Origin of the sequence: Bacteroides sp., from assembly GCF_052357945.1 — a bacterium.
Lineage (GTDB): Bacteria > Bacteroidota > Bacteroidia > Bacteroidales > Bacteroidaceae > Bacteroides.
In genome coordinates, this window is the sequence record NZ_DAWCXD010000004.1 from 1 (window position 1) to 57,671 (window position 57,671).

Consider the following 57,671-nt stretch of genomic DNA (forward strand, 5'->3'; position numbering starts at 1 on the left):
ATCAATGACGGGCAACTTACTATCTTTTGATTTTATGTCGAACTCACGTTATTTAATGATTCAGCTTAAGTCTTTTCAGCCAACTCACAACAGACTGACTTGCCTGGTCTTTTGAATTTTGAGCAATGCTTCCTTGTATGGCGATACCTTTCAGTAGTGTAGCACCTTTGCAGGCTACGCCTAATTTTTTTTCTGTACCTGCAAGACCACTGCCTTCGTGGGTGCAAAATGGGATAACGGTTTTTCCTTGCCAATTATGCTTTTCCAGGAAGGTATATACAGCCATCGGCATATCACCCCACCAATTAGGATAACCAATAAAAATAAGGTCGTAATCTTCCACCGCAATATCTCCCTTTATCGGAGGACGGGCGTTAGTCTCCTTTTCTTTTTTGGCAGTTTCTATACATGATTTATAGTCTTTAGCATAAGGAGTTACGGTTTTTATATGAAATAACTCTCCTTTCGTCTGTTCTGCTATCATTTCAGCTACAATGTGGGTATTTCCTTTCTCAATATATCCCACGTTATAATTTTCATCGGCTCTCGAGAAGAAAGCCACAAGTACTTTTTGTTCCATATTTGTTTTTGTTTTACCTTGGGCACCAGCGGTTTGGGTTATGCCTAGTATTGCTATTAAAATATAGATAATTCTTATTTTCATCATTATTATTGGTTGATTGTTTTATATCTTTTTGATAATCCGTGCCGGATTTCCGGCTACTATGGTATTGGGCTCGACATCACGGGTTACTACACTACCGGCTCCTACAACACTGTTTTCGCCGACCGTTACCCCGGGAAGAATAGTGGCGCCGGCCCCTATCCATGCCCTACGGCAGATATGTACAGGTTTACAAGTAATAATCATCCGATTTTCAAGGTCATGATTATTTGATATAAGCTGTACGTTGGCGGCTATCTGTGCTTCATCATCAATAGTAATCCCGCCGGCGGACATCATCAGACACCCATTCATAATGATAACATTCTTACCGATTTTTACATGGTGTGCACGTACTACAGTAAGTGGTGTATTAATTCGGCTACCTGCTCCCATATCAGGGAAAAGGAGATGAAGTAATTGGTCATATTCTTCTGTCATGGGCATCGTATGGTTCAACCGGAAAAGCAGTTGTGTCTGTTCCTTTGCCAATGCCAAATCCGTTTCACTTTGATTGGAACAATCAATTCTTATTTCCTCCATTGTTTTCTATTTAAATAATTTCTTTGGCAAAGGTAGGCCATTGTTTTTTATGCCGTAGTAGATAAATTACAGATTGTCGTACCAATTTCACGGTTTTAGGAGTTCATCTTTTTTCAGTATTTCTCAATCGGTAGAATCAATCCGATGAGAATCAAAAATAAAAAGGCCGAAACCCGGAACGATAAAAAGATCGTCAGGTTTCGGCCTTCTGCTTTCGCTAATATTGTTTGATTAGTCAATATTGGGATTCAATGCATGCCAGTCCTTGATGGCTGGGATGATTCCCATTTCAATCACTTCGTCACGAAGTTTACATAAGTGTTCGTAGCTTTTTTCTAATTCTTCTTGTTCGGCAGGAGTTCCGGTTGCTTCTTTATAAGTAACGCCGTTTTTAGTTATTGAAGTTTCCATCGCCATCATGATATGGTCGAATTTGCCATTGGAAACATACGTTCCGGCAGGCCAGCGGAATGGTTGTCCGCCCATAGCGGCGGCAATCATTTCGATAGAAAGATAAGCCGGGCTTTGGAAAGAAGAACGACCGCGCAGGTCGATAATATGTTTACCACCCTGGATGACACGTACTTTCAGTGCTTCCCATTCCGTCAACGGAAGGCGGGTAGTACCGATGAAATCGGTCAGGGGTTCTCCTTTTATTTTGGTGGTAGATGCAAATACAGCCATTTGTTCGCCATGACCGCCATACGTGCGGCAATTCTGAATGTCGGAAGCGGGGATATGGAAGTATTTCACCAGTTCGTTTTGCAGGCGGGTGCTATCCAACGCAGCCAATGTAGAAACTTGTGAAGGTTTCAAACCTGAATACAATAAAGTAATCAGACCGGTGATGTCTGCAGGATTAAAGATGACAACGATATGTTTTACGTTCGGGCAATATTGACGAACGTCTTTTCCGAATTGAGCGGCAATCTCTGCATTTCCTTTCAACAGATCTTCGCGGGTCATACCTGCCTTACGGGCTGCTCCACCGGAAGAAACAATATAAGAAGCTCCGGTCAGTGCTTCTTTGATGTCGGAAGTATAGGTAAGGTTGACACCTTCAAAACCGCAATGATACAGTTCTTCAGCTACTCCTTCCAAAGCAGGTGCGAATGGATCATAGAGACAAATATTCGGAGTGAGTTTCATCATCATGGCTGTTTGTGCCATGTTGGAGCCGATCATTCCGGCAGCTCCCACAATCGTAAGTTTCTCGTTGGTTAGAAATTCCATAATCTTATATGTTTAAAAGGTGAATAATTTATTCTTTCTTTTTGTCGCTACAAAGGTAACATATTAGAATGCAGATTGTTCATTGCAAATAGTTTTGCCCGATAACGAAAAGTTATAGTCGGATTCCTTTTAAAATGGCAAAAAGAGATTGCAGATTTACCCGCAATCTCTTCCTGCCTATTGAAAACAAATAAAACGTGAATTTGAAGTGTACTTTAAAAAGCTCTTAACCCATAATCGAAATCCATCTTGTTAGTTCCCTGAACCTCTATCTTAATTGTATTCTTACCTTTCTTCAATAAGGAAGAATAATCACTTAGGTTGTACTGATTATATTGTTTGGTCATCCGGATGTCTTGAAGGAATACCTCAACACCGTTCAACCATACTTTGCCTGTTCCTGCGGCGCGTAACCACAAAGACAAGTTCTTCAATGGCTGGTTTAAAACAAATTCCGTTTCGGAAACGACCGTTGCTTTCGGTTGGACGGAATAAGGTAACATCACTTGTTTCATCTCGCTGCCATTGACGGATACCTTACGTTGATTTTTAGCTCCGCCTTGTCCGTCGGGTACTAACGTAATGGCTTTGGCAGGTGTCACATTGTATAAATCGTTATGTAGGATATGCAGGAGCGAAGTCGGCATTTTCGTAATCTTACGATCATACGTCAGTAGGCCGTTCACTTCTCCCTCCACATCTGTTGTCTGTGTATAAATGGCTGCGCTTAGACCTTGTGCAATGAGTGTTTTTAAATCGTGTATCACTCTGCCGTAATTATCCATTAAAGCCACAGCACCATCAATATTCTTATATCCCCAATTACGCATTTCCGGATTCCAAAGATGTTCTTTGATGGCCCATCCGTATCCTCCGAATTCTCCTAGAACCGAGATACGGTTACCGTTGTATTCAGGAAGGATCATGGACGAAACCGGATAGTTGTGTACGTCATACATGTGTCCTACACCTCTGTCGGCCCATCCTGTCACACCGTCGATGATGCGGCTTTTATCATAACTCATCACTTTGTTTACGATTTCAGCGGTATTGTGTTGTCCCCATCCTTCGTTGAATACTACCCAAGTGGTGATACAGGAATAGAAGCGCAGACGGTCGATCATTTCAAACATCTCTTTTTGCCACTGTGCGGAATGTTCGGCAGGAGCATTCCAGTCATTTGGCGCACCGGCAGCTACATGCTCGGCTTGTTTTCTTTCGGTCGAGAAGCCGGAAACCATATCCTGCCACAGCATCAATCCCAATGAATCGGCATAGTAATAATACTGTTCCGGTTCCACTTTGATATGTTTACGGATGGTGTTGAATCCCATTTCTTTCAATTGCACCATGTCCCACAGCATTGCCTCTTCTGATGGAGGAGTAAGCAGTCCGTCGGGCCACCAACCCTGATCTAATGTACCGAACTGGAAAATAGGTTCTCCGTTCAGACAGATGCGATTGTAACCGCATGCATCTTTTTTGATGCCGGCCTCCCGAAGAGTGAAATAGCTTTTTACGTTATCAACGATTTTTCCGTTGACGGACAGTTCCACATTCAAATGATAAAGTTGGGGAGAAGCCGGTGTCCATAATACGGCATCGGGAATCTCGATTTCCATGTCAGTTGTACCCTTTTGCTCTATGGTCTTGATGACTTTTCCCTTATCCAGTACTTCGACTTTGATATTTTCATGTCCTTTGGCTCCAGCTACATCCAGATGCAGTTTCACTGTCTTTTTATGAATATCCGCTTCGGGTAATATCTGACGTATGTGTTGCGGATTGACAGCTTCCAGCCATACAGTCTGCCAGATTCCGGATACCGGAGTGTACCAGATACCTTTCTGATTTAGTTGTTGTTTTCCTCGTGAGATCGATTCCTGATCGGTAGGATCGACCACAGAAAGTTCAACCATCTGATCGCCGCTTTTATTTATGAATTTCGTTATGTCAAACTCAAAAGGGTTGTTTCCTCCTTTGTGCGTGCCTGCCAGTTTATTGTTTACCCATACTTGACATTCATAATCCACCGCCTGAAAATGCAGGATGATATTCTTGCCTTTCCAGCCTTCATCTATGGTGAAATTGTGCTGATACCATAATTTATCAGTAGGAAGAAAAGTGCGTTGTACTCCTGAAAGAGAAGACTCTATGGCAAATGGAACCAGAATTTCTCCCTCATACTTCACTTGTTTCTTTGTTGTGGCCTGGTCTGTCACCGCAAACTTCCATAGCCCGTTCAGGTTCATCCATTGCGAGCGCTGTAACTGTGGGCGTGGGTAGCTTCTCCATACATTTTCCGGCGTCACTTTTTCTGCCCATACAGTTCTGATTTTATCTCCTTTCGGGCTCCATGCAGCAAAAACTGAAGTCTGCAATAAGGCGCCCAACATGATTGTCAATACGTGTTTCTTCTTCATTGTTATTACTTGGTTTTGTATTCTTTTAAATCTTTTTTCCGTCCTTGATTGTAGGTATTCCACATTTTCGGGAAATACATGACATCACTCTTGTCCGCCCATTCGAAATAGGCATTTTCCATCTCCTTGACCCGTTCCGGATATTGGGAAGACAGGTCGTTCTGTTCGGTGCGGTCTTTGGTTATGTTGTATAGCTCCCATTTATCTTCTTTGAAATAGGCTGATACAAGTTTCCAATCTCCTTTTCTCACCATTCTGTTTCCCTCGTGCTCGGCATAAATATAGCGTTCTTTCAATTTCTCTCCTTGTAGGATGGGCAGGATAGACGTACCTGCTGTAGGAAGAATTTCTCTTCCCTGATAAGTCCGGGGATATTTCGTTTCTGCCAGTTCGACGCATGTCGGCATGATATCTGAAAACTGGCAGGGTTGATGGTCAATCTTCCCTTTGTTTTTCACCTTGTTTCCCCAGTAGGCGATGCAGGGGGTGGAAATACCTCCCTCGTATGCATAGTGCTTGTACAAGGAGAGTGGGGTGCAACAAACGTTCGCCCAACCCGTTCCGTAATGATGATAGGTACCGGGAAGTCCCATGCCATCCAGTTCTTCTCCCACGTGTGTGTGATAGGCAAGTCCGCTGTGTCCGTCGAAACCGAATTCATGCCATTCGGCACATGCGCCATTGTCCGACATGAATATGATGAACGTGTTGTCCAGTTCTCCGTTCTTGTCCAGTTTGTCGACAACACGGCCGATGTTTGTATCCATAATATCCACCATGGCTGCATAGATTGACATTCGTCGGGCTAAGTCCGTTTGTTGTTCTTTCGTTAAAGAATCCCATGCAGGCAATGGATGTGCTTCGTCCATAAAGAAGCTGCCGGGCACTACACCTCGTGGACTTAATTCCGGTTTCCCCTGCAACAGATTCATTCCGACGATACGTTTCCAACGTTGGTCGCGTATCTTATCCCAGCCTTGCAGATAGGTTTTCATATACTTGTCGATCATCGCTTTAGGAGCGTGCAAGGGAAAGTGGGGTGCATTATAGGCTAAATATAGAAATAGAGGTTTGTCTTCATTGTGTGCCTGGTCGATAAAGTCGACAGCGTAGTCGGTGATTACATTGGTGGCATAGAATTCTCCTTCGGCATATTCGTGCAGAGGGCGGTCTTTGGGTAGGCGTGTATATACTTTGGGATTCCAAAAGGAATTGAATCCGCCTAGTAGTCCGTAGTATTCCTGAAATCCCCGTTGCACGGGATTGACTTTTCCCAGATGCCATTTACCTGCCATGGCGGTAAAGTAGCCGGCTTCTTTCAATACCTCTGCAATCGTCACATTGTCCGAGTTAGAGCGGAATCCGGCATAACCTTTCGCCTCTTTGGCATGGCTGCCCGTCATGTGCCCCAAACCGGTTTGATGGGGATACAATCCGGTCAATAGATTGGCACGCGAGGGACAACTGCGTGCGCTGTTATACATTTGTGTCATTCGGATTCCCTGTGCGGCCAGATGGTCTAATACCGGAGTTTCTATCTCTCCTCCGAAGCAACCCAAATCGGAGAAACCTAAGTCGTCCGCTAATATCAGGATGATATTGGGTTTTTCTTGTGCGGTAACTGTACTTCCCAGTGCCAGTCCGCCTGCTATCAATGCAAGTTTATTCATGGAGTGTTTGTTGTTAGTTTGAATAAAGAGTTTGTTTTACTGAAAAGATTGTACTTCATCCGGTCCGGGAGTTGCGTAATGCGGATCGATGGCACGGATATATACATCTCCATCCGGTAGGATTTTTACGTCCAAAGGTACAATGGTCGTCCCTAGTTTGTTGATGGTCTGTGCGTCCTCTCTCAAGTCCCGTTTTTCAATACCGTCCGGATCCAATGGCGGTCGGTTGCCATTGAAGAAGGCAGTACACCACCATTTGCCGTTTTTGTCCTGAAAAGGAGTGCCATGTCCTAAGAAACGTCCCGCAAAGCGACGTTCACTGTAAGGACCTGTGACTTTATCGGATGTGCAATAATATAAATTATAGGATCCTTTGCGTCCTTGGTCGGTAGACCATGCCGTACCGAAATGCACGTATTTCTTTCCGATCTTACGCATGGTAGCCCCTTCGTGTCCGATTCGGCGGTTGGACGGATCGATACGCACCGGTTCTCCTGCCAATCCGGAAAAGTCCGGTTTCAGAGGGACAATGAGTGTGTTGCTGAATAGTAGATACCACGTTCCGTCGTTATCTTTAAAGAGAGACGGGTCATGCTTTTTCAGGAATGCTTCCGGGTTGGGGTGCTTCCAGGGACCTTTGATATCTTTTCCGCTACTCAGAGCCAGTCCGCTATGTTTTTGCGGACAATACACAAGTGCCCAGCAGTCACCGGTCCAATGTAGTTCGGGTGCCCACAATGGATTTTTAGTAGCCATTTCTTCTCTTCCTTTGAAAGTGGGTGAATCTTCTGCCAGTGAATAAGGAGCGCCCAAAGATTTCCAATGAGCTAAATCGTCGCTGCACCATACTTGTACCTGATAACCTACGATGCTTGTTTTACCTAATCCCGTGTTATATTGGTCGTCCTGTTCTCTCGGATCGCCGGCAACAGGGGTCGTTCCAGTCAGGTAATATTTTCCGTCCGGTCCCAACACAATATAGGGGTCACGAATCCATCCGCCTTTGATATGGAGGGCTTTGTCATGCGACTTCACACCTGCCAATATATCTCCGGCACTTAATTGCGCTTTTGTGGTGACCGACAAAAACAGAAAAAATAATGGTAAAAATAAGTTTTTCATATAGTGTAATATGTTTAGTGTTACTAATAGATCAGACTTACAGCTCTTATATGCATTTGCAAATAAAGGATTTTATATGGAAATAGATGCGTAATATTTCGTTCAAAAGTCGTTCATATTTGTAAAAAAAGGAGGAATAACACATATTTCCACTTCCTCTGAACATATTTACGGATGGCAAGATGAAAAAAACTCTATATTTGCATAAACTAAAAGCACGATACGAGTTATGAAAAGCATAAATGTAAGAAGATTCTTACTGACAGGTTTATTCCTATATACAGCGATGAGCCTATGCGCAACTATCCATTATAATAATTTGCGGTTTAAACAATTTGAGACTTTAGACAAACTACCTCATAAAACGATTAACGCCATCACACAGGATAATTCGGGATTTCTTTGGCTGGGAACCCGGAACGGACTTTGCCGGTATGACGGATACAATATTGTCACGTATCAATATCATGAAAATGATTCGAACTCGCTTTGCCATAATTTTGTAAATACACTCTATAATGACAGCTTGCAGAATGTAATCTGGATTGCTACTGAAGAGGGAATCTGCAAGTATTCGTCTTCCACCGGACGTTTTGTACGTTATCGGATTGAGGGGAATACCAAGCCGAATGTGGTTTTCCTGAAAACTTTCGATAAACAGTTGCTGGCGGGATGCAGCAATGGAGTGTATGCCTATGATGAAAAGAAAGATGCTTTTGTGCCGTTTCTGCTTACTGGCACGGAGGCCAGCCTTGTGTCCGGATTGGCAGAAGACCATAATGGCTTTTTATGGATCAGTACCCCGAAAGGTGCCAAGTGTTATAATATGCATAAAAAAGTCTTTATGAAATTGCCCGAAAGTGTATCGCACATATCGAGCAAACTCTATGTCGATAAATTCAATCGCCTGTGGTATAATATGAACCAGCAAGTGAATGTTTATGATATAAATAATCAACAAAATTACTCCATCAAGGAAAGTAAACAGTTTAAAATCTTTAAGTCTATTGCTCTCGATGGAATGGATAACATTTGGTTGGGAAGCGAGTATGGTATTTTTGTTTATGGAAAAGATTTGCGACTGATTCATCATTATCAGCAGACCGAGGGGGATTTGAGCAACCTGAACGATAACCCGATTTATAGTCTGTTTATGGACGCCAATCATAATATGTGGGTGGGTACTTATTTCGGTGGAGTGAACTGCTATATTGATGCAACAGACAATTTTCATGTATTCTCATACGGAAATTCCAGAAATCACCTGAGCGGAAAGGCAGTGAGACAGATAACCGGAGGTCCTGATGAGGATATATATATTGCAACCGAAGACGGAGGTTTGAACCGTATCGACAAGTCCGGACAGATAACCCGCTCGGAAGCATTGCATCAACGAATGGATATTGAAGCTACGAACGTACACTCTTTATTACTAAATCATGAGGGGGATTTATGGATTGGCCTTTACGAGAAAGGAGCCAGATGTTATAACTTCCGGACGCAGCATACAAAGGTTTTTCTTCCGGTGGATTTATACAGGAGGCATTCCGGTTTCTGCATGATAGAAGATGCGGAGCATGACATCTGGTATGGAGGTCTGAATGGTTTTGTCATCTTCAGGAAAGAGGGGAAAGGGTACGAAGTGATGAAGTTTAAAAAGCCTTTCTTAAAGTTTATATTCTGCATGGTGAATGCTCCTGATGGAACCGTTTGGGCGGGAACACGAAGAGACGGAGTCTTTCGGCTTGACAAACGCAAGCAGACGGTTGAGAGAATAGCGACTTTTCCCAATAAAGAATTATTTATCACCGATCTTTATGTTGATTCTCAAAATCAGATATGGGTGGGTACGGATGATAATGGAATGTTGCTCCTGAATAGTAAAGGGGAGTATATCACGTCATATACGGAAGAACAGATTGGTTCCAATTCGATCAAAGGCATTGTAGAAGATAATGCAGGTAATATCTGGTTCGGCACAGTGAATGGCTTGTGTTGTATTCGTGCAAAGGGAGGAATCATGCGTTATACAACCGAGGATGGATTGCCTACCAACCAGTTCAACTATTCCTCCGCTTATAAGGATGCCCGTGGAGTATTGTATTTTGGAACCATCAACGGGCTGGTTTCGTTCCATCCCGAACGAATATACAAATATCCATCCCGTTTTAATATTGCCCTGACCGCCATTTCATTGAACGGTGAGTTGATTAATCCATCTACTTCCGACTCGCCTCTTGAGAAGACAATCTCCGAATGTACTTCGATTACCTTGACGCACAAGCAGGCAAGATCCGTACAGATAGAATATTCGGGAATGAACTATCGCTATAATAACAACACGATGTATGCCATGAAACTGGAGGGTGTCGACAAGAAATGGCAGAATATCGGTGAACAACATCAGGTACGTTTCTCGAATTTACCTGCCGGTTATTACCGGTTGAGAATTAAGGCGGGCGAAGATGGTATTCATTGGTATGAGAAAGGAGAGAAAATAATTGATATACGTGTGCTTCCTCCTTTTTGGTTGTCGGGATGGGCTTATGGTTTCTATGCTGTTTGTTTGTTAATGTTGGGATATATCGGATATCGCTATACGAAGAACCGGTTGAGGCTGGTCATGAACCTGAAGACAGAACACAATCTTCGTGTGAATATGGAGAAACTAAATCAGCAGAAGATTAACTTCTTCACCTACATCTCGCATGATTTGAAAACACCGCTCACATTGATTCTCTCACCTTTGCAACGTCTGCTGTCGCAAAAGGAAATAACGAACCATGACAAGAAGAATATCGAAATCATTTATCGTAATGCCAATCAGATGAAGTATCTGATAGACGAGTTGCTTTCTTTCAGTAAGATTGAGATGAATCAGGAGAAGATTAATGTCCGCAAGGGAAATATAATGCTCTTTTTGAAAGAACTCTCCAATATATTTGAGATAGTTGCTCGAGATAGGGAGATTGACTTCATTGTCAAATTGGAAGATACGGATGAAGAGGTTTGGTTTTCTCCTTCCAAACTGGAGCGGATTATGTACAACCTGTTATCAAATGCTTTTAAATACACTGCCCCCGGTGATTATGTGCAACTCACTGCTTCTTTGCAGGAAGAGGATCAACAGACCTTTGTACACATTTCAGTGAAAGACAGTGGACGGGGGATTCCCGATGAAGTGAAAGACCGGATTTTTGAACCTTATTATCAGGTTTCTCCCAAAGATCACAGAGAGGGTTTCGGATTAGGACTTTCGCTCACCAAATCGCTTATCCAGCTGCATAGAGGACGGATAGAAATAGAAAGTAAAGTGGGAGAGGGATCGAACTTCATCGTTATTCTTAACGTATCGGAGCAGGCTTATGAAGCTGCTGAAAGACGGCAGGACGGCATTACGCTGGCCGAAATACAGAAGTACAATATGCGTCTCAAAGAAACGGTGGAAATACTTCCCGATAAACTAACACAGGAAAAGCATCCCTCGCAGGAAGAACGGCAATCCATTCTTATTGTAGAGGATAATAATGAAATGAATAATTACCTGAAAGAGATTTTCATGGAGAACTATCAGGTGATTCAGACGTATAACGGTAAGGAGGCTTGCGAAGTGATGCAAAAAGTATATCCAAGTCTGATTATCAGTGATGTGATGATGCCGGTGATGGATGGTCTCGAACTAACCCGGCGCGTGAAGCAGGATATAAACACCAGTCATATACCTGTTATTCTTTTGACGGCAAAAACCGATGAGGGAGAGCAGACACAAGGATATTTGTGTGGGGCGGATGCTTATATTCCCAAACCTTTCAATGCGAAGAATTTGGAACTTCTGGTCAGGAACATGCAACAGAACCGAATATCGGGTATCGCGCATTTCAAGCAGACAGAGGAACTGAATATCACACAGATCACCAACAATCCACGTGACGAGAGATTCATGAAAGATTTGGTGGAATTGATTATGGCTAATATTTCAAAGGAGGATTATGGAATCACTGAAATCACTTCTGCTTTATGTGTAAGCCGGAGTCTGTTGCATATGAAGTTGAAAATGCTGACAGGTTGTTCTGCTTCGCAGTTCATCAGAAGTATTCGGATGAAGGAAGCCAAAAAATATCTGTTGGATGGCATGAATGTGGCTGAAGCTGCTTGTGCTGTGGGAATGACCGATCCTAACTATTTCACGAAATGTTTCAAGAAAGAGTTTGATGTCACCCCCACAGAGTTCACTAAAGAGCATTTAGCATAAGGTTTGTGTTATTGCTTGCTTTTCTTTTTCTCATGTGGTCCGAATGAAAGTGGAACTACTTTTTTACCGGACTTCTTTAGATTACGCTGGTATTTCCTCATCAGTTCCATCCCTTTCAGGCGGGCGTTTTCGCCGTTGGCAAGCTCTTCCGGCATTTGGTTGATCCAGTTCAGATACATCCCGAACAGTTCTTTATACTTTTCGGGGTACTGATCTTTCAGCCCGTGTTTTTCCTGGGGATCGGCTTCGATGTCATACAAGTCATAATCTTTTTCAAAGTGTGGGTCGGAAACCAGTTTCCATTTGCCTTGCCGGATGGCGAATTCATTTTTGAATACCTGATTGTTGCTTTTCTTCTCCGTACTCCAATACAGTACATCGTGCGGCTCTGTCCGATCTTTGCCCGACAGGTAAGGCAGCAAGTTGACACCATGCATATCAGCATGAGAGAGTCCGGCGAGTTCCATCACTGTAGGGGCGATGTCGATACTCATCACAGGTTTGTTGTAGATGGTTCCTTTGGTCAGCTTGGCTGGATAGCTGACGATGAATGGCACGCGGATGCCTCCCTCGTAGTATGACCCTTTCCGTCCTCTGAATTCCCATTTATCACTGTATTCCACGGCTCCGTTGTCACTTAGGTAGAAGATGATGGTATTGTCGCGCAATCCCAGTTGTTCCAATGTTTCTACCACTTTTCCCACTCCCTGGTCGAGTGCGAAAGTCATAGCACGGCCAATATCATCCTTGCCGATTTCCTGTGGATTGATTGCCAGTTCTCCAATTAATTCTTCGGGTGCCTGCAAAGGGGAGTGTATAGCATTGTAAGGCAGATATAGGAAGAAAGGGTGGTCAGCATTTTTCTGAATAAAATCCACTGCGCGTTTGGTGTATTCGTAGGTGGAATATTCCATCTCCGTCACAGGTTCCATATTATCCAGTGTAAAAGCCAGTCCATTGTAGACTCCGTCCCATGAGCCTCCTACCAGCGGATCATAATAATCGTGCAGCCCGTTAATGAAACCGAAGAACGTCTGGAAACCACGATTGTTGGGGTGGCTTCGGATATAATCTCCCAAGTGCCATTTGCCGATACATGCGGTGTTGTATCCGTTTTCCACCAAGTATTCACTTAATAGTTTTTGATCTTGGGGAATTCCACCTACGTGTGGAGTGGAAAGCCCATAGAAGCCGAAACTCTGCTGATATTTTCCGGTCATCAGCCCGGCGCGTGTGGGGCTTGACAGGTGTCCTGATGTATATCCCTGCATGCATTGCACACCGCTTGCCGCCAGTTTGTCGATATTGGGTGTTACAATCTTTTTGATGTGCGGATAGCAGTTCACGCCTCCGTATCCCTGGTCGTCAGCGAGAATGATAACGATGTTGGGTTTATCGGGATGGGAGGGAGTGGTGTGCTGTGCGGACGCTTTCGCTATGGGCAGTATTGCCAGTAACGCTGTTGACAGTGTGCTCGTCTTTCTTACTGATATTTTCATCTTGTTCTATGATTGATTCTTATGATATATGAGTCTCCGATTTCATTAGTATATTCTGACTCATTGGCGATTAATAGAAAAGTTGTTCTTTATAGGGAGATAACTTCCTTTCTCCTTATTGAAAAATTCCTGTGCATGAACTGCAAACTATAAACGCAAGTTTTGATTGTATAATTGCAAGTTCTAATTATATAAATGAAACTTTCATTTTTATAATCAAAGCTTGCAATTATAGCTTGCGATAGGTCAAGATAAACTTTACTCTTGATGGAAAGCAAGTTTATGCTCTATGCAAAGGAACTTTGTTACCAAGTCTCAATACGCAGATCATCTATGGGATCACGACGTAATACGAGCTTCTCATCAACCTGATAATGCTTTTCGTCCATCTCATAGATATATTTCAGCGCAATTTCTGGGCAAGGCACGTCTCCATTACCGTTGAAAGTATATTCTTCACTTTTGTGGATGTAGTTTCCGGTTATTGTTTCAATGGGGCGGAACCCTTTTTCAGTACCGATTTGTACTTTATAGTTGCCACCGAAATTTCTATTGTTTTCAAATGTTAGTCGTAGATTGTCCTTTTTGTCAGTTGCTGGATCTCCAATCCCCGGACGAATGAGTTCACTCTTGCTTAGTGTTGTCAATACGCATGTGGGACTTTTGATGATGTCCTGTTTATCACCGTATGATTGTCGTGTAGATTCTATCGGGTTTCCGGCTTCGTCCAGTTCTACCACATTGCCTGTCAGATAATAGGTTCCGGAGAAAGAACTTGCATATTTGATAGCAACAACAGATGTTTCTCCTCCCTCGCGAATTTGATCCATAGAACTTTCTATCACTCTGAAGGGCAAGGCATAATGCACTTCATGGGTTCGTTCGTCAGCATAGAAAGCATCCGTGAATTTGATTTCTACATCTGCAACAGGTAGAGTGGATTTGCGTACCCGGAATGTTTCCGGGTCGCCCAGCGTGTAATAGTTACTCGGCAGAAGTGTGAACCCGGTGCCGTTGAGTAGTGATTCGTCAATGGTGAATTTAGCCCAGTCCGCCTTGTCCACTTCGCGTTTTCCTCCTAAAGAAACACCTACATAGATCGACATGTTACGGTCGGATATAACGGTTCGCAGAGGATTGCTGATGGCGAATCCGGCAGAAGTGGTTTCATAATCTTCTATGTAATCTTCATAACAGGAAGTGAGTCCGGTCAATAGGAATAACAATGCTATTTGAAGTTTTTTCATTTTCATAATCATTACGTTTATTAGTTATTATCCCATCCGATATTGTTTTTCAGATTGGGGTTCTTTAATAGTTCTGCGTGAGGAAGAGGGAGATAGTAGAAACGTACGTCGTTGAACTTACGCTCTTCTACTGTTTCTGTGGCATAGGACAGAGTACCGTTAGCGTCTCTTGTCACAATCACTCCTTTTACTGATTCGTCTAATGGCAGCAACCAGCGACGCATATCGAAATATCGTTGATTTTCGAAAGCCAGTTCGAGTCTGCGTTCATTCTGAACTAACTTGCGGAATTGTTCTTTGCTGGCACTCATTTCTTCCAGATAAGCATCGTTTTCAGGAAGTCCTCCGGATAGGTGACGAATCATTTTCAGTACGTCATAGGCTGAATACTGACAGTCCGGTCCTTTCACTTTCGGTCCCCAGGCTTCATTAGAGGCTTCTGCAAAGTTCAGGAATACTTCTGATTTGCGGAGAAGCGGGTTGTAATGAATGGCAGATAGTTTCTGGATGGGAGCTAGCATATCTTTTTTTCTCGACATGAATTTGGCGAGGTAATAACCGGTGCGGCTCGCTTGGGGATGAAATTCTTTGGAATCTTTGCCTCCGGCAACAACATCTATGTTGGTATTATTATCACCAAATGAGCGTCCTTGGTAGTAAACGTTTAGATCCAGACGCTTGTCACGTTTTTCATAGGGGAAATCCGGATCATATTCAGCACTCTCACCAATTGGATAACCATCAATAGCCGGGAAAGCATCCACTAGATTTTGTGAAGGAACCGTGTGGGCTGTTCCCCTATAAAAGGGAGGAAAATGATTTGTTTCCATCCCGTTGGTATTGAAATAGCTGCGGAATACAAAATCGGTCGGTGTTGTAGTTGGAGCATCAGCGATATTGTTGGCTTTCAACGGAGTATATTTACCAAAATCTTGTAGTTGTAGTACTGCGTTGGAGATAAGAGCTGCATGTTCCCATTGCTTTTGATAACCTTCCGGGTCGATAACAGAATAATCACTTCCATGATTTAAGGTAATTGTATCCGAAGACTGGAAAGCAGGGCTTGCACTATATAATGCTACTCTGGACTTTAAAACGGCTGCTGCCATTGACGTTGCACGGCCTATATTACCTACACCTACGATAGCGTCGTCGCCCGTATAAGTAGCAGGTAATTTTTTCATAGCCAGGTCGCAATCTTGTAAGATCTGGCGTACACATTCCTGATAGGTGTTTCGTTTGAACTTATCTAGTTGCTTCGCTTCTTCTATGGTGACAAAATGAGTGATAATGGGATAACCTAGAGCTTCCCCTTCATCAGTACGGCCGCCATAACGTTGCAACAGTGCAAATCCCCACCAGGCGCGAAGGAAGAGCGCTTCGCCTTCCAATCGTTTTTTGATGGCAGCATCCGTTTCCGGATTGGTACGGTCATAGCTTAAATCATCGCGTAAGCCCTTTTCCAGAAATTCATGGATATTTTGCATTTGCTTATAACATCCATCCCAGTTTCCGATGGGATTATCGGCTCCGGTAATCCCTCCGATGGCTGCTTTGTAGACACCTGAACCATAAGAGTTGGTTACGGCATTGTCTGTTGCTGCATCCAGGAAGTTATTGTCAAAACAGTTGGGAGTATTAGGAATAGCAGAGTAAGCTTGCATTAATACTCCTTGTGCCAAGTCTGAAAGTTTCCAGACTTTATTATCATCCCATTCATTGACTGTCTTTGTATCTAATACATCCTCGCAAGAAAGGAACAAGGACGATAGGGCGGATAATATTAGTATGCTACCTATTTTCATATATTGTTTTTGTTTTTATAAATTAACTACGTTCTCTTTTTAGAAAGTAACAGAAAGCCCTCCTGTGTAAGTTGCGAGTACCGGGTAATTGGTAATACCTGCATCCGGACGTTCCGGGTCCATGTCTTTGAAACCGGAAATGACAAATAAATTGGCTCCTCGTGCAAATAATTTCAGATTCTGGGCTATGTTTTTCTTCTTGAATTTGAAAGTATAACTCAATTCAATGTTTTTCAAACGGAAAAAGGCACTGTTCTTTACCCAATAGCTGGAATTGCGGAAGCTGTTCTTTCCGTCAGTGGATGTCAAACGGGGATAACTGCCTTGAGGATTCTGCGTTTCGTGATAGCGGTCGAGCACCCTATCGGAATACTTTCCTAAACCGGTGTTCCAATAGTAAGTGTTCGATAGGAGTTTGTCTACTCCGGTTTCGGCTACTCCCTGTATATAGAGTCCCCAATTTCTGTAGTGTAAATCTACATCTATTCCCCATGAAATTCGAGGAAAGTTATTACCGACTATCGTTTCGTCACGGCTATCGATAATCCCGTCTCCGTTTAGATCGGCATAGGCTATGTCCCCGTTCTGATAAGGACCGAAACTTTGGGGTGCGTGACCATTCAAAGGAATATCTTTACCGAATAATCCTTCTGCCTGTAAACCGAAAATTTGATCGGTAGGTTGCCCGATTTTCTTACGGTAGTCTTCTATGTTGTCCAGTTCATCCGCTTTAATCAGTTTGTTTTTGGAAAAGGTCAGGTTTAAGCCGACTTCATACGAGAAATCCTTTATCGGGCTGTCAAACCAACTGATAGATGCTTCTACTCCTTGATTCTTTACTTCGGCCCTATTTTCTGCATATAGATAATCTCCTATCATATCTGTATAGTGGCTCGAATTTGTTCCTATAATATCCCAACGCCTTTCGTGAAAATAATTAATTTCACCCCGTAAGCGGTTCTGTAAAAGGCGGCCTTCAATACCTATATTCAGTTCCGCCGATTTTTCCCATTTTAAATTCGGATTTCCATAACGGATTAGGGAAGTGATATAGGAGTTGTTCTTATTCTGTTCACCCAAACCTACCGTCCCATTCTCTTTCCAGGTAGTTTGATATAAACTATAACCAGTATTTCCTGCATAACCTAGTACTCCAAAACTAGCTTTCAGTTTCAGAAAGTTAATTGTTTCGATGTTCTTCATAAACTGTTCATTGGAAAGCACCCAGCCTATGCCGACTGTGGGTGAGAAAAAGTATTTGTGGTCATCCATAAACTTGTTGGACCCCATATAAACCAACGCTGTTTCTGCCAAATACCGTTTGTCGTATCCATAATTCAGTCGAAGAGAGTAACTGGTGTCAATGATATCTTGATTTTGCCCTTGTCGTTCCGTTTTGTAATAACGATATGCGATGTTTGCTCCTAGATCATGAATACCGAATGCCCGATTATAGGATATATTGGTTCTCCAACCGGATGTCCGTTTCACGCTATTGTTAGAGATGGAATAGTCTTTCGGTAGATTCTGTTTCCGTTTTTGCGTGAATTGTATCTGTTCGTTGCCTGTTTCGTCTTTGTACGGACGTATATCATAAGTGGCATATACTTTTGATAAGGATTGTCTGGTGACGTTATAATTATCGAAAGTGAGATATGCTTCTGCTGTCAATCCTTTGATATATTTATTAAAATCCAGATATAATCCTAAATCAGCTTGGCTGGACATGTATCGCTCTGATGAATTACCGCCATATACGACATCTGCATATAGATTATCAGAAAAACGGTCACTGGTTCCGAAATAAGGAACTCCGTCTTCTGTGGGAGGCATACCGATGTTTTCCGGAGCTATAATGAACGGATATTCATTGGGACGATTCGTGGAAATTGCATTATAGATGCCTGTTCCGTCTTTGCTTCCCCAATCCTTAATTTCCAATCGTGCTCCTACACCGGCTTTGACACGCATATAATCGGTGATTCGAATTTCCAAATTACCTCGAAGGTTCAGACGATTCAAGTTTTGTCTTTCTCCAAGTTTCTCCAGGCCGTTTGCCCCGGTATATCCGGCTACCATCGCATATTTCATATTTCTGCTTCCTCCAATAAACTCGACGGTAGCTTTTCGGTAGAAACTTTGTTTGCGTGTAAATTCATTCATATAATCTACATTAGGGTATAATAAATCATTAACACCGGTGCTGTTCTTATATCCTTCCAATTGTCCGGGTTGGTAGATGGGAGCCAGACCGTCATTTGAGCGTGCTTCGTTGTATAGCGTGGCATAATTGTAAGAGTCGAGGTATTTCGGTGTGCGGGTTACGTGCATGATTCCTCCCTCTACGGTGGTACGTATCTTTCGTTTCCCGATCTTTCCTTTCTTGGTTGTTACTTTGATAATTCCGTTTGCAGCCGCCGGACCATATAAAACTTTGGCTACAGCATCTTTCAGGACTTCTATAGATTCGATTTCCTCTACCAAAAGGTCATCTAAAGATCGTTCTATTCCGTCAATGATGACAATAGCCTGACTGTTTCCATTGGTGTGTTGACCGCGTATAAACAAGTTGGATGTGTTGAAGCCTAAGCCTCCGTCTCCCCATCTTGCTATGAGTCCCGGTGCTTTTCCCTGTAGAGCGTTGACGACGTTCAAATCCGGAAAACTTCTTAATTCTTCAACAGGTATATAATTGGCAGCTCCCACGAATTCTTTTTGTGATGTTATTCCTCCATCTAACCGTTCGATGATAGCTGTATCGGTAGCAAGTACCTCTTCGTGCAAAGATTGAGCCGTCGCTACACCCGGATAGAGAATAAGGACTCCCGCTGCAAGTATAGTCCATTTATATAATATATGTTTTTTCATGTGATACAAATTTTAAATGAATAAATTACCATCCCGGATTTTGTTGGAGTGTGCTGTTACTACTTGCCACATCTGTTTTGGGGAATGGATACCAATAGTTGCGCATCGCAAAATTTCTGACTTCAGGAGTTACATCCACTATTGTATAGGTGAACTTCATTTTATTTATGGCCACTTTGGGATCGACGGGAGTCGCTTTGATTCCTTTAATCGGATACGTTTGGCTGAACAGCTCATGGGCGATCATCCAACGTCTGATGTCCCACCAACGATGATTCTCAAACATTAATTCGACAGCTCTCTCTTTGCGTAGTGCTTCTCTGAATAAGTCAGGATCAGTAACCCGGTCTTGTGTAAGAGCTGTGATGCCGGCACGTTTGCGAACAATATTTAATGCATCTTCAGCAGATAAGTCGCATTCTTCCACTTTTTGTGTCGCACTTCCTGTTGCTTCAAATGAGGCTTCGGCGAAATCCAGATAGACTTGCGCTACACGGATATATGGTGTGATGACACGATATTTATCCCATTGGGCTGTATAACGATTTGCTTCAGGCCATAGAAACTTCTTACATAAGTATCCTGTTTGTTGACGGTTGTTGATGTTTTTCAAAGTTTTCATATCTTCAGAAGCTTTTCCTCCTTCAAATGTTGTGATGTACAGAGGTTTGCTACTGCTATTCTTTCCCCATTCTTCACCGGGTACTAAAATATTATTCTTTAATCTGGGATCGCGGTCTGTCCATGGCTTTTGATTGTCATAGGCTGCTCTTGAATCTTCGATCGGATAATAATTTCCATCCTTTCCTTTTTTCTCGAATAAGTCTACCATGTTCTGTGTAGGGGCGTTATATGTGGAGGCTGCCACTTGTGTTCCTCCTGCCAGATCTGCGTAGAGCCATAATGATTTCACAGTGGTGAGTCCTCCTGCCATAGGAGCGCGGTTATACCAAACGTGTTCGGGCTGATGACTCGGTGGAAAAGTAAAATAAAATATATCCTTATATTCACTTTGATCCATCAGGCGGTATTGATCCGGGTGCGTATTGATATAGGTTATTACCTTCATGGCTGATTGGGCCGCCAGTTTAGCTCTTTCTTTATCGTATTCTTTTATTTCAGTAGAATTTAAATCATTCTGCATGAGCGGACTGGCATCATATAGTTGTGCCATTGATTTGAAAGCCATGGCAGCTATTCTGGAAGGACGTCCGGTATTGCTGTCATCCCATGCTTCCGGTAGCATGAATATGGCAGCTTCAATATCTTCCATCATCCATTGGTGAGATTCATGGTAAGTGACGCGAGGAATCTTTTCTTCTCCATTCTCGAGGAATGGATGATCGAAGATAGGCATACCTCCATAACGTTTGAGTAACTGAAAATAGAACCATGCTCTATAAAAGTGTGCCTGTCCCAAAATTTCATTTGTTTGTTCTTCAGTCATTCCCGGAACTTTTGTGTAGTTTGCGAGTACCAGATTGGCAATTCGAATGGCTTTATATGCCGAATGAATACTAGTTGGACCTTTTACTCCAAGTTCGAATGTTTCGTCTTGTTTAGCTCTTAGCCAGTTTCCGGAGTTTAGCGTTAATACTGTTGATTTATTGAATATCATTACCATTTCGTCCGAAAAGCATCCGACGTGCGGACAACCGTCAGAGTTATTGTCATCTCCGAATATTTGTTCTAATTCTGTAAAACAAATATCCAGAAATCCTCTGATCGTCTCATAACTTTTATATACGTCTTTGTCAGACAATCCCATATCCGGCGATTTATCCAGAAAATCTTCACAAGAGCTTCCGATTGTCAGCAATACGATTGATATAAGGAATATTTTGAATCGTTTCATGGTTAATTAGTTTTATTGAATATTAGAATGTGATGCGTGTTCCTACGGTATAAGTGCGTACGATCGGATAAGTATCCGCACCTCCTGTTTCAGGATCTACGCGATTATCTACGTTAGAAAATGTAAGTAAGTTATTCCCCTTGATATAGAACTGGCATGCTGTTATACTTAATGGCTTCAATAGTTTCTTGGGGAATTTGTAACTTAATTCCAGATGTTTCAATCTGACATATGAGTGATTAGCATAAGAGTAAGTACTTTGTACCGAATTATGTCCTCTGTCCAGATGAAGTGCGGGGCGCATAACTTTATTGGTATTTGCTTTTTCCGGAGTCCAATGGTTTAATACATCCGGTTGTGCTTTGATGTTACTTTCGGGAAAGTCCCATAAATATTGGTCGAATTGCAATTTATAAACACCTAAAGGAGCATAAATCATTGCATTTAGTCCCCAGCCTTTGTACTCCAGACCTAAATTAAGTGACATGGTAGTCTGTGGATAATTCATTTGTGAAACAGCGGCTTTGTCGTTTATATTGAGAATTCCGTCACCATTGTAATCAATGTAGACTAGATCTCCCGGAATTACTTTTTGAGGAGAGGCTTGCCCTATTGCCGTTTGTGCATGATTAAACACATCGTCGATTGTTCCATAATTGCCGACTGCCAGAAAGCGTGCTTGCCAGTCGATGGGTTTGCCGGCTTCCTTCAGATGACTTTCCAAGTCTGAAGGGTCGTCTCTAAACACAATACGGTTTTCATTCATTGATAAACTATAATTCATGGAATAGCGCCAATTTTTGCCAATTTTATCGTGCCATCCTAAATCCAGTTCGAATCCATGATTTTTTGTTTCTCCCATATTCAAAGAGGGCAGACCGATACCATACCATGCCAGTGTGGTGCGGGGAGCCATTAAAATTCCGGTACGACGCTCATTAAACAAGTCTATACTCATGGACAGCTTATTCCATAGACTAAGTTCTAGTCCTAAGTTTTGCTTGGTGGCAACTTCCCATGTGGATAATGGGTCTGCCATCGTACCTTCTTTGAAAGTTGGACCGAAACCAACATTTTGTGAATCTCCGAACTGGACGTTATTAGCTTGATTATAGATCTGAATGTAATTGAAACGAGGAGCGCCTGCGTCGCTACCTACCTGGCCATAAGAATATCTGACTTTCATATTGGTAAGTACACTTCCGAATTTTTTCTTGATGAACGGTTCTTCTGAAATTCTCCATCCTAAAGAGAAAGAAGGGAAGAAGCCAAAACGATGACCGGGAGCAAACTTTTCAGATCCGGTATAGGCCATGTTTACTTCACCCAGATAGCGCTCTTTCCAGTTGTAAGTGATGCGTCCCACCCAGTCTTCCGTATAGGAGGGGAACTGCATCATATTTTCGTTTCCTTTGTTTTCTATGATTTGCCTGTTCATTAAAGCCAGTGCTGATAATTTATGCGCTCCGAACTGGCGATTATATTCTAATGCAAATTCGTAATATAAACGTCTTCCTACATCATTCAATGCATCATAATTCGAATTAACAGGGTAGCTTTCATCATCTTGGTATTCACTTGGAAACCGATTGTTTTGTTTTTGTGGATAGGAAATGCTTCCATCTTCGTTGTAAATAGGATTTGCATAATCATATTCACGATAGTATCGTATTGAGGAGTTCTTTTCAGCGAATGCACCATTTATTCCCTGGACTAATCCTACTATAATTTTTGATTCTGTGTTCATGAATTGATTATAGGATACACGTGCTTTGGCTGATAATCCTTTCGTGATGAAAGATAAATCCTGTTTCAATATAAAATCATACCATCCCTGAAATTTTTTAAGCATATTCTGACCTTTGGTATTCATATTGGCTATAAGATTATAGCCTGATTCAGAAATATCTCCCCAATATCCGTCACTGTATTTAATGGGAAATGAGTTGTTGGGAGCCTGAAATGTTTTTGAGAAGTTGGTTCCTCCACTCGGTTTATTCCGGTACCCCATATTACCCGCTACATTGGCAGAGAAAGTAGTCGTATTTGTTAGTTTGAAATCAAAGTTTGCCCGCCAGTTATAGCGTCGGTAATAGTAACGTGGATCAAAATCGGCTTGTTTATCTATATTGTAATTGCCACCATCATATTGATAACCTAATGATATGAAGTAGTCCATCTTTTCCATTCCACCTTGGACATTGATATTATAGTTTTGGGAAAAACCAAATTCTTTAGTGATTTCATCAAACCAATCTACCTCTGGGAAAACATCATTGTATGGACCATAATTGCCTGTGGCATATGCTTGTTCCCATGCTCGGATAGTTGAGGTTGGAATTTGTTTGTCCCAATTGTCATCATTGGCCAGTGTCTCGTTGTATGTTTTCATGGAAGTGATGTAGTCTGCCCAGTCCAGCTTGGTTGTCATCTGTTTGAATCCCAAGTTGGCTGTAAAGGTTATCTTAGCTTTTTGCTTGGAACCGCGTTTGGTGGTCAACAAGATGACACCGTTAGCTCCTCTGACACCATATACAGCGGTTGCAGACGCATCTTTTAAAACGGAAATGGATTCGATTTCATTGAAGTCTACGTCATTCATATTACGTTCAATTCCATCTACCAATACAAGAGGGGAGGTTCCATTCCATGATGCTTTACCACGGATGAAAATACTGGCGGAGTTTTCTCCGGGCATTCCGCTGGAATTGATTGCTACTACACCGTTTAGTTTTCCTTGTAGAGCTTCTGATACACTGTTGAGGCTTCCGCCTTGCAATAAATCGTCTCCTTTAGTTGTTGAGATGGATGCTACTGTGGATGCTTTTTTCTGGACACCATAACCCACAACAATAACTTCGTCTAGCTCTTCACTGTCATTTGATAGGGCTATTGTACCTGCTTTGGATGCTTCTTTGGCATCAATAATCAGTTTTCTGTACCCTATATAGGATATAACTAACTTGTGATGAGGAAGAATTTTCAACTGGAAAAGTCCGTCAAGGTCAGTTATTACACCTTGGGAAGTCCCTCTGACACTCACAGTAGCCCCAATTAAAGGACGGTTGTCACTACTGTCTACAACTTTGGCTCGGACTGTTATAGCCTGCTGTGCATATCCTGACTGACATAATAAGAATATGATTACCAACCATAGACATCGTTTAAACTTAATGTTGCTCATGATATTAAGGATATAGTTAACAAATTAATCAAAGGATTTCTAACGGATGAATACATTTTGTATCCATCCGTACTAATTATTTATTAAGAATAAATTTTGCTGTGTGATTTTTTAGATACAGCTTTAGTTAAGCGGCAGAGGGATTTTGGGCTCTCTTTTTATTAGGTGTACGTGGTACATCTTTGTCTATCCCTGTATCTTTTTGTTGTTTCATCCAGCTTTCTAATTCTCGAATGAGTTCCGCTTTCTTCTGTTTGTACTCTATTTTATCTGTAAGATTATCAAGTTCAAATGGATCTTTCGTTATGTCATACAATTCATACTCGGGGCGATGTTGATAACGCTTCAATATTCTCCGGGCTTGTTCTGTGTCTTGAGTTTTCCAGGAGATATGCCATTCATTCTTTTCAATATGCTTCTCTATGTATGTTGCTTCTGGAGTTAAGTTCCAGATTAAACGATATTTCCCATCTGAAATGGAGCGGATAGGATAAGCTGGACCTTCCGGGATATTATTGTGAACATGATAAGCATATTTATGATGTTTTTCTGTTTTGCCTTGTAATATATTTACGAGGCTTTTTCCATCTATAACATCAGGTACATTGCCACCTGCGATTTCAATGAAGGTGGGAAGAATATCCTCATATTGCACGATTGCAGAAGTTTCCGTCCCCGGTCGGATAACTCCTTTCCAAGAAGCAAGCATCGCTGACTTTACACCTGCACTCCAGTTGGTCCATTTGGCTCCCGCGAACTGTGGGCCTTGTTCGGATATGAAAATGATAAGGGTATTTTTAAGCAAATCTTTGTCCTTCAAAATCTTCATGGCATCTCCTACTTGTTGATCCAGCAGTCCTATTTCTGCTAAATATCTAGCGTAATATTCGCGTGTTGCTTCGGTATCCACAAAATGTGGAGGTAGTTGAAGCTTTTTCCGGTCAAAAACGGAGGCGTCGCCACCTGTCCAAGGGACATGAGGGTTAATAGAAGCTAGAACCAGACAGAAAGGCTGCGAAGTTTCACGTCCCATAAATTCTTTGATTCCATCTGTAGTATAGTCTGTTTTGGGACTCGTACACCCTTTTGGAAATCCTGGAACTTCTTCAAATGGGAAATTAGCTAAAGGATTGATATGCCATTTTCCTGCTAATCCAACTCGATAACCTAGTTCTCCCAAATAGCTTGGAAGAGACTTCACGTCGTCATTTACACGGCTATGGTTTGCGTAACCACCATGATGCATCGGATACATTCCTGTATAAAGGCAATGACGGGTTGGCGTACTCATAGATACAGAATTATATGCACAGTTAAATTTAATTCCCAGACGGGCTAATGCATCTATGTTGGGTGTTTTATTGTTTACAGCCCCAAAACATCCAATATCATAGTACGCACAGTCATCAGCTACTATTAATAAAATATTGGGTTTGGAAGGTGTTTGAGCAAAACTATTGCCTATTGACAAGCCGCTTAATAAACACAGGCTAATTAATGATTTTTCCATATAGTATTATTTTATTGGGTTGTTTATATGTAAATAAGATAATGTATAGGCTTATACATACCATTGCGAATGGTGAAAGCAATGGCATGTTGCCCAATAATAATCATTGTCTTATGCTATATTCTGATATTAATGCTTTTTGTTTCTTTTCTTCTTGCCTTTGGTTGATTGATTGTTTTTCTTCTCTTTGGTTGTAGTATCCTTTTGTAAATTGCTAGCCAAATGGTTCAATGCATCCATTTCCGTCTCTTGCCCTTTATCTCCACAATATTTCATCCAGCCTTTCAGCTGTTTATCCAATTCGTTGATTTTTGTTTTATAGTTGGGATCATCTGCTAGGTTCTTCATACAATAGGGATCTTTCTCCACATCATATAATTCGATAGCCGGACGATATTGATATTTGTGTGTCATTTCCCGGGCATGTTTATCAGTCTCTCCTTTCGCTTCCCATTGTTTGAATAAAGGAGAAAAGACTTCTGTATTCTGGAATTTGGCTTCCGGAGTAAGATTCACGATGTAGCGGTATCGTCCGTCTGATACGGAGCGGATGCCATAATATGGAGAACCTTTGTAAATACCTCTGGTTGTCTGCAGCGAGAAAGTATATTGTTTGTGTGTCTTTTCTTTGCCAGTCAATACGTTTTTGAAACTTTTCCCATCTACCGGAGCAATCGGTTTTCCTCCTGCGATATCAATGAAAGTGGGAACTATATCCACATATTCTACCAATGCGTCACTTTCTGAATGAGGTTTTATCACGCCGGGCCAGCGAACGATGCAAGCAGAATGTACACCTGCATCATAACAGGTCCATTTGGCAAATGGCAGGCTGTTTCCCTGTTCACTTAAATATACTACTACTGATTTGTCAGTCTCTTTTTGCTGATCGAGGATAGATAACAAGGTGCCGAACTCATTATCCATATAGTTAATCTCAGCCAGATAGTGCGTCAACATTCTGCGTGTTTCAGGTATATCTACATACATTGGTGCAACAGTTAGTTTATCTGCATCAAATAGGGAAGCATCCCCTTTATTCCAGGGAGTATGGGGTTGACGGGAAGCTACTAGTAAGCAGTATGGTTCATGTTTATCTTTGCACTCGGAGATGAATTTGCGGATGGCGTCGAAATCAATATCCCCTCCTTGCAGTGTCGGTGCGTAAAGATCGAATGGAAATACCGAGTCGGGAGCCACATGTGATTTTCCTACTAAAGCTACTTTGTAACCTTGAGGATGAAGTTGTTGAACTACACTCAAAGTTCCTTCATCGGCGCGGGTATGGTTGGGGAATGCTCCACTTCTTACAGGCCATACGCCTGTATATAAGTTGTGACGAGTGGGAGAAGACATTGGAACAGCCTGGTATGTTTTCGTGAGGCGTATTCCTTGTGTTGCAAAGCGGTCGATGTTGGGTGTTTTGGAATCCGGGCTTCCATAACATCCAAGATCATAAAACGAACAGTCGTCGGCTATAAACAATACCAAGTTCGGTTTCTCCGTTTGTTGTGCATACATGCTGGCTGTGCATCCAGCCGCCAGTGCAAGGCTTACTAAATAGTTCTTCATATTTTCTTGATTTATATGTCTGGTCATTTTATTTTCCAAAGATAGGTTCTGGTGTAAATGACAAGTAGAAAAAATCTATCTAAAAATAGGAATTATGTGTTTTCACCTGTCCACAGACCCTATATAGCCGTATTCTACTTTTATTTTATGTCTAGTTCAACATCATCTATCCAGATTACTCCATTTGATTTTCCTACATAAAATACCAGCTGATAATTTCCATTCTCCTTGATTGGAATATCTTTGAATTCGAAAGTACGGACATCAGTAGTAAGAGAAAGGGGGGCATCAATGAGCTTTGTAGCCAGGTTCTGCTCTCTCTCCAATCGGAATATAATGGGGGACTTTTTCTCTGCTTGTACTTTGAATCTGATGGAGACCTTTTCTCCGGCTTTGGCATTGAACATCCATTTCAGAAATCCATTTGCCGGTTTGTCTCCACTTTTTTTGATATCGATACGGGCTGTTTTGTCTCCACTGATTGTATGGGCATTGTCTATAGAAAAATAGATTTCTGCTGTGTTGGTAACACCATACTTCCAGTCGCCAAAGTTATCATCGAATTGTCCGTTTATACACCGACGTTTGTAATCACGTCGACGTTCTCCATAAGAACGTGTATCCAGTGGGAGTGCCTCCACTTTGTCGGCCCATTCTTTCCAGGCTGCGTATAATTCATTTTTTTTTTGAGGATAGGTGGTCGCAAGATCATTTAGCTCTGTCGGGTCCGCGTTCATGTCATATAAGTGAATGGCGTTTTCGTCAAATGATTGCCCTTCGATCACTTTGGTGACTATCTTCCATTTTCCCTCTCTTACAGCAATATTGGCTTCATGCTCCCAGAATGTTTTCCCGCGTTTTGTGTTTTTTCCGATGAAATTCGGTCGGAGACTGACTCCTTGCATCGGAACAATGGTATGTCCTTTATATGTGGTAGGATAGGATGCTTTACCGAAATCTACGCATGTGGCCATGATATCTGTGATATGTCCGTATTCATTAACGAATGAGTTATCGAGCTTTGGGGAGATTCCTTTCGGATAATGAACGATTAGAGGGGTAGCGATTCCACCCTCATTGGTATGGTGTTTATATTCTTTGTAAGGTGTACTGCTTACATTCGCCCAATTTCTGCGGTAACTTTCGAAAGTATCTTCCTTACCGTCTACTGCCTTTCGTTTTCCGCTACTGATAAATTCAGCACAGGCTCCATTATCACTCAGGAACATAATAATTGTATTGTCCAGTTGCCCCTTTTTACGCAGTTCTTCTACAACACGTCCCACTCCTTGATCCATTGCATCAATTTGGGCTGCATAAATAGCCATGCGCATGGCAAATTCTTTTTGTTCTTCCTTTGAAAGGCTATCCCAAGCCGGAACAGCTTCATCGCGTGGAGACATTTGCACGTCTGGAGAAAAGAGTCCCATTTTTTTCTGGCGCTGGAAACGGGTCTCACGTAGTTGATCCCATCCTGCTTTGTATATATCCACATATTTGTCTATGTCTTTTTGTAGAGCTTGAAGTGGCCAGTGTGGTGCAGTATATGCCAGATAAAGAAACAAAGGCTTTTCTTCGAATGAATGCTGTTTGATGAATACTGCGGCACTGTCACTGATTGCATGGGTAAAATAGAATGTGCCGTCTTTAGGGGAATGAAACTGTTGATTGTTCCGGTTATACTTCATATTGAAATAGTTGGCTGCTCCTCCTACGATACCATAAAATTCATCAAATCCCCGTTGGTTGGGCCAATGTTCCTGGACGCCTCCGGAATTTTTTCTTTCGCTACTGACGTGCCATTTACCGCTCATATACGTACTGTAACCTGCACTTTTTAAAACTTCAGCAATGGTTACACATTCGTTGTTGAGGCATCCCTGGTAGGAAGGACGTTGCATGTCGGCAGTAGTCATCCAGCCCATTCCTGCTTGGTGTGCGTAAAGACCGGTTAATAGACTGGCACGTGTCGGGCAACTTCTGGCTCCGTTATAAAACTGTCGATAACGTAATCCCTCGCTCGCTAATTTATCTAAATTCGGCGTTTGTATCTCTCCACCATAACAACCGATGTCCGAGTATCCCATATCATCCGCCAAAATAAGGATGATGTTCGGACGATTGTCTGTTGCTTGAGCCTGGCAACAATTGGTCAGAATCCAGGGTAATGCAGGCAAAACTGCCAGATAGATGTTTTTTCTGTTCATTTCTATTTTGTATTAGGTTGAGTATTTAAAGTTACCTTGGGATATAGAGAACGGTGGCTAAATTACGTCTCTTTCATGTTTTTCCATTAGAAAAAATGTTCATAGTTTCTGTATTTATGTGTTCCGTCTTATATTTTTTCCCAATGACATGCAGTATTTCAAGTAAATCACTACTTTTGTAATAGACCTTGAAAGTATTAATATAATAGATAAGAATATGAGCATCGAATTAGGAAAGTTCAATCAGCTTGAAGTCGTGAAAGAAGTAGATTTCGGCGTATATCTCGATGGTGGGGAAGAAGGTGAGATTCTGTTGCCTACCCGCTATGTGCCCGAGGACTGTAAGATAGGAGATTTTTTGAATGTGTTTCTTTATCTGGATATGGATGAAAGACTGATTGCTACGACGCTGACTCCGTTGGTGCAGGTAGGTCAGTTTGCCTGTCTGGAAGTCTCCTGGGTAAATCAATATGGAGCTTTCCTGAACTGGGGATTGATGAAAGACCTGTTCGTTCCGTTCAGTGAGCAGAAGATGAAAATGCAGGTTGGGCGGAAATATGTGGTCCATGCGCATTTGGATGAAGAGAGTTATCGTATTGTGGCTTCAGCAAAGGTGGAACGTTATCTGTCGAAAGAAAAGCCGGAATATACTCCGGAAGCAGAAGTGAATATCCTTATCTGGCAGAAGACGGATTTGGGCTTTAAAGCGATTATAGATAATAAGTATAGCGGTTTGCTGTATGAAAATGAAATATTCTGTCCGTTGGAAACAGGAATGGAGATGAAAGCTTTTGTGAAACAGGTGCGTGAAGATGGTAAAGTCGATTTGATTCTTCAGAAACCCGGTTTTGAAAAGATTGACGATTTTTCGAAAACGTTGCTAGACTATATCCAAGAGCATGGGGGACGAATCAACTTGAATGATAAAAGTCCTGCGGAAGATATCTACGACACGTTTGGTGTCAGCAAGAAAACCTTTAAGAAGGGAGTGGGCGACTTGTATAAGAAGCGTTTGATTACCTTGCATGAGGATGGCATTATTTTGGCGGATTCCTAAACAGAATAGGGATTTCCCTACATACGAATAGAGAGAATCATTGGGGTGGGGAGTTTCCTCACCCTATTTTTGTGGTATCAGATTAAAGATATAAATAATAAAAACTAGATAAGCTATGCGTAAGATTATAATAAGTTTCTGCATCCTGTTCGCTGCCCTCTCCTTAAAAGCGCAGTCTGTTAACGGAATTCGTATCGACGGCGGAAATACTCCGATTCTTGTTTACTTGGGAGGAAACCAGATATGTTTGCCTACTACTACCTGCTTTATAGCCAATTTAAATCCCGGACATTATACTGTTGAAGTGTTTGCTACCCGCTTTACCCGTTCGGGAGAGCGAGTATGGAAAGGAGAAAAACTGTATAAAGACTACGTTTATTTTGATGGACGGGGAGTGAAAGAAATATGGGTAGACGGACGTGATAACATGCATCCGGAAAGACCCGACCGCCCCGGACAAGGGGAACATCGTCCAGGACAAGGAGAACATCGTCCGGGATATGGTTACAACAGGGTGATGAACGATCAGCTCTTCCAAACGTTTTATAAAGAGATGAAGAATGAGCCTTTTAAAGATGACCGTATGAAGTTGCTCAATGCTGCATTGGCTGGTTCTGATTTCACATCTGCCCAATGTCTCCAACTGACCAAACTGTATACATTCGATGATGACCGGATGGAGATTATGAAGATCATGTATCCCCGGATTGTAGATAAGGAAGCTTTCTTTACGGTGATTAATACCCTGACATTTAGCTCCAGCAAGGAAAAGATGAAGGATTTTATCATAGGGTACGGTAAACGTTGATACTATTAACTAAAAACGATACGGTTATGAAAAAGATACATATTATGCTGTGTTTGGCGTTGGGAATATTGGTCAGTGGCTGTTTTACCAGCTATGTATCTACCAAACAGATGATGGGTATATATCAGGGAATGACTCAATCGCAGGTAGAGTCCGTTTTAGGAAAACCTGATTTCCGGCGTTTTGACGGTGATATGGAAGAATGGGAATTCCATCGTGATAACGGTACGCCTGTACTTACTTCGGAACCTGTGACGATAATCGTTCAGTTTGTAAATAGAAAGGTGGTTAGTATGGATACGTTCAAAGGTTATGGCAGACCTGCACCGATGCATTCCGTTGTAGTACCGCCTGCTGTGAACACTACCGTTGAAGTCTTTCCTAATCATGAACAGGTGGAAGAAGCTCGTTTGATGACTGATTCGGAGTTTGATGAATTTATCAATAAGCTCAAAATAACGGTTATGAATGAAGACCAGAAGCAGCTTGTCGATCGGATGTTGAGAACGTATGATGTCACTTCAAATCAATGTGTGAAAATAGTGAAGGAGATTTCTTATACTCCTGACCAGGTGGAGATGATGAAGAAGCTGTATCCTTATGTAAGGGATAAGAGAAATTTCAATAAGGTGATCGATATTTTATTTTCTAATGCATATAAAGATGAGATGCGTAAGTTTATTGAGGAATATCATCAGAATAATAAATGATAGGAGATTGAATTATGAAACGAATACTGTTTTTACTCTTTGCTGTCGGTCTGACTGCCAATATGACCGTAATGGCTGGAATGAGCACTAGCAAGGTACGTAAGGAGACGCGTTTTCTTACCGATAAGATGGCATATGAATTGAGCTTGAGTACACAGCAATATAATGATGCGTATGAAATTAATTACGACTTTATTTATTCTGTCCGTAATATCATGGATTACGTAGCACGTGGTTACGAATGGGCATTGGATGATTATTATGAAGCGCTGGATATCCGTAATGACGATCTTCGCTGGGTATTGAGTGATGCACAGTATCGCCGGTTCCTCGGTGCCGAGTATTTTTATCGGCCAATCTATGTTACCGGAGGGAAATGGAGCTTCAGGGTTTATGTAAATTATCCGAATCGTAGTTTGTTTTATTTTGGTGTGCCTTACCATTACCGTACTTATTGTGGAGCACATTATCGTCCACACTTTCACCATGTGAGTTATTATCAGGGTAGATATACTAATTTCAACCATTATTCTGCACCACATCGGGTGAGAGATCAGCGAGTATTCCACTCTTATCGTCGTTCGGATTTCGGTTCTGTCCGGTTCCGTCCGAATACTTCCACTCGTCTCGGAACGACAACAAGACCTGGTAAAGATGTTGCTCCTGATAAAAAAGGGAATACGAATAGAGTAGAAAGTGATCGTAATTCTGGTCGTCGTCCGGAAACGGGTTCCGGTTCTTCAAGCTCTAATCGCAGACCAACAAGCGGAAGCTCAACAGGTTCCAGTTCCTCCAATCGTGAGAGTGGAAAAACAAGTAGCAGTTCGAGAGAAAGTTCAAGTAGACGAAACGATAGTGGTTCCTATAATAGAAATAACAGTTCCGAGAGAAATAATAGCTCTTCCGGTTCCAGTCGTAGTAGCAGTACCACTTCTAACCGGAGTAGCGGTAGCTCGAGTTCTACTCGAAGCGGCGGTAGCTCTACCCGGAGCAATGTTTCTAGTGGACAAACAGAAAGACGCTCTTCTTCCGGAAGTACGAGAAGCAATAGCACTCAAAGCTCTTCCCGTTCCTCTGAAAGAAACAGCAGCAGTTCAAGAAGATAACCTATTCCTTTATTATTTATATCAATCTCATTACTCCTCAGCGGCAGGAGAACTAGACTTCGGGTTTTCACCGGCTAGACTATTCCGGGCAGCGCCCGTAACTTGGATATCGGGGCGGATACTATCCGCCTCGATTTCACTTATTACTCCTTTCTGTGCAAGCCGCTTGGCAATCAACTTATAATAGCCTTCCATATTCTCCTTTAACTGTCCGCCTTCAGCAAAAGAGCTGCGGAAATGCTTGGGCTTCGGGATAATGGAAGCCAGGAAAATACTTTCTTCCGTGTTCAGTTGTGAAGGGCGTTTATTGAAATAATAAGCAGAAGCTTCCTGAATACCATAAACGAGCGGTCCCCATTCAACAATGTTCAGATATACTTCGTACATGCGTTCTTTAGAAGTTAATCTTTCATTTTCTATTAGCCATACAATCAATGCCTCTTCCAATTTACGTGCAAAGTTCTTATTACGGTTCAGGAATACATTCTTTACGAGTTGCATGGTGATCGTGCTTCCTCCACGTGCAAAGCGTTTCACTTGCAGGTCGTAAATCAATGCTTCCCGTAGGGCGTCGGGCAGGAAACCGCGATGGTAAAAGAATGCTCCGTCTTCACTTTGCATAACGGACATTCTAAGGATGGGGGAAATGCTATCCAATGGTGTAAAGTGTTCGCACGAGGGGCCAATAGGAAAAGTCCGCACCGATATTCCGTTCTCATAAGCTGTATAAATGAACTCGCCGGACATTTTGGAGAGTGAAGTGGCTCCATAGCTTGTGATGCGGAAGTCTTTCTCTTTCAGTTCGGATTCCAGTTTGAGACTATCTAGTTGTGCAAAATCAATATCTAATAGAAAATGATAGGCCAACTCGCCACTTGTCTTGATGCCTTCCAGATTGCTGAATAATCCTTTGGGGAGAGAGCTGAACAGATCATCTGCCGGAAACCAGGATTTGTTGACTGCAGCAGTGAAATGCCAGTTTCCTTTCTCTTTCTCGGCTCGCAAATAAGGATGAAACTGGAGTTTGTTGAAATCAACAATGGTCGTGCTATCCAGTTCGAGTGAGTGCCCGCTTATGTTCATCTCGTAACAGAGTTGTCCACGATCGAGATGAATTACTTCAGGAGAGAGGGCTTTATGAAATACGTCAAGTCCGTTCACTCTCGCTTTTCCTTTGAGGAGCAGTTGATTGGATGCATGCTTATCTTTAGTCATATTATAAGATAGGGTGTCGAAAGTGACTTCTGCTCCAAAACGGCGGGTAATATAAGGTAGTGAGATTTTTCTTTTTTCCGGGGCAAAGAGAGATGCTTTTAATGTATAGTCTCTTCTGTTTAGTTCGCCGGTCGCTTCCCATAGTTGTTGAGGAAGTGTATCTTCTTTTATCTGAATGGTTGATTGGAAATGATTGTTCTCAATAATAAAAGAAGGAATGTTGACTGCAACGAAATTACTATCTTTACGTTCGGTTATATTGATTTGACAGACTTGCCCGTTTTCAGGCAGGAAACCGTAAATGAGGTTTAATATCCGGTCAATACGGTTGGCATAGTCACTTTCTATGACAGGTTGGGGGGCTGCTTCTTGTTGCCGTTTAAAGAACAAGAAATCATAGTTAGCTATGCTATCATGCTTGATGAAGTTGATTGCCAGGCCATTCATAAGCACATTCCGTACTTCTATTTCTCCTTTTAGCAATTCCCAAAAACTTAGTTTTACATTGACGGATTGTAATGTCAGGAGGGTATCCCGTTGGTTGGGAACAATAGAAAGTCCTTGTAAAACCACTTCATTGCAGCCTTTCATTTGTAACTCCTGATAATGAATTTGTAGACCGTATGTTTGTTCGGCACGTGTAGCTCGTTTGTTAACGATATGGCATAAAATGACATTGCGGAATGCAAAGAGACAAATAAGGCTGGTAAGCAAGATACCGGTAGCCGATAGAATGATAATTCTTTTTTTGCTGGACGTTTCCATCTTCTTTTTCTTGATATGATAATCGCTGCAAAGGTAGATAATAATTCGGGCAACAAGCGGAGTATTTTCCCATTTTTAGAGTTATTATTCATCAGTAGAAAGAAGAAAATGCGAAAAAATGGTTAGTTGTTCGCTTTTAAGCGTACAACTGTTCGTTTTCGTACACCGTTCTGTTTTATGATTTCCTTGATTATTAGTTAGTTATCGTTTTGGCACGCTCGTTGCATCTCTATAGTCGCAAGCGGACAACGAAGAAAAATGAAAAAAACTTCAGAATGTTGCAACCGTTTGAGACGCTTGATCCGTCTAATAAACAGAAGAACAAAAACAGAATGTTGAACAAATAAAAAATATACAATTATGAAGACTACAGTATTATTCAGAATGATCGTTTTAGTTGCTATGGTATTTGCAGGAATCGCTAATACAACAGTAAAGGCACAGGGTAATAACTTCGTTACTAATGAAGAAAAAGTAGATGATCTTGTAGTATCGAAAGTGATTTACAGACTCGATGGCTCTCTCTATCGCCATATGAAATATGATTTTACCTATGACGATCAGAAGAGAATGTCCTCCAAAGAAGCTTTCAAATGGGATGCTTCTACTGAAAAATGGATACCGTACTTTAAAATTGATTATACTTATTCATCTAATGAAATCACTTTGGTATATGCACGCTGGAATGACTCTCACAGAGCTTACGACGCATCTGTTGAAAAGAGCGTTTATGAACTGAACGACGCTAATATGCCGGTTGCTTATATGAACTATAAGTGGAATGATAAATGGATTGAAGAATCCGCTGCTAGCTGGGCTATGAATGTGTCTACTCCGGCAACTAATGAAGCAACTCTGCTGACTGCCAGCAGATAAAAATAAATTGGAGTTGTGAAACTCCTTCTCTCTCTTTTAATTTAACTACATTAAAAACGGTGGATTTCCTTGTGGGATAATCCACCGTTCTGTTTTTCTAATGAATGAACAGTTACGATTAGTTTTTGTAACTCTTCAATATCTATTTAACGAGTGGCAGATATTCTCCATAACCTTCCTCTTTCATTTTATCTTTCGGGATAAAACGAAGTGAAGCGCTATTGATGCAATAACGTAATCCACCTTTCTCTTTCGGCCCATCTGTGAATACGTGTCCCAAATGAGCGTCTCCGGTTTTACTGCGTACTTCCGTACGTATCATGCCGTGCGAAGTATCTTTCTTTTCTGCGATTAGACCTTTTTGAATCGGTTGGGAAAAGCTTGGCCACCCGCAACCTGAATCAAACTTGTCGGTAGAGACAAACAGAGGTTCTCCGGTAGTTATATCCACATAAATGCCGGGACGATGCTCATTCCAGTATTCATTGCGGAAAGCTGGTTCGGTAGCATTCTTCTGGGTTACGGCATATTGTTTCGCCGACAGTTCCTTACGGAGGGTTGCATCATCCGCTTTTTGATACACTTTAGCTTTCGGTGCATTCGCTTTGCGTGCCATTTCGAATAAAGCAGGATTGATATGGCAGTATCCACCTGGATTTTTATCCAGATAGTCCTGGTGGTAAGTTTCTGCCGGATAGAAATTTGTCAATGGCTTTACTTCTAGGACGATAGGAGTTTTATATTGTGCGGATAATAATTGAATCGCCTGCTTGATGACAGGGAGATCTTCTTTATCTACATAATAAATTCCGGTTCTATACTGCGTTCCCCGGTCATTACCTTGCCGGTTGAGGCTGGTAGGATCGATTGTCTTGAAATACAGATCGAGCAGCAAATTTAAATCTACCGTTTTAGGATCATAAACCACCTTTACCGTTTCCGCAGCATTGGTTTTTCCTGAACAGACCTGTTCATAACTCGGGTTGGCAACATTACTGTCGGCATATCCTACTTGAGTACTTTCTACTCCTCGAATTTGTTTCAGGAAATGTTCTGTTCCCCAGAAGCATCCTCCTGCAAAATAGATTTCTGCTTGATTTTTCATTGGTTTAGCAACTCCTAAAAATGTATTACTAATCACTACGATTACTATGATGATAAAATAGTTCATATCCGTTAGTTCTTTCTATAATAACGAATGAACCAACAGATATGTTTGAAGGAACTACTATACTAAACTCAACTTTATTTTTTTCATTCAATGACCTGTCCTTTGTAGAAATCCAGAATTTTAGTCCGGAACAGATAGTCATATTTTGCCTGCAACTTATCCGAAAGAGCTTTCGTCAGATTAAGTTTGGCTTCATTGTATTCCACAAAGGTAGCTTTGCCGTTATTGAATTTCTCACTCATCAGGCGGAAAGACTCTTCATTGGCTTTCACTGCCACTTCACTGGAGTTGTATTTACTTTCTGCTGCCAGAGCATTGTACCAGGCTTGCTGAATTTCTTTATAGAGTACTTTTTTACTATTATCCAACTTCAAGGATAAATCTATTTGTTGCAAACGAGCGGTGCGTACCCGGTTTCTTGTGGCAAAACGGTTGAAGATTGGCACGCTCAAGTTAAATCCTATATATTTATTCAGATTGTTTTTCATCTGACTGCCGAAGCTGCTCTCTGATCTTCCGCTAACCGTATAATAATTACTTCCCAGACCGGCACTGAAAGAGAGTTGTGGATAAAACGCACTTTGGGCAATACGAATACTATTAAGACTACCTTGTAAACGATATTCTGCAGCCTTAATGCTTGGTTTGTAAGTAAGCGCCTGTGTATATATGTCATCCGGCGGAGTGAGAGATTCGAACTCTAATTCTTCCTTAGGGCTTTCGAGTACAAATCCTTCAGGCGTGGGTAATTCCAAGAGTTGGGTGAGATCCAGTAAGGACAGTTTGTACGTATTGTCTGATTGTACAGCAGTCATTTCATCCTGTGCAACACGGGCTTGTGCTTCGGCCACTTCAGAAGAGGAAGCCTTACCCACTTCCTGAAGACCTTGAATACGTTTTAACTGGTCTTTGCTTAGATCGACCTGATTATGAGCAATCTTACTTAATTCTTGATTGAATAAAACCTGTAAATAAGCCGAAGTGACATTGATTGCAATATCCTCTTTGGCTTTATTCAAATCTTCTATAGCAGCTTTTAAATCCAGTTTGGCAAGTGAATATTGGTTGGACAATTGCAAACCGGTAAATATAGGTACGTTTGTTCCCAAGCTGAAACTGGTATTGGCGCTGTTGATGTCACTATACGAGTTGTCTATCGGAGAAGCGGTACGACCCCAACTCCAGTTTTGACTGGCACTACCACTCAAATTCGGAAGGCGTGCCCATTTAGTGGTGTTTACACTCACTTTGCCTGCTTCGACATTATTGGCCGATTGACGAATCTCTATATTATGCTCGATAGCATAGTCGATACATTGCCGCAATGTCCATGCTTGCGAAGAGTTGTTCTGCGCTTGGATAGAAGTGATTCCGATCCCGACAAGCAGAAGGGCTGATATGGTTTTACGAATTATTTTCATTGAATTCAATTATTTATCTTTTTTCTCTGCACCCCGTATTTTATCCTGTGCAGTTATTCCTTTCTTGATTTCTATCTTGATTCCATCACTCATACCGGCAGTCACCTGCGTACGCTGGAACTTTTGTTCAGGCACTGAATCTGTCATGATGTACACAAATGTAGAGTCGCCATTAAACTCAATAGTGCTTTCGGGCACTGCCAATACTTGATTTGCCCTTTGCAACACGATTTCCGCATTAGCCGAATATCCGGAACGAATCTGAACGGAATCCGGAATGGTAATTGCAGCCTTGATTTCAAATTGGTTGGCACCATTGGTTTCTACCCCTTTCGGAGAGATATATTCCAGAATGGCGTTGAAAGTCAGATTCTGCAAAGCTCCGATTGTCAGTTTGATCGGCATCTGTTCATGGATACGTCCCACTTCCGTTTCATCAATATTACCACGGAAAATCATGTCGTTCATGTTGGCTACCGTAGCAATCGTGGTTCCATCATTGAACGTGTTACTCATAATCACAGAGTTACCGGCTTTTACAGGTACATCCAAAATCAACCCGTCAATGGTAGAACGAATCATCGTACTACTGAACGATGCACTGTTTTTGGTAATCCCTTCTTTTACGATTTCCAGATTATCTTTAGCCGTCTGTCTCTCTTCACGAGCCTGTTTCAAGGCTACTTCGCTCTTCTCATATTCTTCCCGGCTGATTAGTTTATCTTCGTATAACTTCTTCACACGGGCGAAATCCGTTTCTGCCTGTGTGGTATTAATCTCTGCCAGGCGCACACGACTTTCCGCAGAATTCAGTTGACCGAGTTCAGGGATTACTTTTACTTTGGCGATAACTTCCCCTTTCTTCACAGCTTGTCCGGCTTCTTTGTACACTTCGTCGATAATACCCGAAATCTGCGGTTTGATTAAAATTTCGTCTCTCGGTTCCACTTTTCCGGTAGCTACTGTAGTCTTTTGGAGATCAGTGACTTCCGGTTTTACTATTTCGTAAGTGATTACCTTGGGTTTAGACTTCTGATAAAGGAATACGAATGTTCCGACAAGAATGATAGCAATGACTACCAATAATGTGATTTTCAGATACTTTTTCATGACTTTATTTATATTTTTATTGTTTACGATTAATAATTGAAATCCCTCGCACCTCTTTATTCGTCGCGGATAGCTTCAATCGGTTTGATAGCCATAGCCCGATAAGCAGGTGCGAGACCTGCCAACATTCCCAGTGCGATCAGAAGAGCACAAGTGCCGATTGCCAGTCCGAAGGTAACCTGAAAACGGACGTCTCCTCCATCGGCGTTTGCTCCCATCTCTACCAATTGCAACACCATGACGGCAAAAGAGATTCCACACATTCCTGCAATAGTAGTAAGCACCATACTTTCCGATAGAATCTGTTGCAGGATATCTTTGGGGCGTGCGCCGATTGCCCGGCGGATACCAATTTCGGTGGTACGTTCTTTCACGGTTACCATCATAATATTAGATACGCCGATGGCACCTGCCAGCAGAGTTCCCAATCCTACCATCCAAACCAGTATATTGATGCCGGTAAACAGATTGTCTACCATCGAGAACATCGCTTCTGCATTCAGGTACATAAGTGCCTGTTTGTCGTTAGGCGCGATATAATGCGCAGCTTTAATAATCTGCTCCATTTCCGGTTGTACGTCGGACACTTTGATTCCATGCTTCACGGTGAAGCAGATGACGTCGATCCGTCCCCCTAAGTTATACGTTTGTTGCATCGTGGTGAAAGGCAGGGTGACAGCTTCCGAAGCCCGTCCCTGTATGTTCATATCCCCTTCGGAGGAAGACATGCCGATCACCTGATAATAAATTCCGTCCACACGTATGTATTTTCCACAAGGATCCTCTCCCGGTTTGAACAGGCTTTCATAGATACGCTTTCCGATCACGCACACTTTACGCGCTTCCTGTATATCCACTTCGTTGATAAACCTGCCGTAGGCCATTTCTTGTGATTCGATGTGGAGATAGTCCGGATATAATCCTTTCACGCTGCAATCGTATTTCTTATCTTCGTATACAGCTTTGGAACCCCAACGGGCAATGGAAGGAGTAATGACCTCCACATCTTTGACTTTCGAACGGAGACGCTCGATGTCGATAGCTTCCAAATTCCACCACCTGCCTTTGCGGAACCCTTTGTAAGCTTCACCCGTTTTCTGTGCGGCAAGGAAGCCGGAGTTGGTTGCGAATCCTTCAAAGTTCTTTTTCATCATGCCTTCCAGTCCTTGTCCGCCGCCGATCAGGGCGACGAGCATAAAGATTCCCCAGAAAACACCGAATGCAGTCAGCAGGCTTCTCGTTTTATTTCTTGTAATGGTAATGAGGATTTCCTCACAGGTATCCATGTCTATTCTCATAGTCTTAATCTGCTCTAAGTGCTTCGATTGGTCGGATGCTGACTGCTTTTCGGGCAGGGAATAATCCGGCTAACGTACCAGCTATTATTAATGTGAGTGTAGCCTGTATGGCGATTCTTATATCTACTGTCGGATTCAGGAAAACAGTTTCCGTCCACATTCCGGTATCCATTGTCTGATTGCCAAAGGCGTTATTCATCCATTCGGTCACTCCGATACCCGCCACCATACCTATATATCCGAATATCGTGGTAATGGTGACACTCTCTACGATAATCAACCAAAGAATAGAAAGCGGCTTGGCACCCAGAGCTTTGCGGATACCGAATTCACGGGTACGTTCTTTTACGGTAATCAGCATGATGTTGGACACTCCTACAATCCCGCTTAACAGTGTGAAGATACCGATCACCCAGATAGCGATGCGTAGCATGTTCGAGCCTTGCTGCTGTTGCAAGTAGTTGGTAAACCGGTTCCAAATCCAGATAGCACTATGATCTGTCGGGTCAAAGCGATGATTGGCCCCCAGCGCCTTGCGGTAATGAGCTTCAAATGCTTCATTCGCTTCTATCGTTTCCAGGTTTTTGGTAGTCATGACAAGGTTATTCAACTTGTCTCCTTTGTTGTAAATCGTTTGCAGGGTGGTGAAGGGGATGTAAGCATCGCTGTCTCCGCTGTCTCCTTTATCATTATACAGCCCTACTACCTGATAAACCACATTACCGGCATTGACAAACTGCCCGATAGGCTCGGTATGCGTTTTATCGAAAAGAATCTCTGCTGTCTTTTTATGGAGCACAATTACTTTCCGCCGCTCTTTTATATCAATTTCATTGATGAAACGTCCTTTGAAGAGTTTCACCACTTCTACTTCCGTATGGTTGGGATATACACCGGAAAGATTCAAACTGACGTATTCTTGTCCGAAACTTAAATTAATGCCTCCTTGCCATACAGTTGCCCCGGCTTTAATGACATGGTCCGGAAAATAATGGTCGGTAGCATCTACGTCTTTATTATCCAGTTGCACTCGTCTTCCTTCTTTCAGTCCATCGTATGATTTGCTGGTCCATCCCGGAAAAATCTTGATGGAGTTCATGGCACGTTCGGAAGCCGATTGCTCGAATGCATGGATTAATCCGTTTCCTGCGCCTAACAGGACGATCAGCATAAAGATACCCCATGCCACAGCAAATCCTGTGAGAAAAGTCCTTAGCTTGTTACGCTTGATGGTACTGTATATTTCTTGCCAAATATCAATCATTTTTTTAAGTATTAAGTGATAGGTAAGTATTAGGTATTAAGTATTAGACTGTGCTGCGACCACATGGAATTAATACTTATTACTTCATACTTATTTCATGATCCCGTCTTTTCCGAAAGGAGAAGCGTCGTGGTCGATATTATCTTCAATGCGTTCGATGATTCCGTCTTTGATATGTATAATCTTGTCTGTTTGGTTGGCAACTCCGCTTTCGTGGGTGACAACAACAATCGTCATTCCCTGTTTATGGAGATCTTTCAGAATCTGCATTACTTCCACAGACGTTTTACTGTCCAAAGCCCCCGTAGGTTCATCTGCCAGAATGATTTGCGGTTGGGTGATTAAAGCCCGTGCGATTGCCACACGTTGTTTCTGACCGCCACTCATTTCGTTGGGCATGTGATGTGCCCAGTCTTTTAAACCCAGACGGTCGAGATATTCCAAGGCAAGTGCATTTCGCTTCTTGCGGCTTATCCCTTGATAAAATAAAGGAAGTGCTACATTCTCTACGGCATCTTTAAAGGAAATCAGGTTGAATGACTGGAAGATAAATCCGATCATACGGTTCCGGTATTCGGCAGCTTTGGTTTCGCTTAAGTTCTTGATGAGTACATTATTCAGATAATACTCTCCGGTGTCGTAGTTGTCGAGAATTCCCAATATGTTGAGTAAAGTTGATTTCCCAGACCCGGATGCTCCCATGATAGAAACAAATTCTCCCTGTTCGATGTTGAGATTGATACCTTTAAGTACATGGAGAGGCGCTCCGTTGTTGTAGGTCTTGTTGATATTCGTTAGTTGTATCACAATTTTCTTTATTTAGTTTCTGTTTTCTGATAATTTTCTACTATTAGACGACTGCAAGATACGAAAAGTTGCAAACAGGTTGAACTTTTTTCAAAAAACATTTTGTAGACTCAATCTTCTTTACGTAATTTGTGTGCAGTAAACTTAATGATTAACTAACCCTTTTAAATAAAAGTATCATGAATTCAAACATGGAAAAGCCCTACGTAGTAGGTATTGACATAGGCGGAACGAATACCGTCTTTGGAATTGTAGACGCACGCGGAACTATTATTGCCAGCAGTTCAATCAAAACATCTGGTTATCCTACAGTAGAAGAATACGCTGATGAAGTGTGTAAAAGCCTGCTTCCATTGATTATTGCTAATGGTGGCGTTGATAAAATCAGAGGCATCGGTATTGGTGCTCCGAATGGTAACTATTACACGGGAACGATTGAATTTGCTCCGAACTTGCCTTGGAAGGGAATTCTTCCGTTGGCTGCCATGTTTGAAGAAAGACTGGGTATCCCCACTGCTTTAACAAACGACGCAAACGCTGCTGCTATCGGTGAAATGACTTACGGTGCTGCCCGTGGTATGAAAGACTTTATCATGATTACACTGGGTACCGGTGTGGGTAGCGGTATCGTTATCAACGGTCAGATGGTGTATGGTCATGACGGTTTTGCAGGTGAATTGGGACACGTTATCGCCCGTCGCGATGGTCGTCTTTGCGGTTGTGGCCGTAAGGGATGTCTGGAAACTTACTGCTCGGCTACCGGTGTAGCTCGTACAGCCCGCGAATTCCTTGCTGCCCGTACGGATGCTAGCTTGCTTCGTAACATTCCTGCAGAAAACATCACTTCAAAAGATGTGTATGATGCTGCTGTACAAGGTGATAAACTGGCACAGGAAATCTTCGAATTTACAGGTAACATTCTGGGGGAAGCTTTGGCAGATGCTATTGCATTCTCCAGTCCTGAAGCAATTGTATTGTTCGGTGGTTTGGCTAAGTCCGGTGATTATATCATGAAGCCGATTCAAAAGGCAATTGATGATAATATCCTGAATATCTATAAAGGCAAGACTAAATTGCTCGTTTCCGAATTGAGGGATTCTGATGCTGCCGTACTGGGTGCCAGTGCATTGGCTTGGGAACTGAAAGATTTGAAAGAATAACATTTCATTATTATAATAAAGGTAATGAAGCCTCGGGAGTTTATGACTTTCGGGGCTTTGTTTTATTTAGTCCTTTCTGACGTATACGGCTTATTCAGACAAAGGGTTATTCTCACCGGAGTGGAAAATATACAATAAAAAAAGGAACCTCATAATGAAGCTCCCTTTTTTATTTCGAATCGAAAATTTCGGCTTATTAGTTAGCTCTTTTTTCTTTGATTCTAGCTTTCTTACCAGTAAGAGCACGCAGGTAGTACAATTTAGCGCGACGAACTTTACCTACCTTGTTCACTTCGATGCTATCGATAGCCGGTGATTCGATTGGGAAAATTCTTTCTACGCCTATAGTTCCTGACATTTTACGTACAGTAAAACGTTTCTTGTCTCCGTGACCGGCGATTTTGATAACAACACCACGGTACAACTGTACACGTTCTTTGTTACCCTCGATAATACGATATGCTACTGTTACAGTGTCTCCTGCTTTGAAGCTCGGGTGCTGTTTTCCGGTAGCAAATGCTTCTTCTGCAATTTTAATTAAATCCATTGTTGTTATTATTAAATTGTTTCATCGTTACAACGCAACATACCAAGTATCTCTTCTCTTGACAGCGATTGCGCGAAAGCGGTGCAAAGTAACGAATTATTTGCCAGATAGCCAAATGTTTTTGTATATTTGTGGCATATCTAAAAATAGCGAACATGAAACAGACTTATGTAAAGTATCTGATGGTGGCGACGTTTGCAGGAGGCTTCCTGTTTACTTCCTGCCGGACCGCACGCGAGACTACGGCACAGTACGAAGTAACCAAAGTAGAGGGTAGCATGATAACGATTGATTCTGTTTGGGACACCACTCCCAACGTGAAAGCTACCGAAATCTTAAAGCCTTATAAGGAAAAGGTGGATGCGATGATGTATGAAGTCATCGGCACCAGTGCGATGAAAATGGACAAAGGAGGTCCCGAAAGTTTGCTTTCCAACCTTGTTGCAGGTGTTTTGCAGCAAGCGGCTGTTCAAGTGTTGGGGAAACCTGCCGATATGGGATTGGTAAATATGGGCGGCTTGCGTAATATCTTGCCCGAAGGAGATATCACGGTAGGAGATATTTTTGAAATTCTTCCTTTCGAGAACTCCCTTTGTGTACTGACCATGAAAGGGACAGACTTGAGACATCTTTGTGAAGCAATAGCGTCTCTGCATGGCGAAGGAGTGAGCGGTGCCCGCCTCGAAATCACAAAAGACGGAAAACTGCTGAACGCATTAATTGCCGGAAAACCGCTAATGGATGACCAGCTCTACACAGTGGCTACTATCGACTATCTGGCAGACGGAAACGGACGAATGGATGCTTTCCTGCAGGCAGAAAAGAGAGTATGCCCCGAAGATGCTACCTTACGCGGATTATTTCTTGATTATGTACGCAAACAAACAGCCGAAGGCAAAGCGATTACCTCCAAACTGGACGGACGTATTACGATAAAATAAAAAAGGAGAATCTAAAAATATTGAATATGAAAAGATTTCAGATATTATTCCTGCTATGTCTTGCATTGAGTTTCACTTTTTCAATCTTTGCGCAGGATACCAAAGAAGTTATCATTTTACAAACAAGCGATGTGCATAGTCGTATCGAACCTGTCAATCAGAAGGGGGACGAATACTATAATAAAGGTGGTTTTCTTCGCCGGGCTGCTTTTCTCGAACAGTTCCGCAAGGAGCATAAGAATGTGCTGCTTTTCGACTGCGGAGATATTTCTCAAGGGACACCTTATTATAATATGTTCCGCGGAGAAGTGGAAGTTAAACTAATGAATGAAATGGGTTATGACGCTATGACTATCGGTAACCATGAGTTTGATTTCGATGTGGATAATATGGAACGTATTTTCAAGATGGCTGATTTCCCGGTCGTTTGTGCCAACTATAATCTGGATGCTACGGTATTGAAAGATATAGTCAAGCCCTACGTCGTTCTTGAGAAATATGGTTTGAGAATTGGTGTGTTTGGTCTTGGAACCCAACCGGAAGGGATGATTCAGGCTAATAAATGCGAAGGAGTCGTTTATGAAGATCCTATCCGCGTATCCAACGAAATAGCTGCTTTGTTAAAAAACGAAGAAGGTTGTGATTTGGTAGTATGCCTGTCTCATCTGGGCATTCAAATGGATGAACATCTGGTTGCCGGAACACGCAATATCGACGTGATTCTGGGTGGACACTCCCATACATTTATGGAAGGCCCCAAAACATACTTGAATATGGACGGAAAAGAGGTGCCTGTCATGCACACAGGAAAAAATGGTGTTCGTGTAGGCCGTCTCGATTTGACATTGAAACATAAATGAAGATAATTCCCTCAATAGTAACGCTTTTATTCCTTATTGCGGTCGGCACAGTTTCGAGTCCGGCGCAGAATGCTACCACCGTTGAACCTCTGCTGGTGTACAAAGCCCTTCAGGACAAGGACTGCCGGCACTGGGTTGATTCGGTGATGGATAAACTTTCCTTTAAAGAAAAGGTAGGTCAGTTGTTCATCTATACCATTGCTCCGGTAGACACCAAACGAAACCTGGAACTGCTGCGCGAAGTCATCGACACTTATAAGGTAGGCGGCCTTCTCTTTTCCGGTGGGAAGATGCAAAACCAAGCCGAACTGACGAACCGGGCACAGCGACAAGCCAAAGTCCCTTTGATGATTACCTTCGACGGAGAATGGGGATTGGCCATGCGTCTGCGTGGTACGCCTGTCTTTCCGCGAAATATGGTGTTGGGATGTATCCGCGACAACCGGCTGCTTTATGAGTACGGACGTGAAGTTGCCCGTCAATGCCGGCAGATTGGAGTGCAGGTAAACTTTGCTCCGGTGGCGGACGTGAATATAAACCCTAAAAATCCCGTCATCAATACCCGTTCTTTTGGAGAAGATCCGATCCAAGTGGCCGATAAGGTAATCGCTTATGCTTCCGGTTTGGAAAGTGGAGGGGTGTTATCTGTGTGCAAACACTTTCCCGGACACGGAGATACCGATGTCGATTCGCATAAAGCGCTTCCGGTACTTCCTTTCACTCGTGAGCGTCTGGACAGTGTGGAGCTTTATCCGTTTAAAGAGGCCATCCGTGCCGGATTGGGCGGTATGATGGTAGGCCATTTGCAAGTTCCGGTGATTGAACCTATTGGCGGACTTCCGTCTTCCTTGTCCCGCAATGTCGTGTATGATTTGCTGACCGATGAACTGGCGTTCAAAGGGCTGATATTTACCGACGCGCTTGCCATGAAAGGCGTGGCAGGAAATGGAAATGTCAGTTTGCAGGCTTTGAAAGCAGGTAATGACATGGTACTGTCTCCCCGGAACCTGAAGGACGAGATACCGGCCGTACTGGCAGCTGTTGAAAAAGGGGAACTAAGCCGTGAAGAGATTGAAAACAAATGCCGCAAAGTCTTGACTTATAAATATGTGTTGGGACTTAAGAAGAAATCGTATGTACAATTATCCGGTCTGGAACAACGCATTAACAGTCCGCAGACACGTGACCTGGTTCGCCGGTTGAATTTAGCGGCAATAACCGTTTTGAACAATAAGAATCATATCCTCCCCCTGCATGCAGACAAGGAGCAGACGATTGCGCTGCTCGAAGTGGGAGATCCCGGAGAAACCGATGTATTGGCCAAACAACTATCCCGTTATACCTCTTTGGTCCGCTTTCCCCTTCGCGCCAATCAGACAGAAGAGGGAAATCAGCGGTTGCGTGATTCTCTGTCTACCTATAAACGAATCATTGTAGCCGTTAGTGAACAGCGCTTGGCTTCTTATCAGCCTTTCTTTGCGAAGTTTGCTCCTCAAAGTCCGGCTATTTACCTGTTCTTCACTCCTGGGAAGATGATGTTGCAGATTCAACGGGCTGTGTCTCATGCTTCGGCAGTCGTGTTGGGGCATAGTTATAATGGAGACGTGCAGCGTCAGGTAGCAGATGTGTTATTTGCCAAGGCATCCGCAGACGGACAGTTGTCGGCAAGCTTGGGAGAACTGTTTCCAACGGGAACAGGAGTGACCATTACCCCCAAGACACCATTGCATTTCGTGCCGGAAGAATACGGGCTTTCCTCTGCTCATCTAAAACGGATTGATTCCATTGCATTAGACGGTATTCGCCAGGGAGCTTATCCCGGTTGCCAGGTGGTAGTGTTGAAAAACGGCCATAGCATGTTCGACAAATCTTTCGGCACTTATGCGGGTAAAGGAAGTCCGCGTGTCGAATTTACCAGTATCTACGATTTGGCTTCCTTATCAAAGACGACGGGCACTTTGCTTGCTATCATGAAACTCTACGATAAGGGACGTTTCAATCTGACAGATAAGATTTCGGATCATTTACCGTTTTTGCAACGTACCGATAAGAAAGATATAACGATTCAGGAAATTCTGTATCATCAGTCCGGTTTACCTTCCTGGATTCCTTTCTACCAAGAAGCCATTGATAAAGATAGCTATGACGGAAGATTGTTCAGCGCACGCAAAGACGCGCATCATCCGTTACAGTTGGGAACGACTTCATGGGCGAATCCGAAGTTCAAATTCAAAAGTGAATACGTCTCTCCCGTCAAGACCGGTGATTACACTGTTCAAATCTGCGATAGCTTGTGGTTAAACCGTTCCTTCCGGAAGGTGATGGAAGAGAAAATAATAGAAGCTCCGTTAAAGCAGAAACGCTATGTATATAGTGATGTCGGATTCATTCTGTTGGGTATGTTGGTAGAACAACTGGCCGGTATGCCTATGGAAGCCTATCTGCAACGTGAGTTTTACGAACCGATGGGGTTGGAGCATACAGGCTACTTGCCTTTACGCCGTTTTGCCAAATCGGAAATTGTCCCTTCCAACAAAGACCGTTTCTTGCGTAAAGAGACTTTGCAGGGATTTGTGCATGATGAGGCTTCCGCTTTCTTTGGCGGATTGGCCGGGAATGCCGGACTTTTCTCTACTGCCCGTGATGTAGCCCGTGTTTATCAGATGTTGCTGAATGGAGGAGAAATAGACGGTCAACGCTATCTAAGCAAAGAAACCTGTCAGTTGTTTACTACGGAAACTTCAAAGATCAGCCGGTGTGGCTTGGGCTTTGACAAACCGGATGCTGATGATCCGAAGAAAGGAAATTGTGCTCCTGCCGCACCTGCCGGAGTGTACGGTCATACCGGATTTACCGGTACATGTGCATGGGTAGATCCGGTCAATGAACTGGTTTATGTATTCCTTAGCAACCGGATTTATCCGGGTGTAACAAATCGCAAACTGAACCAACTGCACATTCGTGAGCGAATACAGGGAGCGATTTACGATGCGATGAAGTAAGTACGTCTTTACATGATTATTCTCAATCATCAAGATGCCAGCCTACGGAAACGATTGGAGGCTGATACCATCAAAATACATAGTGCGAAAGGGCTGATTAGTCCTTTCGCACTGTTTTTTCAATTACATTCTTTCTCTTGTTGAGTGTTTCTTTTTCGATTTATTCCCTTTCTCTGAAGTAAGTCAGGTTTTGTATGTTTTTCTTTATTCTTCTTGTAAAAGTGTAAAGTCATATCCTTACGTTTTATACGAAAGCAAAGACGAATATCATCCCTAAAAAGAACTTTTTTTATCCGTTGTTACCAACTGTTACCAAAAATAACAAATGATACATAGTTTTTCAACCTATGCTTAAAAACTTTATATTGAAAATCAATGAATGTATAACTTTTTTAAGATGTGTGTTATGAGAAAAGAAGTAATTTGTCCGCTTAGCGGACTTTCGCTGAATGAACCTTGGCGTTTGCATCGTTTGTCAAGTGTGGAAGAAATGTTGGTAAGTACTTATGGACATTTCTTTCATCAGGTAGATCAACCTTATTCCTGTGAGGAACAGGAGATTTTTACCCGGATGATAAAATTCTTATCCTCCTTGCTTCAGGGGGATTTGCCTAAGCCTTGTGTATTTTGCAAGTTTTCGCAGGAAAATCTTGCTTTTTGGGGACAAATGGGATTCTTTAGATTGGAGTTACCGTCAGATGATCCCTTTAGTGTTTCTTCCCGTTTGCATTGCTTGCGTGAGTTGGAAAACAGGTTGCGTTGTTTTTTTGTAGGAGAAACAAAAAGTAAACCTTACTCATATAGAGAAGCGAAGATGCTTCGGCGTATGAAGAAAATGTTTGTTCATGAGCTAAGAAATACAGACAAGTATAAACGGTTTAAGGGAACACATGTTCGCCGTCTTTCTGAAGAAGAGCAGTTGGAATTGAAGTATTAAAAGATAGATGGCATTATTTTGAATAATGCTTCTCTTATCTAGTGCAAATCACTTCGCAGAAGTACAAAAAAGAGAAAGAGAAGTTCTTGAAAGAGACAGAGACAAAATTGAGGAAATCGTGAGTTTCTGCTGTGTGACCTATTTGTAGAATTGTGCCTTTGGTACGCTGATTTGAGTAAAAAAGGACCCTGATCTAAATTGATGTTTAGGCAATTTATATCTCATGTCTTTAGGCTATTTATGATTGAAAATACACTAGGATGGGCATTTTGAACCTCTTTATTTTATCCATTGTGTACTGGTGATGACTGGTACGATATTGGGGTTCCATTCTATTTCTAAACATGCTAAAATCTGTTTGGCAAACAATCGTGTTTTTGTCCATTCTTTATCATGTCGCATACTGTCAAAGTTCCAAAAAGAACTTTCAGCAGACATTTTGTCAAAGAGTTCGTCTAGTTCATCCAAATAGTTTAGTACTTCTTTTGGGAGTAATTTGGCACGGTAGAGTTGTGGACTCAATGCATATAAATCGTCAAACATTAAAGCTAATTCATCTGCTACATCTACGAAGTCAGGTAATGCCTTTTTCTGTAATTCAGGAGAACAGGCCAATAGGCAAATCCCTTCAATAAAAAAAATAAAATTCCTGTCCATTAGTTATAAATCTTTTAGTTACAGTTTATTACAGCAATAACTGATAGTAGTTGCATTTCCTGCGATACTATGAATAACAGGTGATTTTGTGCCTGCTGCATCATAAAGGTAAGAAATAGAGCTATTATATATTACAATGTAAATCCCTTGAATAAGGTCTTCACAACTTTGCACCGTTTCACATATTTTTTGTGACTTGGGTATGTTTTTTAAATGCAAAAATAGAGATTAATTTGGTTATTTCAAATAATACCCTCCTGTTTTAGGTGATTCTTTAAACTCTATCAATTCTAATATTACTAAAGAATTTAAGTAGCGTTTAGCAGTTGGTGTATTCTTATCTACTAACTTTGCAATCTTAGACATATTATAGTCAATTGATATTATTAATAGTATTGATATGAGATTTGGGAACTCATATTATCAAGTTTATTTTAAAAATTGTATTAAACATAGATTGATATTATGTACGATCGCTGGTACAGTTAAGTATAGATGCGGTTTTTTCATACGTTACTTTGGAGAAGTCACAGAAAGAGTGTACCTTTGCTTTCACCTGATTTTAAGTATACTAATAAACCTGCATCAATTATGGAATATGAGTTTTCAGACAGGAAGTTGCTGCCTTACGGCATGATGAACTTCAAGGATATCCGCCTTGACAATTATTATTATGTGGATAAGACGTCGTATATCCCGTTGATAGAACGCTCGAACCGATTCTTTTTCTTCATCCGTCCGCGCAGGTTCGGCAAAAGTCTGACTCTGAATATGCTGCAACATTATTATGATGTGTATACCCGGGACGAGTTCGACACCTTGTATGGAGATCTTTATATAGGAAAACATCCCACGCGTGACCGCAACAGTTATCTGGTGTTGTATCTCAACTTCTCCGGCATTACCGGCGAACTGAATAATTACCGCCGTGGGTTGGATGCGCACTGTGGTACTACTTTTGAAAGCTTTTGCAGGAAATATGCCGATCTTCTGCCGCAGGATATTGTGGAAGAACTGCGGACAAAGGATGGAGCCGTGGAACAGTTGGATTTCCTCTATCAGGCGTGCGAACGGGCCGATCAGAAAATATATCTCTTCATCGACGAGTACGACCACTTTACCAACACCATACTCTCCGATGCCGAAAGTCTGCAACGTTACACAGAAGAGACGCATAAGGAAGGATATCTACGCTCATTCTTTAATAAAATAAAAGCCGGAACCTACTCCAGTATCAAGCGTTGCTTCATCACCGGAGTCAGTCCCGTGACGATGGACGACCTGACTAGTGGGTTCAACATTGGCACTAATTATTCGCTTTCATCGGAATTTAACGCAATGATGGGATTCACAGAGAGCGAAGTGCGCGAAATGCTGACGTACTATTCTACTAACAGCCACTTTAACCACAGCATCGATGAGTTGATCGAAATAATGAAACCGTGGTACGATAATTATTGTTTTGCCAGACAATCTTATGGGGAAACCACCATGTACAACTCCAATATGGTGCTCTATTTCGTCAATAACTACATTCTATATGGGCAAGCACCACAGAACATGATAGAAAGCAATATCCGAATCGATTACGAGAAGCTGCGTATGCTTATTCGTAAAGATAAGGAATTTGCCCACGATGCTTCCGTCATACAGACATTGGTAAGCCAAGGATACATTACGGGAGATTTGAAAGAAAGTTTTCCTGCTGCCAATATTGCTGATCCTGACAATTTCGTGAGCTTGCTCTATTATTTCGGCATGCTTACTATTAGCGGCACGCATGAGGGAGAAACTAAACTCACCATCCCTAACCAGGTGGTGCAAGAGCAACTTTATACCTATCTGCTGAATACTTACAACGAAGCCGATCTTAGTTTTAGCAATTCCGAAAAGAGCGGATTGGCCAGTGCACTCGCTTATAGGGGCGAATGGCAAACCTACTTCGATTATATTGCCGATTGCCTGAAGCGATATGCTTCCCAGCGTGACAAACAGAAAGGTGAGTCTTTCGTGCATGGTTTCACCTTGGCCATGACGGCGCAAAACCGCTTCTACCGCCCTATCTTCGAAGCAGATACACAGGCGGGTTACGTGGACATTTTCTTATGCCCGCTGCTGGATATTTATCCGGATATGGAACACAGTTATATCGTCGAGTTGAAGTATGCCAAATACAAAGATCCCGAAAGCCGTGTGGAGGAACTCCGTCTGGAAGCCATTGCCCAAGCCAATCGCTATGCCGCTACGGATACAGTGAGGAATGCCGTTGGCTCCACGCAGCTGCACAAGATTGTGGTGGTATATAAAGGAATGGAGATGAGAGTGTGTGAAGAAGTGGATTTGTAGACGGCCCGAACGTCAAATGATATTCTAAAATGAAATGCCCTTCCACTTTTGCAAGTAGAAGGGCATTCTTTTTATTATTAACGTAAATTCTGATAGTTGCAGTTCTTTTTAGAAGGATACACCCAGGCGGAAGCCGAAGTTGCTCAATCCATCTACACTGTAATGCAGTACGTCAGCCTTGTTGGTACCATAGCTGTAGTACAAAGCAAAGTGCAAGCCCGGTCCGTAAACCCATGGGAATACATTGATACCTACTTCAGGAGAAGCATAGAATCCCCAACTGTTTTCTCTTGCTTCCAGCATGCTGAAATTAGAGCGGATTTTAGCATATTCAGCACCTAATTTAGCACTGACGTATGGTTGAAAGGCTCCACCGCGATTCCACTGGTAACGTGCAGCAGCACCGAAAGGCAATTGGAAAATGGTATGTTGCTGATCGGTAGTCACTTCACCGGCACCCATCTGGAAGGTTTCGCGACCTACATATTCGTGGTTGCTGTGATAGTTGAGGAAAAGACCCAAACCGATGTTAGGAGTAACGAAATAACCACCTTCGAAGTTCATACCCCAACCGCTTGCTTTATCTGCAAAATGATTACTTAGCGGAGCGTTGAACTGCCAGTCGATATTCGCATATCCATTGTCCGATAGCTGTGCCTTAGCCGGCATGGCGAAGGCGATGGCAATAGCCGCCAAGGCTACTACCTTGAAGTATATATTTTTTCTTGTTTTCATAACAGTTGTAGTTGTTTATTTGTTAGTAAGATAAGGTGACTGTGTAAATGACTGGTTGACAGCTTCTACTGCAAGAGTGCGGTTGACAGCTTTGGAACCAGTCTCAAATCCGGTCAGATAGCTTGTCCATACAACAGGCAGTTTTTTATTGTCGCCTTGTTCAGCTTTCAAGTTCACCATTTCCGTCAGGAAGGAGTTGGTGCTATAACTGTAAGTTACTGCATACGGGTAGTACCATCCACCACCCCAGTTGCCACCCCAGTAGCCAGGGCCCCAATATCCGGGATAACCCCACCACCATTCAGGTTGTGTGTAGCTGGTGAAATAATAAGTACTTGCGATGTAGCTCACTTGGATACCAAGATCTGCGCTTTCCTGGTCAGCTGCTGCTTCGTAACCTCTAGCTTCCATATTGTCTGTATAAGCTGCCAGAATTTGTTCTGCGCCTTCACCTTCGAGATATTCCGGTTCTTTACTATCACTGATGACCAGAATCTGTGGTGCCAGATAGAATGTAGGAACTTTGAAATCGGCTTTCTTGTCGTAGTTAGTGTATACCAGATAATTGTCATCCAGTTTACCCATGTCCGGGTCTTTTTCACATGAAGCGAGTGCAAAGACCGCCAATAAAATAGGAATTAACTTCTTCATATCTTTTATAATGTTTAGGTTATATAAAAATCACGCCCAGGTACCTTGGGCTTTTGATACAAACAACAAGAAAGGTGGAAAAAGGTTCGCGTGGAAATTTCTTTTGCCGGAAAATTAACATATTTCTTTGGTCCGGCGGAAAGAAAAAAGGTGAGCACTCTGCCCCATTATCAGGGAGTTTGCTCACCGTTCATTATTTACAGATAATTGTTTGAAAATCCGTTTATTTAAACAGGGGTTTAAGTAGATCGGGTATCTCTACCTTATCAAGTTCCAGTTCAGTTACCCGTTGTTTACCCAATTGAGTCAGATGGAAATACATCTGTCTCCGGTCTTCACTTCCGAGTGATCGGACGATTAGTCCTTTTTCTTCCAGTATCCGCAGCATTTTGGATGTGTGTGAGGGGCTTAGTTCGGTTTGTTTAGACAGGTTGGTAGCCGTCACTTTGTCCGAAGCCTCTTTAAGGGCACACAATATCATTGCTTCATTAAGCGTTATCTGGTACATTTTTTCAAATGCTGTTTCAAAGTTTCCCATTGCTTTGAATACATCACGCATTGCACATATTGTTTTCATACCTTAATTAAATATTTCATTTGTTCATTTTTTAAATAAATAGATTAACGTTTGCGTTATCCGCCCGTTCCATATACGTTGCTACGCCGCCAATGGTCACCTCGTCCAGAAGTTCTTCTTGTTTGACTCCCATCACGTCCATTGACATCTGGCAAGCGATAAATTCCACACCGTTTTCCAGCGCTTGCTGGCGCAAAGATTCCAGTGAATCAATCCCTTTTTTGTTCATGATATACCGCATCATTTTTCCGCCTATTCCGCCCATACTCATCTTAGAAAGTTTTAGCTTTCTGGAGCTGGAAGGCAGCATCATACCAAACATTTTTCCGAAAATATCCTTTTCGGTTTTCGGCTTGTGCAACTTCTTGATGACGTTCAGTCCCCAGAACGTAAAGAAGATGGTGACTTTTTGTCCCGTAGCTGCTGCACCATTTGCGAGCACAAAGGTAGCTAAAGCTTTATCTAAATCATCACTAAACATGATAAATGTTTTTCCTTTGTCCTCACATGAAGTAACAATATTGCACGATTTTGGTTCTCCTTTTTCTATGACAACAACAGATTTTCCTCCGGAGCTGTCTTTCGAAATCAGTTGATTGCCCGTTGAACTGCACCATGCGGCAGCGTCACGCGGAAATCCCGGATCGGTTGAGGTGATTTCCACCCGTTCACCTGATGCCAGTGTATCCATTGTTTTCTTCATTTTCAAAATCGGGCCGGGACATTGTAACCCGCAAGCGTCTACCCGAACTGTTTTAGCGGGGGTTGCAAGAGGATTGGTGGTGACGGCAGCAGTGGCAGTAACCGTGGTATCCGAAACCTTAGCAACCGCAGGTTGCCCAACTTGGGGACTACCTCCCTGTTGTTCGGGTGATTCGTCTATTTCATTTCCATTTTCTTCGCGTATGATAATCGGAGCAGTGGCGGCTCGATAAGTCTTCAGTCCTCCCGAGAGATTACGCACCTTGCCAAATCCATGTTGAGTCAATATCCGGTAGGCAAGATACCCCCGTAGTCCGACAGCGCAGAAGGTATAAATCATTTTATCTTTCGGCAGTTCGGCCAGCCGGTCACGAAGCTCATCCAGCGGAATATTCACGGCACCCGGTAAGCTGCCTAAAGAATATTCGTCCGGGGTGCGGACATCCAGGAGGAACTTATTTTCCATTTCAATGTCCCGCAACTCTCTCCAATATACCGGATTGGTTTTGCCGGTAATGATATCTTCCGCTACATATCCTGCCAGTGCTACCGGATCTTTGGCCGAAGAGAACGGAGGAGCATACGCTTGTTCCACTTTCATCAGGTCGTAGATCGTTCCCTCGTGTTTGATGACAAGCGCGAGTTCGTCAATCCGTTTGTCCACTCCGTCGTAACCGACGATTTGCCCGCCGTACAATCTTCCTGTCTTTTTGTCGAAAGTGATTTTGATACTCATCGGCATGGCATCCGGATAGTAGCCGGCATGAGAGGCGGGATGGATGGTAGATGACATATAATCTATCTCTTCCTGGCGCAGGCGCTTGCCGGGTAAACCGGTTGAAGCAACGGTCATGTCGAAAACTTTTGCGATTGAAGTGCCGATAGAACCCTCGTAAGGTATTTTTGCCCCGAGAACGTTGTCTGCAACGATGCGTCCCTGACGGTTGGCAGGTCCGGCAAGATAGTTGAGCCAGGGTTTTCCGGTGATCGGATGGCGGAACTCGATTGCGTCACCGATGGCATAAATCGATTCATCAGACGTTTGCAGGTAATCATTCACGGCAATACCTCCTGCAGGGCCGATAGTCAGTTCGGCAGCTCGTGCCAGACTGGTTTCTGGGCGTACTCCGATTGACAGGATAACGATATCGGCAGAAATGGACTGATCATTTTTGAACGTTACTTTCAACCCTTTTCCCTCCCGGCTAAAAGAGGCGACAGCTTGTTCCAGATAAAGATTGACTCCTTTATCCATCAAGTGCTGGTGGACGAGCGATGCCATCGAGAAGTCAAT

The 57,671-nt window shown here is 42.5% G+C and carries 40 protein-coding genes (1 of these 40 running past the window's edge); 12 read left to right on the forward strand and 28 right to left on the reverse strand.

Annotated elements, in window-relative coordinates; all coding sequences use genetic code 11:
* Positions 1-52: 52 nt before the first annotated feature.
* The 6 genes from ACT8YW_RS02055 to ACT8YW_RS02080 all read right to left on the reverse strand — a co-directional run bounded on the left by ACT8YW_RS02055 (position 53) and on the right by ACT8YW_RS02080 (position 7,655).
* The gene (locus ACT8YW_RS02055) at positions 53-580 is read right to left on the reverse strand and encodes a flavodoxin (RefSeq protein ID WP_444103806.1); all 528 of its coding nucleotides are present in this window, start codon (positions 578-580) and stop codon (positions 53-55) included.
* Between the two features lie 105 nt (positions 581-685).
* Entirely contained in the window at positions 686-1,207 is a 522-nt protein-coding gene (locus ACT8YW_RS02060) for a DapH/DapD/GlmU-related protein (RefSeq protein ID WP_444103807.1), read from the reverse strand.
* A gap of 231 nt (positions 1,208-1,438) precedes the next feature.
* Entirely contained in the window at positions 1,439-2,440 is a 1,002-nt protein-coding gene (locus ACT8YW_RS02065; RefSeq protein WP_444103808.1) for a malate dehydrogenase, read from the reverse strand.
* Between the two features lie 215 nt (positions 2,441-2,655).
* Positions 2,656-4,863, reverse strand: a complete 2,208-nt coding sequence (locus tag ACT8YW_RS02070) for a glycoside hydrolase family 2 protein (RefSeq protein ID WP_444103809.1) — start codon at positions 4,861-4,863, stop codon at positions 2,656-2,658.
* A 5-nt stretch (positions 4,864-4,868) separates the two neighbouring features.
* Positions 4,869-6,533 (reverse strand): arylsulfatase, encoded by a 1,665-nt coding sequence (locus ACT8YW_RS02075; protein WP_444103810.1) that lies wholly within the window; start codon positions 6,531-6,533, stop codon positions 4,869-4,871.
* Positions 6,534-6,569: 36 nt separating this feature from the next.
* The gene (locus ACT8YW_RS02080) at positions 6,570-7,655 is read right to left on the reverse strand and encodes a family 43 glycosylhydrolase (protein WP_444103811.1); all 1,086 of its coding nucleotides are present in this window, start codon (positions 7,653-7,655) and stop codon (positions 6,570-6,572) included.
* A 229-nt stretch (positions 7,656-7,884) separates the two neighbouring features.
* Here ACT8YW_RS02080 and ACT8YW_RS02085 point away from each other — a divergent pair, with 229 nt between their 5' ends.
* Complete coding sequence (locus ACT8YW_RS02085; protein WP_444103812.1) at positions 7,885-11,907, forward strand: hybrid sensor histidine kinase/response regulator transcription factor; 4,023 nt, start codon at positions 7,885-7,887, stop codon at positions 11,905-11,907.
* Between the two features lie 8 nt (positions 11,908-11,915).
* On the opposite strand, the gene ACT8YW_RS02090 is transcribed toward ACT8YW_RS02085, so the two are convergent.
* The 9 genes from ACT8YW_RS02090 to ACT8YW_RS02130 form a co-directional block, all read right to left on the reverse strand.
* Complete coding sequence (locus tag ACT8YW_RS02090; RefSeq protein ID WP_444103813.1) at positions 11,916-13,406, reverse strand: sulfatase family protein; 1,491 nt, start codon at positions 13,404-13,406, stop codon at positions 11,916-11,918.
* A gap of 305 nt (positions 13,407-13,711) precedes the next feature.
* Positions 13,712-14,659 carry a DUF1735 domain-containing protein gene (locus ACT8YW_RS02095; protein ID WP_444103814.1) on the reverse strand — a complete coding sequence of 316 codons (948 nt, stop codon included), beginning with the start codon at positions 14,657-14,659 and terminating at the stop codon, positions 13,712-13,714.
* Between the two features lie 14 nt (positions 14,660-14,673).
* A complete protein-coding gene (locus ACT8YW_RS02100) occupies positions 14,674-16,458 on the reverse strand; it encodes a RagB/SusD family nutrient uptake outer membrane protein (RefSeq protein ID WP_444103815.1) in 1,785 nt (594 codons plus the stop codon).
* Positions 16,459-16,497: 39 nt separating this feature from the next.
* On the reverse strand, positions 16,498-19,326 hold the full coding sequence (locus ACT8YW_RS02105) for a SusC/RagA family TonB-linked outer membrane protein (protein ID WP_444103816.1): 2,829 nt from the start codon (positions 19,324-19,326) through the stop codon (positions 16,498-16,500).
* Between the two features lie 25 nt (positions 19,327-19,351).
* Complete coding sequence (locus ACT8YW_RS02110) at positions 19,352-21,181, reverse strand: RagB/SusD family nutrient uptake outer membrane protein (RefSeq protein ID WP_444103817.1); 1,830 nt, start codon at positions 21,179-21,181, stop codon at positions 19,352-19,354.
* A gap of 22 nt (positions 21,182-21,203) precedes the next feature.
* Positions 21,204-24,365 (reverse strand): SusC/RagA family TonB-linked outer membrane protein, encoded by a 3,162-nt coding sequence (locus tag ACT8YW_RS02115; RefSeq protein WP_444103818.1) that lies wholly within the window; start codon positions 24,363-24,365, stop codon positions 21,204-21,206.
* A 127-nt stretch (positions 24,366-24,492) separates the two neighbouring features.
* A complete protein-coding gene (locus tag ACT8YW_RS02120) occupies positions 24,493-25,875 on the reverse strand; it encodes a sulfatase family protein (RefSeq protein WP_444103819.1) in 1,383 nt (460 codons plus the stop codon).
* A 129-nt stretch (positions 25,876-26,004) separates the two neighbouring features.
* The gene (locus ACT8YW_RS02125; protein WP_444103820.1) at positions 26,005-27,447 is read right to left on the reverse strand and encodes a sulfatase family protein; all 1,443 of its coding nucleotides are present in this window, start codon (positions 27,445-27,447) and stop codon (positions 26,005-26,007) included.
* Positions 27,448-27,587: 140 nt separating this feature from the next.
* Complete coding sequence (locus tag ACT8YW_RS02130; protein ID WP_444103821.1) at positions 27,588-29,654, reverse strand: arylsulfatase; 2,067 nt, start codon at positions 29,652-29,654, stop codon at positions 27,588-27,590.
* Positions 29,655-29,871: 217 nt separating this feature from the next.
* On the opposite strand from ACT8YW_RS02130, the gene ACT8YW_RS02135 reads away from it, so the two are divergent.
* The 4 genes from ACT8YW_RS02135 to ACT8YW_RS02150 all read left to right on the forward strand — a co-directional run bounded on the left by ACT8YW_RS02135 (position 29,872) and on the right by ACT8YW_RS02150 (position 33,335).
* On the forward strand, positions 29,872-30,711 hold the full coding sequence (locus ACT8YW_RS02135; protein WP_444103822.1) for a CvfB family protein: 840 nt from the start codon (positions 29,872-29,874) through the stop codon (positions 30,709-30,711).
* A 115-nt stretch (positions 30,712-30,826) separates the two neighbouring features.
* Positions 30,827-31,519: a DUF4476 domain-containing protein gene (locus ACT8YW_RS02140; protein WP_444103823.1), complete on the forward strand. Its 693-nt coding sequence runs from the start codon at positions 30,827-30,829 to the stop codon at positions 31,517-31,519.
* Between the two features lie 26 nt (positions 31,520-31,545).
* Positions 31,546-32,229, forward strand: a complete 684-nt coding sequence (locus ACT8YW_RS02145; RefSeq protein WP_444103824.1) for a DUF4476 domain-containing protein — start codon at positions 31,546-31,548, stop codon at positions 32,227-32,229.
* 14 nt (positions 32,230-32,243) lie between these two features.
* Positions 32,244-33,335 (forward strand): hypothetical protein, encoded by a 1,092-nt coding sequence (locus tag ACT8YW_RS02150; protein ID WP_444103825.1) that lies wholly within the window; start codon positions 32,244-32,246, stop codon positions 33,333-33,335.
* Between the two features lie 30 nt (positions 33,336-33,365).
* Here ACT8YW_RS02150 and ACT8YW_RS02155 read toward each other — a convergent pair whose 3' ends face one another.
* Complete coding sequence (locus ACT8YW_RS02155) at positions 33,366-35,315, reverse strand: transglycosylase domain-containing protein (RefSeq protein WP_444103826.1); 1,950 nt, start codon at positions 35,313-35,315, stop codon at positions 33,366-33,368.
* A 360-nt stretch (positions 35,316-35,675) separates the two neighbouring features.
* On the opposite strand from ACT8YW_RS02155, the gene ACT8YW_RS02160 reads away from it, so the two are divergent.
* Positions 35,676-36,191 (forward strand): DUF3836 domain-containing protein, encoded by a 516-nt coding sequence (locus ACT8YW_RS02160; protein ID WP_444103827.1) that lies wholly within the window; start codon positions 35,676-35,678, stop codon positions 36,189-36,191.
* A 142-nt stretch (positions 36,192-36,333) separates the two neighbouring features.
* Here the strand turns inward: ACT8YW_RS02160 and msrB are convergent, their stop codons facing one another.
* The 6 genes from msrB to ACT8YW_RS02190 form a co-directional block, all read right to left on the reverse strand.
* Positions 36,334-37,362, reverse strand: a complete 1,029-nt coding sequence (gene msrB / locus ACT8YW_RS02165; protein WP_444103828.1) for a peptide-methionine (R)-S-oxide reductase MsrB — start codon at positions 37,360-37,362, stop codon at positions 36,334-36,336.
* A gap of 83 nt (positions 37,363-37,445) precedes the next feature.
* Positions 37,446-38,783 carry a TolC family protein gene (locus ACT8YW_RS02170; protein WP_444103829.1) on the reverse strand — a complete coding sequence of 446 codons (1,338 nt, stop codon included), beginning with the start codon at positions 38,781-38,783 and terminating at the stop codon, positions 37,446-37,448.
* Between the two features lie 9 nt (positions 38,784-38,792).
* Positions 38,793-39,893, reverse strand: a complete 1,101-nt coding sequence (locus ACT8YW_RS02175) for an efflux RND transporter periplasmic adaptor subunit (RefSeq protein ID WP_444103830.1) — start codon at positions 39,891-39,893, stop codon at positions 38,793-38,795.
* Between the two features lie 56 nt (positions 39,894-39,949).
* Entirely contained in the window at positions 39,950-41,191 is a 1,242-nt protein-coding gene (locus tag ACT8YW_RS02180) for an ABC transporter permease (protein WP_004315004.1), read from the reverse strand.
* Positions 41,192-41,195: 4 nt separating this feature from the next.
* Entirely contained in the window at positions 41,196-42,455 is a 1,260-nt protein-coding gene (locus ACT8YW_RS02185; protein WP_444103831.1) for an ABC transporter permease, read from the reverse strand.
* Between the two features lie 90 nt (positions 42,456-42,545).
* Entirely contained in the window at positions 42,546-43,262 is a 717-nt protein-coding gene (locus ACT8YW_RS02190; protein WP_444103832.1) for an ABC transporter ATP-binding protein, read from the reverse strand.
* Between the two features lie 179 nt (positions 43,263-43,441).
* Between ACT8YW_RS02190 and ACT8YW_RS02195 the strand changes: the two genes are divergently transcribed.
* Positions 43,442-44,422 carry an ROK family protein gene (locus ACT8YW_RS02195; protein ID WP_444103833.1) on the forward strand — a complete coding sequence of 327 codons (981 nt, stop codon included), beginning with the start codon at positions 43,442-43,444 and terminating at the stop codon, positions 44,420-44,422.
* Positions 44,423-44,618: 196 nt separating this feature from the next.
* Here the strand turns inward: ACT8YW_RS02195 and rplS are convergent, their stop codons facing one another.
* Complete coding sequence (rplS, locus tag ACT8YW_RS02200; RefSeq protein ID WP_004296199.1) at positions 44,619-44,969, reverse strand: 50S ribosomal protein L19; 351 nt, start codon at positions 44,967-44,969, stop codon at positions 44,619-44,621.
* A 155-nt stretch (positions 44,970-45,124) separates the two neighbouring features.
* Here rplS and ACT8YW_RS02205 point away from each other — a divergent pair, with 155 nt between their 5' ends.
* The 4 genes from ACT8YW_RS02205 to ACT8YW_RS02220 all read left to right on the forward strand — a co-directional run bounded on the left by ACT8YW_RS02205 (position 45,125) and on the right by ACT8YW_RS02220 (position 50,709).
* Complete coding sequence (locus tag ACT8YW_RS02205) at positions 45,125-45,910, forward strand: 5'-nucleotidase C-terminal domain-containing protein (protein ID WP_444103834.1); 786 nt, start codon at positions 45,125-45,127, stop codon at positions 45,908-45,910.
* Between the two features lie 26 nt (positions 45,911-45,936).
* A complete protein-coding gene (locus ACT8YW_RS02210; protein WP_444103835.1) occupies positions 45,937-46,770 on the forward strand; it encodes a bifunctional metallophosphatase/5'-nucleotidase in 834 nt (277 codons plus the stop codon).
* A complete protein-coding gene (locus tag ACT8YW_RS02215; protein WP_444103836.1) occupies positions 46,767-49,772 on the forward strand; it encodes a glycoside hydrolase family 3 N-terminal domain-containing protein in 3,006 nt (1,001 codons plus the stop codon). Before ACT8YW_RS02210 ends, ACT8YW_RS02215 begins: the two co-directional genes overlap by 4 nt.
* A gap of 406 nt (positions 49,773-50,178) precedes the next feature.
* Entirely contained in the window at positions 50,179-50,709 is a 531-nt protein-coding gene (locus tag ACT8YW_RS02220; protein WP_444103837.1) for a hypothetical protein, read from the forward strand.
* Positions 50,710-50,988: 279 nt separating this feature from the next.
* Here the strand turns inward: ACT8YW_RS02220 and ACT8YW_RS02225 are convergent, their stop codons facing one another.
* Positions 50,989-51,366, reverse strand: coding sequence for a hypothetical protein (locus tag ACT8YW_RS02225; protein ID WP_444103838.1), 378 nt, complete (start codon positions 51,364-51,366; stop codon positions 50,989-50,991).
* A 591-nt stretch (positions 51,367-51,957) separates the two neighbouring features.
* Between ACT8YW_RS02225 and ACT8YW_RS02230 the strand changes: the two genes are divergently transcribed.
* Positions 51,958-53,712, forward strand: coding sequence for an AAA family ATPase (locus tag ACT8YW_RS02230; protein WP_444103839.1), 1,755 nt, complete (start codon positions 51,958-51,960; stop codon positions 53,710-53,712).
* A 108-nt stretch (positions 53,713-53,820) separates the two neighbouring features.
* On the opposite strand, the gene ACT8YW_RS02235 is transcribed toward ACT8YW_RS02230, so the two are convergent.
* The 4 genes from ACT8YW_RS02235 to ACT8YW_RS02250 form a co-directional block, all read right to left on the reverse strand.
* Positions 53,821-54,447 (reverse strand): outer membrane beta-barrel protein, encoded by a 627-nt coding sequence (locus ACT8YW_RS02235; protein WP_049701168.1) that lies wholly within the window; start codon positions 54,445-54,447, stop codon positions 53,821-53,823.
* Between the two features lie 15 nt (positions 54,448-54,462).
* Positions 54,463-55,098 carry a DUF4136 domain-containing protein gene (locus ACT8YW_RS02240; RefSeq protein WP_444103840.1) on the reverse strand — a complete coding sequence of 212 codons (636 nt, stop codon included), beginning with the start codon at positions 55,096-55,098 and terminating at the stop codon, positions 54,463-54,465.
* Between the two features lie 223 nt (positions 55,099-55,321).
* Positions 55,322-55,675: a winged helix DNA-binding protein gene (locus ACT8YW_RS02245; protein WP_444103841.1), complete on the reverse strand. Its 354-nt coding sequence runs from the start codon at positions 55,673-55,675 to the stop codon at positions 55,322-55,324.
* Positions 55,676-55,706: 31 nt separating this feature from the next.
* Positions 55,707-57,671, reverse strand: partial view of an FAD-dependent oxidoreductase gene (locus ACT8YW_RS02250; RefSeq protein WP_444103842.1) — the 3' portion only. It continues 561 nt past the right edge of the window; the window shows 1,965 of its 2,526 coding nt (coding positions 562-2,526); its start codon lies beyond the right edge, outside the window; it ends in the stop codon at positions 55,707-55,709.

Bases quoted from the DNA above. Each gene is read 5' to 3' on its own strand.
- ACT8YW_RS02055 (WP_444103806.1), bottom strand. From the start codon at position 580: ATGGAACAAAAAGTACTTGTGGCTTTCTTCTCGAGAGCCGATGAAAAT.
- ACT8YW_RS02060 (WP_444103807.1), bottom strand. From the start codon at position 1,207: ATGGAGGAAATAAGAATTGATTGTTCCAATCAAAGTGAAACGGATTTG.
- ACT8YW_RS02065 (WP_444103808.1), bottom strand. From the start codon at position 2,440: ATGGAATTTCTAACCAACGAGAAACTTACGATTGTGGGAGCTGCCGGA.
- ACT8YW_RS02070 (WP_444103809.1), bottom strand. From the start codon at position 4,863: ATGAAGAAGAAACACGTATTGACAATCATGTTGGGCGCCTTATTGCAG.
- ACT8YW_RS02075 (WP_444103810.1), bottom strand. From the start codon at position 6,533: ATGAATAAACTTGCATTGATAGCAGGCGGACTGGCACTGGGAAGTACA.
- ACT8YW_RS02080 (WP_444103811.1), bottom strand. From the start codon at position 7,655: ATGAAAAACTTATTTTTACCATTATTTTTTCTGTTTTTGTCGGTCACC.
- ACT8YW_RS02085 (WP_444103812.1), top strand. From the start codon at position 7,885: ATGAAAAGCATAAATGTAAGAAGATTCTTACTGACAGGTTTATTCCTA.
- ACT8YW_RS02090 (WP_444103813.1), bottom strand. From the start codon at position 13,406: ATGAAAATATCAGTAAGAAAGACGAGCACACTGTCAACAGCGTTACTG.
- ACT8YW_RS02095 (WP_444103814.1), bottom strand. From the start codon at position 14,659: ATGAAAATGAAAAAACTTCAAATAGCATTGTTATTCCTATTGACCGGA.
- ACT8YW_RS02100 (WP_444103815.1), bottom strand. From the start codon at position 16,458: ATGAAAATAGGTAGCATACTAATATTATCCGCCCTATCGTCCTTGTTC.
- ACT8YW_RS02105 (WP_444103816.1), bottom strand. From the start codon at position 19,326: ATGAAAAAACATATATTATATAAATGGACTATACTTGCAGCGGGAGTC.
- ACT8YW_RS02110 (WP_444103817.1), bottom strand. From the start codon at position 21,181: ATGAAACGATTCAAAATATTCCTTATATCAATCGTATTGCTGACAATC.
- ACT8YW_RS02115 (WP_444103818.1), bottom strand. From the start codon at position 24,365: ATGAGCAACATTAAGTTTAAACGATGTCTATGGTTGGTAATCATATTC.
- ACT8YW_RS02120 (WP_444103819.1), bottom strand. From the start codon at position 25,875: ATGGAAAAATCATTAATTAGCCTGTGTTTATTAAGCGGCTTGTCAATA.
- ACT8YW_RS02125 (WP_444103820.1), bottom strand. From the start codon at position 27,447: ATGAAGAACTATTTAGTAAGCCTTGCACTGGCGGCTGGATGCACAGCC.
- ACT8YW_RS02130 (WP_444103821.1), bottom strand. From the start codon at position 29,654: ATGAACAGAAAAAACATCTATCTGGCAGTTTTGCCTGCATTACCCTGG.
- ACT8YW_RS02135 (WP_444103822.1), top strand. From the start codon at position 29,872: ATGAGCATCGAATTAGGAAAGTTCAATCAGCTTGAAGTCGTGAAAGAA.
- ACT8YW_RS02140 (WP_444103823.1), top strand. From the start codon at position 30,827: ATGCGTAAGATTATAATAAGTTTCTGCATCCTGTTCGCTGCCCTCTCC.
- ACT8YW_RS02145 (WP_444103824.1), top strand. From the start codon at position 31,546: ATGAAAAAGATACATATTATGCTGTGTTTGGCGTTGGGAATATTGGTC.
- ACT8YW_RS02150 (WP_444103825.1), top strand. From the start codon at position 32,244: ATGAAACGAATACTGTTTTTACTCTTTGCTGTCGGTCTGACTGCCAAT.
- ACT8YW_RS02155 (WP_444103826.1), bottom strand. From the start codon at position 35,315: ATGGAAACGTCCAGCAAAAAAAGAATTATCATTCTATCGGCTACCGGT.
- ACT8YW_RS02160 (WP_444103827.1), top strand. From the start codon at position 35,676: ATGAAGACTACAGTATTATTCAGAATGATCGTTTTAGTTGCTATGGTA.
- msrB (WP_444103828.1), bottom strand. From the start codon at position 37,362: ATGAACTATTTTATCATCATAGTAATCGTAGTGATTAGTAATACATTT.
- ACT8YW_RS02170 (WP_444103829.1), bottom strand. From the start codon at position 38,783: ATGAAAATAATTCGTAAAACCATATCAGCCCTTCTGCTTGTCGGGATC.
- ACT8YW_RS02175 (WP_444103830.1), bottom strand. From the start codon at position 39,893: ATGAAAAAGTATCTGAAAATCACATTATTGGTAGTCATTGCTATCATT.
- ACT8YW_RS02180 (WP_004315004.1), bottom strand. From the start codon at position 41,191: ATGAGAATAGACATGGATACCTGTGAGGAAATCCTCATTACCATTACA.
- ACT8YW_RS02185 (WP_444103831.1), bottom strand. From the start codon at position 42,455: ATGATTGATATTTGGCAAGAAATATACAGTACCATCAAGCGTAACAAG.
- ACT8YW_RS02195 (WP_444103833.1), top strand. From the start codon at position 43,442: ATGAATTCAAACATGGAAAAGCCCTACGTAGTAGGTATTGACATAGGC.
- rplS (WP_004296199.1), bottom strand. From the start codon at position 44,969: ATGGATTTAATTAAAATTGCAGAAGAAGCATTTGCTACCGGAAAACAG.
- ACT8YW_RS02205 (WP_444103834.1), top strand. From the start codon at position 45,125: ATGAAACAGACTTATGTAAAGTATCTGATGGTGGCGACGTTTGCAGGA.
- ACT8YW_RS02210 (WP_444103835.1), top strand. From the start codon at position 45,937: ATGAAAAGATTTCAGATATTATTCCTGCTATGTCTTGCATTGAGTTTC.
- ACT8YW_RS02215 (WP_444103836.1), top strand. From the start codon at position 46,767: ATGAAGATAATTCCCTCAATAGTAACGCTTTTATTCCTTATTGCGGTC.
- ACT8YW_RS02220 (WP_444103837.1), top strand. From the start codon at position 50,179: ATGAGAAAAGAAGTAATTTGTCCGCTTAGCGGACTTTCGCTGAATGAA.
- ACT8YW_RS02225 (WP_444103838.1), bottom strand. From the start codon at position 51,366: ATGGACAGGAATTTTATTTTTTTTATTGAAGGGATTTGCCTATTGGCC.
- ACT8YW_RS02230 (WP_444103839.1), top strand. From the start codon at position 51,958: ATGGAATATGAGTTTTCAGACAGGAAGTTGCTGCCTTACGGCATGATG.
- ACT8YW_RS02235 (WP_049701168.1), bottom strand. From the start codon at position 54,447: ATGAAAACAAGAAAAAATATATACTTCAAGGTAGTAGCCTTGGCGGCT.
- ACT8YW_RS02240 (WP_444103840.1), bottom strand. From the start codon at position 55,098: ATGAAGAAGTTAATTCCTATTTTATTGGCGGTCTTTGCACTCGCTTCA.
- ACT8YW_RS02245 (WP_444103841.1), bottom strand. From the start codon at position 55,675: ATGAAAACAATATGTGCAATGCGTGATGTATTCAAAGCAATGGGAAAC.